Below are 57671 nucleotides of genomic sequence, written 5' to 3'. Positions count from 1 at the left end.
CTTGATTGCCGTGAAATGATACGGATGCACACAGAATTTTGTGATGCCTATAATTTTATTTTCAAGACCTAAATCATATAGTAATTCGGTTTGCGATGGAACGAGCGAAACGATTCGGTTTGGTGACTTTTCGAAAGAATGAGAAGAACCGAGTTGGTCTATAAATGTTTTCATTTAAACACGAAGGGTTACGCAAAGGTTCACAAAATTTTTTAAACTATTTCTTGCTTACGTATTCCGTTTGGAAACATAATCGCCAACAAAACAGCAATTAGCAAAAAGTTAAATTCCGCACCATTTCTTCCACCACCAACTACGAACCAACCTTCTTGAAAGTGTATCATAATTATTCCTGCAATAAGAATAAAAATAGTTATGATTGCGGCTGGTTTGATGTATTTATTCAGCAATAATAAAATAGCAGTAGCAAGGTGTGATAGTTTTATAAGCCAAGCTATAAGTACTCCAAACGGCGCAAAACCAACAGTATTCAGGTAAAAATTTCCAAAATCATTAATCCCATTATTGAACATTCCAAGTACACTATGCATCACTAATATTATTGCAACTGCTGTTCTTAAAATCAAAGTGTTTCCCATACTGTTTATTGTTTTAGTTATGTTATCATTGCATTTAATCAATAGCAAAATTTAATACCTTTTTAATTAACCTTTAAATATATATTCTTTGCCACAGATTTCAAAGATTAGCACAGATTAATTTTTGCCAGCATAAAAATCTGTGGCGTTTTTTTTATTCTTGTTTTCGTATTTTAATATTGCGTCAATATTCTTTCTAATTGCTTAATTTAAAATAGCTTCCATTTCTTGTTGCATTTTCAGCGCTTCTTCCCTCGCCTTTTCGGAAAAATCGATTCCGTTTGAAGCATAAATAATTGCTCGTGAGGAGTTGATAAGCAAACCCACATTTGCGTTCATTCCGTGTTTACAAACTTCGGATAAACTGCCTCCTTGTGCTCCAACTCCGGGAACGAGCAAGAAACTATCAGGAACAATTTTGCGAATTTCGGTAAAATATTCGGCTTTAGTTGCGCCAACTACATACATTAGATTTTTAGAATTTTCCCAAGTTTTTGATGTTTCCAAAACCTGTTTGTACAATTCTTTAGCTCCGCTCTGTTCGGCTTCGCCTCGAGTTCCATTGGTGGTCAAAGTCTGAAAATCAAAAGCCCCTTCGTTAGACGTTAATGCCAACATAATGGTATGTTTACTTTCGAAAGCCAGAAAAGGTTCCACAGAATCTTTGCCCATATAGGGCGCAACGGTAACACTGTCAAAATTCAAATCTTCAAAAAAAGCTTTGGCATACATTGCAGAAGTGTTGCCAATATCGCCCCGTTTTGCATCGGCAATCGTAAAGATTTCAGGATAATTTTCGTTGATATAACTGATGGTTTTTTGGAGCGAAATCCATCCTTTCAGACCATACGCTTCATAAAAAGCGATATTGGGTTTGTAGGAAACACACAAATCATGAGTTGCATTGATTATGGCTTTGTTGAATTCAAAAATTGGGTCTTCGAGTTCTAAAAGTTGTTTTGGAATTTTATTCAAATCGACATCAAGACCTACGCAAAGGAAGGATTTTTTGATTTTGATTTGGTCAATAAGTTCTTGTGTTGTCAAAACCGTTTGTTGTTTGTTGTTATAGTTTATTTGGGCAAAGTTAGTTTAAAGTTTTTTAAACACAAAGACACGAAGTCCTTCGACTAGCTCATGATGACGCACAAAGATCACTAAGAAAAAAATGCCAACCTTAATCAGATTGACATTTCTTAATTCGTTTCTCTTTATTCTATATTCTTTTCTCTTAATTCTTAATACCAAAATCTTAATACTTTTTAGAATACTTCGCTCGCTTCTTTTAATTTTTCCATATTATTAACGAGTTGTAATTCGTCAACAATTTTTTGAATATCGCCGTTCATAATATTTCCTAAATCGTACAAAGTCAATCCTACTCTATGATCGGTTACACGACCTTGTGCATAATTGTACGTTCTAATCTTGGCTGAACGGTCACCAGAACTCACTTGTGATGTTCGTTTTGTAGCATCTTCGGCATCTTTTTTGGCTAATTCTTGTTCGTACAAACGAGAACGCAAAACGCCTAATGCTTTGTCTTTGTTTTTATGTTGCGATTTTTGATCCTGACATTGCGCCACCAATCCTGTAGGAATGTGCGTCAAACGAACTGCTGATTTTGTTGTGTTTACTGATTGTCCACCCGGACCAGAAGAACAGAAAAAATCGACACGAACATCGTTCATATCAATCTGAACATCAAACTCTTCGGCTTCTGGAAGTACCATAACTGTTGCTGCCGAGGTGTGAACGCGACCTTGAGTTTCGGTTTGTGGCACACGTTGCACTCGGTGAACTCCAGCTTCAAATTTCAAAGTTCCATATACATCTTCTCCGGTAACTTCAAAAATCACCTCTTTGAATCCTCCAGAAGTTCCTTCGTTCATATCCACAACTGATGTTCTCCAACCCCGATTTTCGCAATATTTAGTGTACATTCTAAACAAATCACCTGCAAAAATACTCGCTTCGTCGCCACCAGTTCCAGCACGAACCTCAACCATAACATTTTTGGCATCTTCGGGATCTTTTGGGATTAGCATGAACTTGATTTCTTCCTCTAGTTCTGGTAATCTTTCTTTAGCTTCGTCGAGTTGCATCTTTGCCATTTCGGTCATGTCTGCATCACTATTATCGGCAATTATTTCGTTAGCTTCATCAATATTAGCCATCAAAATAACATACTCATCGCGCTTTTCGGCGAGAGCTTTTAAACTTTTATATTCTTGATTCAATTGCACATAACGCTTTTGATCTGAAATAACATCGGGTTGAATAATCAAGTCCGAAATCTCATCGAAACGTTGTTTTACTATTTGAAGTCTATCTAACATTTTTTTTAATCCTTTATTTCTTCTCGTTTATATTTTTTGCCCAAGGGCAGAAGTAACCTCATACTACGTTTTTTATTTTCATCAAAAATCGTTTATCGGTTCAGAGTGCAAATTTAGTAAAAAGATTGCAGTCCCGAAAGCTTTCGGGATAGATTGCGGATTTCAGATTTTTTAAGCAGAATTTTAGAAAAGAATACAAATACTTTTTTTTTTAAAATGAACTTCTAATTTTATTTATACATTTGAAAAAATATGTAAATATACTCTAACCATGAAAAATTTGTTTTGTTTCTCTTTTTTGATTTTTAGCTCCATTTTCAATTCCTTTTCACAAAAGCTAGAAGAAGATTTTAATTTATCTGTTCCTGAAAAAAAAGTTAAAAGTTTGTATTCTAAATTAATTGTTATTGATGCCAGAAAAGATACTACAAATATGGGAATTATTCAAAAAGGAGCTTTCAATAGAAAGGCATTTTTGAAACCCAAAATAGCTTTAAAGACTCAAATCGAAACTGTTTTCAATAAAATGATTGAGGATAATTCTGGGAACAATGAACTCGTTTTAAATGTAAGAGATTTTAAATTTGCCGAGGTTACTGGAGCATTTGAGGAAAATGGATATTGTTATTTTAGAGCCGATTTATTTTTGAAAAAAGACAATTTCTGCCAAAAAATTGATTCTATAGATACGGTAATCAAAGTTGGAGCTATGGATGTAACTCAAAAAAATATTAGAACTGGATCTGAAAAACTAATAGATTTTTTATCTAAAAATTTGAACTCCATCAAGAGCGGTCCTACTTATAGTTTTGAGGATATAAAAAATTTAGAATTTTTAGAAAAAAGAAAAATTCCGATTTATAATACAAAAGAATATGTGACTGGTATATATACTTTTTTTGATAGTTTCAAGAATCAAAAAAATCCAATTACAGACTACACAATAACCCGAAACAAGAAAGGAAAGATTACCAAATTGACACAAAATTTTAAAGATGGTTCAAAATTTGAGCTTAATTCCAGTAATGTCTATGCAATTGTGGAGTCAGGTAAAATTTTAATTTCAACATCCTATGGTTATTATCCTCTTGAATTCAAAGATGATGATTTTTATTTTACAGGAAAAGCAAAAGTTACTGCAAATACTGGTGATGTGGTTTTGGCAACAGCCTTTTTTGGTATAATTGGAGGCTTGATTGCTTCTGAAAATGCTGCTGATTTTCAAATGAAAATTGATTATTTGAATGGTGCTGCAATTCAAATCAAACAAATTTCTAATTAGTTAATATCGCAACGCACAGCATCCTACAACCGTGATTAGAATGCAAAATTTAAAATTTAGCCCTTTTTAGAAACAATTTACAGCAATAACTTATAGTGTTTTTTTTTGTATTTTTGGAGTCTAAAAGTTTTATTTCCAATTTCGAATCCTATGAAAAAAATAATCGCAATTTCCGTCTTAATCCTAGCTTTTACTTCTTGTAATAAATCCAACAAGAACGATAAAATCAAACTTTCCAATTGGCTCATCGGGAAATGGGAGAACAAATCAGAAAGTGGTAATCTTGAAGAAACTTGGACAAAAGTAAACGACAGTACTTTTCAAGGACTATCCTTTTATATAAAAGGAAAAGACACGTTGCATTTTGAGAGTATTGTTTTGCAACAAAACGGCGAAGATTTAGTTTATATTCCAACCGTAAAAGGTCAAAATAATGACAAACCTGTGCCATTTAAACTTACTGCTTCAACCGATAAGCAATTGGTTTTTGAAAATCCAAAACACGATTATCCTCAAAAAATTATTTATAATCAAATCACAAACGACAGTTTAGTAGCTGAAATTTCGGGGATACAACAAGGAAAACCGAGTTCTGATAAATATCCAATGAAAAAAGTGAAGCAATAAATATTTAATTTTAATTTACTGCAATTGACTTTTAAATTTTCTTGAAATAGGAACTTGAAGGTTTCCATTTAACAATAACTCATTAGTATTTAAGGATTGTATATAATTTTTATTTACAATATAAGAACGATGGCATTGTACAAAATTTGGTGGTAATTCTTTTATAATTTCTAAAATTGATCCCCTTAAATATTCTTTCTTTTTTGAAGTAATAATCTCTAAATAATGATCGTCAGATTTTATATAAATCAATTCGTTTAAATAGATTTTGGTTTTATTTTTTAATACAATATGATCTTCAATAATTAACTGTTTCGTTTTTTTAAGTTCTTCGTCAGAATGTGTAAGTTCAATAGCTAATAAGTTTTTTTCTTTGAGCGTTTTTTGTTGTTTAATATCTGATTTTTTCCATCTCAAAAAAGAATAAAGCGCTATTAAAAAAGTGATCAACAATAAGACTCCAAATATTATTTTGTTGTTTTTATATTTGTCTTTAAAACTTTGAATGTTTATAATTTCAGCATTTTTCTTGTCGATTACATATTTTTTTTCTTGTTTAATTATGCTAACGAGTTCATCTTTTTGATACATTGAATCTTGCAATGCTAACTGCTCGTCTTTGAGTTTTAGGGCTTTCTCAAGTTCTCCTTTGATTTTGTAATGATCTGATAGTGCTTTAAGTAACGCTTCTTTTTTTATATTTAATTCGTTTTTCAAAAGTGATTGCGCTTCTAATAGGTATTTTTCGGCTACATCATACTCTTTCTTTTTATCGTACAAAATTCCTAGACTTGTTTGAGTAGAAGCAATATCTGTAGGAAAATTAATTTTCGTTCTTAATTGTAAGGCTTTTTTTAAATAATTTTCAGCTTCCTCTAGTTTGTCATTCAATAAATAATAATGACCTAAATTATGATTGGCCATTGCTAAATTTGGTTCATCTTTTATTTCTTCAAAAATAGCAATTGCATTTTTACGATAATATAACAAAGAATCATTTTGTTTTAAATCTTCGAAAACAATTGCTAAATTATTATACCCTAATGCTAAACTTTTTTTATTATCTACTTTTTTTGATAAAAAAACTGCTTTGGTAAAATACCTTTTTGCATCTACAAATTGCTTGGTTTGTCTAAAGAGAATACCTAAATTATTGTAGGATTTCACCATGCTGTTTTCGTCATTCAGTGCTTCTTGTAGCTTTAAACCTGCTAGATAGTTTGCTGTTGCTTCATCAAATTTAGATTGCTTTGTAAGTGCATTTGCTTTATTCATATAAATCAAACTCAATAAGCGGCTGTCTTTTTTGGGATTTACATTTTCTAATGCTTCATTATAACAGGCTATCGACTTGTCATATTCAGAAATTTTATTAAAGCTCACGCCTAGTGTATTATTTATACCTGCAATTTCACTTTTGTTATTCGTTTCTTTAGCTAGTTGTAGTCCTTTTGTTAAAAACACTATTGCAGCTTGCGTATCGCCTTTTGAATTATTTGACGATCCTAAATAATTTAACGCTGATATTATTCCTGGTTTATAATCATTATTTTGCGCAATTAGTAACGCCTTTTGAGCATAATAACTTGCTTTTTGATAGTTATTTATTCGCATATTTAAACCCGCAAGTTGATTGTTCGAATCGGATTCTCCTATTTCATTTTTGCTTTCTTGGCTAATTATTAGTGCTAATTCAGCATCTGCAAAAGCCTGATCCGTATTTTGTGCTGGATGCGATTTGCTTCTTTTAATTAGTAGTGTTATTTTCTCTTTACTGTTGGCGGTTTTATCTATTAAAACTGACAAGCTATCTGTTTTATTAGATTGCGCACTTACGTAGAAGGAAATAATAAAGAAAAAGTAAAACAGAAATTTTTTCATGAATTTTAAAATTTCGTAATGTATAATAAGCTAAATTTAAGTAAATTAACAAAATTTTTCTTAACTAAAATAGCTGTTTCGTGAATTAATTTAATAATCATTAAAGTATAGGAAAGTTTCGTTTTATTCTTTAATAAACTTAGTTTGAAACTTTTCATTACCCGATGATGCTTGTAGTATATAAATTCCTGCTGCTAATTTTTCGACATTTATTGGAGTTTGTATTCCTTTTTGTTGTAATACCGTTTTTCCAGAAATATCAGTTACAAGAACATTGTCAATTTCACTATTTTTAGCATTTTGAATGTTTAAAAAATCCTTGGTTGGGTTTGGGAATACAGTTATAGATTCAGTAGATTTTTCAATTTTTTCGATCCCGAGTGTAATTGGATTATTGTAATTATAGTTTGTTCGTCCGTTAATTACAAAAGTGCTTGTTTGTGAATCATACCTAAATTCGTTGTACCCAAGTACTTTATTAACATGTGGAAAATCTTCGGCAAAGTAGTCTAAGCCAGTTTTGTCTTTGAAAGGGTTTGCAAAGCTAGTCATCAGACTTGAGGTGTCATAACTATATTCTAGCTTACCATTATAATCGCCGCTGTAGGTTGTAGTAATTCTGTTTCCATTAGTATCTAATGCATAATCGATTCTATAATTTTCTTCCCAAATAGTATTAAAAACATCCCAAAAGGCATACCTACTGGTTATTAATTTGTTGTTTGAATCATAAGCATAAATCGATTTATAATCGTTTACCCAATTTGAACTTATCCATTTTTCACCTTTATCTTCTGTTAATTTATTGTTGGAATTATAGGTTGTTGAGTAGCGTGTATCGTTTACCCATTGCGTACCATCCCAAATATAGGATATTGCGCCATCAGGCAAATTGTTACTATTGTAAGTTCCAACCGTTTTATCTTTTAATACCCAATTTGGATTAGTCCATGCATAATATACTGCTTCTGCTAGCCTTCCATTTGTGTAGGTGTAGGAATCTTGGCTTACGTTTTCGAATGTATTGTTTGTTGAATTCCATTCTTGATAAAGCTCTTCGGTTATTTTATTACTAGCATTATAAGTGTAAATGGTTTTACTATAGTTCTTCCAAACACCTGATTTCCATTCTAATCCTGTCACTAAAATTAAGTTATTATTGCTATCATATTCATAATTGGCACCACTATAATTTTGCCAACTGCTGGTGATTGGATCATAATATTCGCTAATACCGGAAAACACTTTGCTTTGCCCTTGAACTGCAATCGTAAAAACAATTAGCATCAAAAATGTAATTTTTTTCATAATTTAAAACAATAAATTTAATACCTACTCTATCAAAGATTTTCGGTTACCTCTTTAATCCATTCATTAATAATTATATTTTAAAAATCACTCTTAAAAAGACATTCCAAAACCAATATTAAATACTATTCCTTGTGTTAAAATACTTGGGAGCGTTTCCGTCTGAGTTTCGGTACTGCCATCAGGAAAATTAACATTGACCAATATTTCTTTGTCTAAATTTGTGAAAGAATACCCAATTTCTGGTCTAAAATAGAATCCTTTTCCCCATTTTGCTCCTATTTTTATATTTATAGAATTATTTGAAATTGCTGTACTTGCTGAACCTTTTAAATCAGGATCGGTGTCTGATTCAATATCGTTGATTTTTAATTTTGCATCTAAAATTCCGTAGCTTAAATTACCATACAATCCTCTGCCTTCCTTAAAAAAGTAGTAATTCAGTCCCGCTTGAAAATAAGTGAGTTTAGCTTGGTCTGGATCTAATGCTTTATCCGCATTTATAGTAGAATATTCTAATGATGGCGCTAATCTCTTTTTTAACAATGGCGTTACGTATTCTATATTACCACCAATGATGTTAGGATATCCTATTTTTACACCAATTCTGAAAGGTTTTTCTTGAGCAACAACTAGACCTGACATCAATAATGTTATTGCAATACACGTAATTTTGAGAATGTTTTTCATGGTTTTATGTTTATGTTTATTAAATTCTATTTGAAGTTTAATTGCTTTTTCTAGAGTACGAACTGGTATCAAGAAAACAATATGGTTGTAAGTAATCCTAATGTTATTATGATTATTAACCCTAAAATAAGTGCATAAAATTTTTTCATCCCATAGTGTTTATTAATTTTCTTACTTCTACAAAATCCATGGGTGTTTTATACAAGTGAGAATATACAATTTACTTTAATTTATAATTTAATACAAACTTCACTATTATTATCGAAAACTAATATTAAATGTCGTGAATGACCAAAAAAACTACGTCAATGAATCAAAAAAATTAATCCTATTATACTTTCAAATCAAAAAAATAATTTTTTATTCATAATTAGTCTAAATAAGTTTTGTGAATTCAAAAATGGATATTATATTTGCATCATTATTTTTAATTATTCCAAATAAACATTATGAAAAATATTTTAGTTCCCATTTTTACATTATTTAGCTTACTTAGTTATTCTCAAGAATCCGCTAACGATTCGACAAATTTTAATGAATCTGCCTACTCCGCTTTTGATACTATTAAAAATTCACGCGGAGAAATACTGAAAGAAGTTACTGTTACTTCGATCAATCAAAAAAAACCTGTTTCTGCTAGTAAAACAAACATCAAAGCCATCGACTTGCCTCAAGCTACAGCTGTTGTAGAAAACCAAACAATCAAACAACAACAAATTTTAAGAATCTCTGATGCAGTCAGAAATACCAATGGTGTTTATGTTTCAGGAGCGAACAATGCCTCTGGAAATAATCAAGAAGAAATTGGATCACGTGGTTTTTCTTTTAGCGGTGGTAACACTTTTAAAAATGGTGTTCGATTTAATGGGTCTATCATTCCCGAAACCAGTTCGATTGAATCTATAGAAATAATAAAAGGTAGTTCCGCATTATTGTATGGAAATGTATCGCCCGGTGGAATTTTAAACTTAGTGACTAAAAAACCTCTTTTCTCTCAAGGTGGAGAAATTAGTTTTAGAGCCTCTGAATATAATTTTTTTAAACCAACCGTTGATGTCTACGGAAGTGTAAACAATAGTAAATCTTTGGCTTATAGAGTGATTACAAGCTACGAAAAAGGGAATAGTTTTAGAGATATCGTGGCCTCCGAACGAATTTACTTTAATCCATCGTTTTTAATAAATTTAAATAAAAAAACAACATTGTTAGTTGAAGGTGATTATTTAAAGGATCAAAGAACTCCTGATTTTGGACTAACTACCATCAATTATAACATTGTTGAATTACCAAGAAATACATTCTTAGGATTTGATTGGGGACAATTTAATTCAAAACAAAAAAGTTTTACAACTACATTAACGCACCAAATTAAAGAAAATTGGCAATTAAAAACGTTTTATTCCTACCAAGGTTTTACCACAAATTTACTAACAGGTTTGCGATCAAACAGCACAAACCTTGTAGCTGCAAACGGTGATTGGACTCGTGGTGTTCAAAAAATCGATGCTAATCAAGATTATAGCATAGCCGAAATTGACCTAACAGGCACATTTGCAACAGGAAAATTAAAACACTCTTTCTTGTTGGGTTCAGATGCTGATAAAAGTACAACTGGAACTATTGCTTATAAAAATATCAACTATTATGATAAAATAAATATTTATAATCCTAGAGTAATCATCAGCAAAAATCCTAACTATCAATTAGCTGAAATTCCAGTAATGGATGTTAGTACTAATGCAATAGCTGATGTAAAAAGATTTGGAATTTACGCTCAAGACTTCATAGAAATTAGCGAGAAATTTAAAGTTTTGGCCGGTTTGCGTTACAGTTATTTAGATAACATTACAAATACATTAACTGTTGCTACTAATGTTAATATAGAGTCAAAAACCAAAGACAATGTATACTCCACAAGACTGGGGCTAATTTATCAACCTACAAAAAACAATTCTATCTTTGCTAGTTATTCTGACTCATTTGCTTTAAATACGGGAACTGACAAAAATTTAAATGCGTTACCAACATCAAAAATTAATCAATATGAAATAGGCTTTAAAAATGAACTTCTTAAAAACCATATAGCAGTCAACGTAACGGGATACTTAATTGATTTTACAAACTTAGCTCAAACTGACTTTTCAAATGGAAACACGAATACTTCGATTAAAGAATTGGCCGGTGCGTACCAGAGTAAAGGAGTAGAATTAGACATCACAGGGAATTACAAAGGATTTAGAATGATGGCTGGTTATAGCTTTAACGAAACTAAATATACCGAAAGCAACATCTATGATAAAGGAACTGCATTGCGTTTTACTCCAAAAAATACTGCAAATACAAGTTTATTCTATACATTTGGACAGCAACAAAAATTAAAAGGATTGGAACTAGGACTAATTACTTCCTATTTTGGAAAAACACTTGGCGGAAGATTACGACCAAACAATGCTAGTACAGCTGCTGAATTAGCTCGTAAACCAATTCCTGTTGATGGTTTTATTCAAGTAGATGCATCTATTGGATATTCAATAAAAAACTTTGTAATTAGAACAAAACTTTCAAACCTGAGTAATACTTTGAGTTATTATGTTTATGATGATAATACAGTTACTCCTATAGCGCCTAGAATGATTACAACAACAATTGGGTACACATTTTAAACTATGGCTTTAAAAGCAAGAAACTTACACCGCGATTTAGGTTATTTTTACATTGGACTCATAATTTCATTTGCCTTTTCAGGGATTTTAATGAATCATCGAGACAGTTGGCATGCCGAAAAATACACTGTAGAAACTAAAGCTATACAGGTTAAATTTCCTTCAGAAAAGAATATAACCGAAAAATTTGCTAAAGAATTAGGTAAAAAATTAGGCATCGAAGATAAAATGCGTCGCTATAAACTGGATGGAGGTACCTTGAAAATTTCCTTTGAAAAAAACGACGTAGAAATTGATACGAAAACGGGCAAAGGTGAAATTGTATCTTACATCAAAACTCCTATCCTAAGTCAAATGATAAAACTCCACAAAAACACTTCTAATTGGTGGATTTATTATGGTGATGTTTTTGGAATTTCATTAATAGTAATTGCCATTTCAGGAACCTTAATGATACCCGCAGGAAAATTTAGTTTTAAACAACGCGGTTGGAAACTAGCATTGGCCGGAATTGTATTTCCGTTACTGATATTGATTTTGTTGGGTTAGAAACTAATTTTGAAACTCTAAAAATCCCAATCCCGATAAATCTTTCTTGACATCAAAAACAAACCCGACAGGTTTCAAAAACCTGTCGGGTTTACTATTATAATCCAAAAAAAACTTATTTCAACCCCGCCAAACTTTGTTCTAATGTTGCAATTTTGGAGAGTGCATCGGCTTCTTTTTGTCTTTCGTTTGCAAGCACTTTTTCTGGTGCACCAGCCACAAATTTCTCGTTAGCCAGTTTGCTTTGAACCGATTTCAAGAAACCTTGAGTATAAATTAACTCCGTCGTTAGTTTTTCAATTTCAGCTGCAATATCAATATTTCCTGTAATCGGGATAAAATACTCATTTGATTTTACTCTAAAAGACAATGCGCCATCCACTTTGTCCGAAACGTATTCTAATGAAGTGATATTCCCTAATTTGGTGACAACCGAATCAAAATAAGTCGAAACTTTATCATTATTTAGAACCTTCAATTCAATCGTGTCCTTAAACGGAATATTCTTGTCTTTACGAATCGTTCTAATTCCTGAAATCACTTCGATGGTGTTTTCGAAATCAGTAATTAATTGCGCATTAAATGGTTTTATTTGGGGCCAAGTCGAAACAATCAAAGCTTTTTCGGGCGTTCTTTCGGCTAGAATTTGCCAGATTTCCTCTGTCAAAAATGGCATAAACGGATGCAATAATTTCATATTGTTTTCGAGCATTTCTATAGCTTTCGCTAATGTTACGCTGTCAATTGGTTGTTGGTATCCTGGTTTTATCATTTCGAGAAACCACGAACAGAAATCATCCCAAACCAGTTTGTAAATTGCCATCAAAGCATCTGAAATTCTGTATTTTTCGAAATTGTCTTCAATTTCTAGAAGCGTTTGTTGCAACTTGGCTTCGTACCATTCTATCGCCACTTTTGAAGATTCTGGTTGAACCAAAGTTTCTGCAACTTCCCAGCCTTTTATTAGTTTGAAAGCATTCCAAATTTTGTTGGTAAACCCTTTTCCTTGGTTGCACAATTCTTCGTCAAACATAATATCGTTTCCTGCAGAAGCACTCAAAAGCAATCCTACGCGAACGCCATCGGCACCAAATTTTTTGATTAATTCTAATGGTTCCGGAGAATTCCCCAAAGATTTCGACATTTTACGTCTTTGTTTATCCCGAACTAATCCCGTTAAATACACATTCGTAAATGGTTTTTTACCCGTATATTCATAACCTGCAATAATCATTCGTGCTACCCAGAAAAACAAAATATCAGGTCCAGTAACCAAATCATTAGTTGGATAATAGTATTTAAAATCTTCGTTTTCTGGATCCATAATTCCTCCAAAAACCGACATTGGCCAAAGCCAAGAGGAGAACCACGTATCGAGAGCATCAACATCTTGTCGAAGGTCAGAGGTTTGAAGCTGGGAGTTGGAAGTTTTTTCTTTGGCTAAAGCCAATGCTTCCTCAATAGATTCGGCAACCACAAAATCTTCCTTTCCTCCCGAACCATCGGGAGCGAAGAAATAAGCAGGAATTTGTTGTCCCCACCACAATTGACGCGAGATATTCCAATCCCGAATGTTGTTTAACCAATGTGCATAAGTATTATTAAAACGAGCAGGATGTAATTTGATATCGCCATCAACTAGAACGGATTGAATGGCTGGTTTTACCAAATGGTCCATTTTCAAAAACCATTGATCCGACAAACGAGGTTCGATTACGGCTTTAGTCCTTTCGGAAGTTCCTACTTTGTTTAAGTGAATTTCGGTTTTTGCCAAAGCGCCAATCGTTTCCAGTTCTTTTTCGATTGCTGAACGAACTATAAAACGGTCTTTTCCTTGGTAATGCAAACCAAAACTATTTAAAGTAGCATCTTCGTTGAAAATATCGATAATTTCAAGGTTGTGTTTTTCGCCCAATGTTTTATCATTCATATCGTGAGCCGGAGTCACTTTCAAACAACCCGTTCCAAATTCGATATCAACATATTCGTCTTCGATAATTGGAATTACACGACCACAAATGGGCACAATCGCTTTCTTTCCTTTCAAAAATGTAAAACGTTCATCATTTGGATTGATGCAAATGGCAGTATCTCCAAAAATTGTTTCCGGACGAGTCGTAGCAATTGTCAAAAAGTCTTCACTTCCCTGGATTTTATATTTTAGGAAATACAATTTCCCTTGTTGTTCTTCATAAATCACTTCTTCATCAGAAAGAGTCGTTTTGGCTTCTGGATCCCAGTTTACCATTCGGTAGCCACGATAAATCAAACCTTTGTTGTATAAATCGACGAAAGATTTAATTACCGATGCCGACATATCAGGATCCATCGTGAACTTTGTTCTGTCCCAATCGCAAGAGCAACCCAATTGTTTGAGTTGTTCTAAGATAGTTCCGCCATATTTATCGGTCCATTCGTAAGCGTGTTTCAAAAATTCCTCACGAGTTAAATCATTTTTGTTAATTCCTTCGGCTTTTAATTTAGCAACTACTTTGGCTTCCGTTGCAATAGATGCGTGGTCTGTACCTGGAACCCAACACGCGTTAAAGCCTTTAAGCCGTGCTCTTCGAATCAATACATCTTGAATAGTGTTGTTCAACATGTGTCCCATGTGCAAAACTCCTGTAACATTAGGAGGAGGAATTACAATAGTATATGGCGTTCTATGATCCGGTTCTGAATGAAAATACTTGTTTTTCATCCAGTAGTCATACCACTTATTTTCAATGGTTTTAGCGTCAAATTGAGCAGGAATTGTCATAAAAGCAACTGTTTAAACCAAAATTTACCTTTGGTCTGATTTTTGTAATTCGAATTGTCAACAAAAGTAAATAATTAAGTACAGTATAAAAAGAGAAATAAATATTTGTACATTTACTTATTAAAATTAAAATGTAAAGATGAAAAATTTAGCCATTTATATTACACTATTATTTATAAGTAGTACAGGATTTAGTCAATCTGGCCCTAAAATAGAGTTTAAAGCAAAAGACAATACAATAGATTATGGTACAGTTACCAAAAAAAAGGATAATGGTATTCGATCCTTTGAATTTACAAATACTGGTGATGCGCCATTGATTATTACAAATGTACTTTCTACCTGTGGTTGTACGGTTCCAACAAAACCTACAGAACCTATCATGCCAGGCAAAACCGGAAAAATTGATGTAAAATACAATATGAATCCTGGCCCAATTAGAAAAACAATAACTGTAGAGTCAAATGCAGTAAATTATGAATCTGGTCGAATAGCCTTAAAAATAAAAGGGGAAGTGATTGCTGATTGATAATGGAATAAAACATTTTTAAATTGCTTCTTGAAATCAAGAAGCAGTTTTTTTACAAAACATTTTTCAAATGAATCCTGAACTTCATAAGCTGACTGTCTCTTTCAATTTCTAGATTAATCCAATTTTCGTCCTCTTCTCTTAAAAGCGAAATAATTTTTTGCAACGAATAATTATAAGCTGGGTTATTGTCAATTTTAGTTATTACATCTCCTTTTTTTAAACCTGCTATCGATGCAGGCGAGTTATCCCGAACGTAAGTAATTAAATAAATTGGTTTTAAGGCAAACTTATATTTAAAATTGTCATTATTCCTGTTTTTATCAACATCAACGCCATCTCCAACAATTATAACTGTTTCTAGCCGAACCGTTTCTTGAACCCACTGCAAACCATTATGTTGCAATTCAATACCACTTCTGTTGTATTTAAAAGGGAGACTAAAATTACCGTTTTTTTTCAAAAATAAACTTTGATTGTTGTAATCAAACACAATAGAGAATCTTTTCAAAATTTCAGATCCTATTGAACCAGCTCTGTCTTTTACCATTTTAACATTTTGGATAGAACTTGAATCTGGAAAAGAAACTAAGGGATTATTAAAATCAAAACCAAACATTGAAAACTTTGAAATTAATGCCCTTTTACCTATTACATCCCCGCTAAAACCTTTGCCTAAATAATCCTCAAAGTTTTTAGGGGGAACATCAACAAGTTTGGCTGAGTTTTGAAACAACCACAATGCATCACTATTGCCTATATCAATCAATAATTTTGTTGGAATTTCATTATTATTTATTATAACATTTCCTAACACATAGGGTTTTGATCTTTCTATTGAAATAGGCACTTTTTTATACTTTTTAGCTATTTTATTTCTGTTTATCGCATTATCCTTATATACCATAACTTTTTTTCTATCATAATTAATTTCAATCAAATTACTTCTAAAAAAATTATACCCAATAATACCGTTTACAGGTATACCGACATGTGATGACAGATTGAAGCCTTGATCTAAAACAATATAAAGGATTTGATTTTGCGAAATAATATTTTTAATTTCTAATGTATTATTTTTTGATTTTAATGCCTCAATGGATGCTTCACCACCCAATCCTCGCAAAGTAATTTTTTCGACATCTAAAAAAGTGATTTCTTTTTTATCGTCTAAACTAAATAAAATGGTCTCTTCAACTCCAGTGTCTAACAAGAGATTGAGTTCTATACCATTTACTTTTATGGGTATAAAAATTAAATTATTTATAAATTTAAAAGGAATAACTACTCTTTCAGCGTTATTTGTAAACTGAAAACCATCTTGTCCAATAGCTGGAAAAGTGTAAAAAAAAATAAAAAATAAAATAACTATTTTCTTCATTATAAATGTATAAGTATAAAATTACAGAAAAAATCGAATATTATTATCTATTTGACAATAAAAATAAGCTTTAGTTACATAAATTTTAAAAAAAATCGCAAATTTGCATTTCAATAAATTAAGCTATGCCAAAAATATCCAACAAAGGAAAACTTATGCCGGAATCACCAATAAGAAAACTGGTTCCCTATGCTGATATTGCTAAGAAAAAAGGACATAAAGTCTATCATCTTAACATTGGACAACCGGACATAAAAACTCCAGAAGTTGCGCTCAATGCCGTAAGAAACAACACTATTGAAGTTTTAGAATACAGTCATTCTGCTGGATTTGAAAGTTATAGAAAAAAATTATCAAAGTATTATTTAAATCATAATGTTGCCGTAAATATTGAAGATATTATTATCACCACTGGCGGATCAGAGGCTTTACTTTTTGCATTGGGAAGCACTATGGATGCTGGAGATGAAATTATTATTCCCGAACCTTTTTATGCTAATTATAATAGTTTTTCCGTTGCTTCAGGAGTTACTGTAATTCCGTTAATTTCAACCATAGAAACAGGATTTGCATTGCCTTTAATAGAAGAATTTGAAAAATTAATTACACCCAAAACTAAAGCAATTCTTATTTGTAATCCCGGAAACCCAACCGGTTATTTATATTCTAGAGAGGAAATAATGCAACTGGCAGCATTAGTAAAAAAACATGATTTATTCTTAATTGCTGATGAAGTTTACCGTGAGTTTACTTATGATGGAGATGTACATTATTCTGTAATGAATATTCCCGAAATCGAGGAAAATGCAATCATGATTGATTCAGTCTCTAAACGTTTCAGTATGTGTGGAGCCCGAATAGGTTGCATCGTTTCAAAAAATAAAGAAGTCATAGCAACTGCAATGAAATTTGCCCAAGCTAGATTAAGCCCACCTACATTTGCACAAATTGCAAGTGAAGCAGCACTTGATACGCCTCAAAGTTATTTTGACGAGGTAATTTTAGAATATAGAGAACGAAGAAATACATTAATCGAGGAGTTAAATACTATTGAAGGTGTAATTGTTACAAAACCCAAAGGAGCTTTTTACTGTATTGCACAACTGCCTATTGATAATGCAGATAAATTTGCACAATGGCTTTTAGAAAGTTATGATTTAAATGGTGAAACCGTTATGGTTGCTCCAGCGGCTGGATTTTACTCCACTCCGGGAGTTGGACTAAACCAAGTTCGGATAGCTTATGTATTGAAACGAGAGGATTTAAAAAGCGCCGTACAAATATTAAAAACAGCTATTCCAATTTATAATTCGAAATAGAATTTCCTTAATTCAGCATACTATTTTGAGTCAAAAACACCAAATTAATTATTAAAGGCTAAAGAAATTCTTTGGCTTTTATTATTTATCTTTACACTTTAATTTAAATCACACAATAATTGTAACTTTTAATGATAAACAACGAAGAATTTCAGGACGAAATAGGAAACAATCATATTAGTTCATCTGCACAAAACCCAGTAAGAGAAGATGCCTTTGATAGTACTGATGAAGAAAAAATAGAAAAAATAAAAAAAGACGTCGAAAATATTCTAATAACACTTGGGATGGATTTGACGGATGACAGTTTAAAAGGCACGCCTAATCGCGTAGCAAAAATGTTTGTAAAAGAAATTTTTGGAGGTCTTAATCCAGCCAAAAAGCCTAAAGTTTCTACATTTGAAAATAATTACAAGTATGGCGAAATGCTTGTTGAAAAAAACATAACCCTATATTCTACTTGTGAACATCATCTATTACCCATTATTGGTAGAGCACATGTTGCCTACATTTCAAGTGGCAAAGTTATTGGGCTTTCAAAAATAAATCGAATTGTTGAATATTATGCTAAAAGACCTCAAGTTCAAGAGCGTTTAACTATGCAAATAGTTCAAGAATTACAAAAAGCATTACAAACAGAAGATGTAGCTTGTATCATAGATGCAAAACACCTTTGTGTAAATTCAAGAGGAATTAAAGACATCGAAAGTAGCACCGTAACCTCTGAGTTTGGCGGAAAATTTAAAAATGAAAATACACGAAGAGAGTTATTAGAATACATAAAATTAGAAACAAAATTCTAAACTATTTTTATTTAATTTTCTAATAAAACCATCTTCTAAATATTATAAAATGCCATTATACAAATCACAACCTATAAAAATATACAATTCACTTTCTGGTGAAAAAGAAAATTTCACTCCAATTAATGAGGGAAATATAGGCATGTATGTTTGTGGACCAACCGTTTATAGTAATGTTCACCTAGGTAATGTGAGGACTTTTATGTCATTTGATGTGATATATAGGTATTTTTTACATTTAGGATACAAGGTAAGATACATTAGGAACATTACCGATGTAGGTCACATAGTTGATGATATCGACGAAGGCGAAGACAAAATAGCAAAGAAAGCCAGAATTGAACAATTGGAACCAATGGAAATTGTGCAACGCTACACTGTAGATTTTCATAATGTGTTGAAAGCCTATAATTTTTTGCCTCCAAGTATTGAACCTACTGCTACCGGACATATTATTGAACAAATTGAGATCGTAAAAAAGATAATAGCTAAAGGAATTGGATATGAATCAAATGGTTCTGTGTATTTTAATGTAGTGAAGTTTAACGAAACTAATAATTATGGTAAGCTAAGTGGTCGAAATATTGAAGATATGCTTGCCAACACCCGTGATACAGACGGTCAAAGCGACAAGAAAAACCCACAAGATTTTGCATTATGGAAAAAAGCAGAGCCGCAACACATTATGCGTTGGCCTTCGCCGTGGAGTGACGGTTTTCCTGGTTGGCATCTAGAATGTACTGCAATGAGTACTAAATATCTAGGAAATCATTTTGATATTCATGGTGGCGGAATGGATTTGAAATTTCCACATCACGAATGCGAAATTGCACAAAACGAAGCTTGCACAGGACAAGAACCTGTAAATTATTGGATGCATGCCAATATGCTTACTTTAAATGGTAAAAAAATGGCTAAATCAACAGGTAATAATATTTTACCTAGCGAAATCTACTCTGGTGGAAGTCCATTTCTTACCAAAGCATTTTCAGCATCTGTTGCCCGATTTTTTATGTTACAAGCCCATTACAGAAGCAATCTAGATTTTACAAATGATGCAATTTTAGCAGCCGAAAAAGGATTTTATAGATTAATGGAAGCCGTTGAGGGTTTAAAAGAAATTAAACCAAACACCATTTCAACACTTGATATTTCGTCCTGGAAACAGAACTGTTATGATGCAATGAATGACGATTTTAATAGTCCAATATTGATTGCCTACCTTTTTGAAGGAGTACGTTTTATAAACTTATTAAAAGACCATACTGCAACACTTGCACCAGAGGATTTAGATAATTTTAAAAATACAATGCATTCATTTGTATTTGATGTTTTAGGTTTAGTTGACGAAAAAGGAGCTGGAAATAATTCTGAAAAAATTGACGGCTTAGTAAATTTGCTCATTGGCATGAGAAATAATGCTAGAGATAATAAAAATTTCGCTCTTTCTGACCAAATTAGAGATCAATTAATCGCACTAGGAATACAGTTGAAAGACGGTAAAGACGGAACTTCATTCAATATACAACAGTAATACAGTTGCAAATTTTAGATTTAAATTTAAATATTATGCTGACAAAAATTTTAATCTTTCCTTTTATAATGTTAGTCAAATTTTATCAAAATGCTATTTCACCATTTACAGCATCTTCTTGCAGATTTGAACCCACATGTTCCAGTTTTATGATTGAAGCACTAGAAATTCACGGCTTGTTTTATGGAGGATTTATTGGTGCCAAAAGAATTTTAAGTTGTCATCCATGGGGGAAAACAGGTTATGATCCTGTACCAGAAAAAAAATGCAATCACAACCATTGATAAAAAATAGAATTTCAAACTAAAAAATGTAATTTTACCTTAAATATAAAAAATAATGACAAACAGTTTAGACATAATATGGAATCCACAAGCAGGTATTGATTTAGGATTTTTTGTAATTCGATATTACAGTTTAATGTTTGTAATTGCCTTTGGTTTAGGTTGGTATATCATGAAAAACATATACGAACGTGAAAATGAATCTTTAGAAAAATTAGATACATTATTCATTTGGACCGTGCTATCCACATTAATTGGAGCTCGATTAGGTGATGTTTTCTTCTACGATTGGGAATATTATAGAAATCACTTAACCGAAATTCTGCTTCCAATAAGAGAAAATCCAAATGCAACTCTTTTTAATATCATAAATGGATGGGAATTTACTGGATTTAGAGGTTTAGCGAGTCATGGTGCTGCAATAGCTATTATAATTACCATGTATTTTTATAGTAAAAAAATAGTAAAAAAACCACACTTGTGGATATTAGACCGTATTGTAATTCCTGTAGCAAGCGGAGCAGTATTCGTTAGATTAGGAAATTTTTTCAATTCAGAAATTGTTGGTAAAGTGACCGATTCTCCCTTTGGAATAAAATTTATTAGAGATTATTATAGTCCAAACGATGTTGTTAATGCTACTCAAATCGCAGATCCAAATGAAGCCTATTTAGCAATAGCAACCAATATAAAATATGCAGAATTGCTAGAGCAAGTTCCCATAAAACATCCAGCTCAATTGTATGAGGCCTTTAGTTATATATTTGTTTTTGCGATTTTATTTATATTATATTGGAAGACCGAAGCTAGAGAAAAGTTAGGGTATTTATTTGGTATTTTCCTAGTTCTTTTATGGTCAGTACGGTTTTTGGTAGAATTTGTAAAAGAAAGTCAAGGTGGTTTTGAAAGTTCATTAGGATTATTTTCTACAGGACAATGGCTTAGTATTCCATTTATTATAGTTGGACTCTACTTTATTTTTACTGCCGAAAAACCAGTGAAAATCTAAATAAAAAAATCCTTATTATCAAAAATTTAAAAAAGCTTCCAATTAAAAGGAAGCTTTTTTTTATCTCTTTAATGAAAAATGTGATTTGAACTTCTTAGAAATATTTTGTTCAGTATATTCAATTGTAAACCAATAATCATTAGCCGGCATTGGTTGTCCATTATAGGTTCCATTCCAACCTAAACCTAATGGGGTTAATTCCTTTAAAAATTTACCATAACGGTCAAAAATATAGATCCTAGAATTCAATTGATTATTTAAATCCGAAATATTCCAATTATCATTATATCCATCACTATTAGGCGTAAAATATTTAGGAAAACTAATAATCAAAACATTATTATCCGATATTGGAAAACCACACCCATTTACATCTTTTACAGTAATAGAATGTAATCCAAGTGCTACATTTTCAAAAACAGGACTGCTTTGAAATGGACCATCATCTAATTGATAAATGTAATTTCCTACTCCAGTTGCAATAATCGTAACGATTTGATTGTCGGCAAAAGCATCAGTAACAGTCCAACTTAAACTTGTAATAATATTAATTGGGTTAACGGTAACACTAATAGTTTTTGTTGAGGCACATTGAGGAGCATTAGGAGTAAAAACATAAGTTCCACTTGTAGTATTATTAACAACTGAAGGTGACCAAGTTCCCGAAATCCCATTTGGCGAAATCGTGTTTAAAATTGGAGCTAAAGTTCCAGAACAAAAAGTTAAATCAACAAAACTTGGAGAAACAGGAGGATTTATTGTAACATTTAATGTTTGGATAGTTGCACATTCTGTTGCTAGTGGCGTAAAAATATAACCTCCACTATTTGTATTACTCACAATTACTGGAGCCCAAGTACCCGTAATCCCATTTGGAGATACATTTGTCAAAACTGGAGCGATAGTTCCAGAACAAAATGAAGGAATCGCAGCAAAATTAGGAACAGTTCTAGGAGTTATTGTTACACTTAATGATTGAGTAGCTGAACATTGATTTGGATTTGGTGTGAATAAATAACTTCGGCTTAATGTATTGCTAATAATTGCTGGGGACCAAGTTCCAGTTATCCCATTTGGAGATGTTGTTGCTAAAACTGGTGCTGTAGTTCCAGAACAAAAAGGGGCAATCACTGCAAAATTTGGAGTAACATTTGCCAGAATTGTTAGTGTAACAGTTGCATTATTTGCACATTGCCCAGCAGTTGGGGTAAAAGTATAAAGTGTAGTTGCTAAATTATTCAATGCAGGTGACCAGGTTCCAGTAACCCCATTTGTAGAAGTTGTAGGCAAAGCTGGAATAATAGTTCCTGAACAATATGTTGTGGCCACTATTGTAAATGTAGGTGTTATAATTGGGTTAACTGTAATAGTTAAATTTGCAGTTGAAGCACATTGTCCCACGGAAGGTGTGAATGTATATAAAGTTGTAGTCGAGTTGTCTAGAGCTGGAGACCAACTACCTACAATACCATTAGTTGATGTTGTGGGCAAAGGAGCCAAAACCGCACCAGAACAAATAGGAGCAACAGCAGGAAATAATGGCGTTACAATTGGATTTACAGTAATTGACAAAGTTTGAGTAGCTGAACATTGATTTGCATTTGGTGTAAATAAATAATTTCCACTAACCGTATTGCTTATTATTGATGGTGACCAACTTCCAGTGATACCGTTTGGCGATGTTGTTGCTAGAACTGGTGCTGTAGTTCCAGAACAAAAAGGGGCAATAGCTGCAAAATTTGGAGTAACATTTGCCAAGATTGTTACAGTTGTAGTAGTCAATGTAACCGAAGCACATTGTCCAAGATTAGGCGTAAAAGTATAAACTACTGATCCTAAAATAGCAGTATTAACTGTAGCTGGACTCCATGTTCCCGTTATAGGCGTAACATTATTTGAACTTAAAGGCAATACTGGTGCAGCTGCACCTTGACATACTATTGTAGGAATTCCTATAAAAGCAGGAGTTACTAATGGATCTATAGTTACAACCAATGTTTGTGTTAATGCACAAGGAAAGGCTAATGGATTAGGTGTGAAAATATAACTTCCGCTAGTTGTGTTATTTATTATTGCAGGCGACCAAGTACCCGTAATGCTATTAGGAGACGTTGGTCCTAAAATCGGAGCTGGAGTTCCAGTACAAAAAGGAGCAATTGCAGCAAAATTTGGTGTAGTTGTAGTGCCACAAGGAACAGTACACGTTACAATTTGAGCAGGTGCACATGGAAATCTAGTAGCTGTTAATGTTATTGTAGCAGATTGACCGGGTAGTAGCATTCCGATTAGAGGTAAATTTGACACTATTCTGGTTCCAGTTACTGGTGGTCCACCTTGTATTGTATAAGAGTAATTATACGAATTATCATTTATCAATACATTATTTGACCAATCAAAATACACAGATGTATTTATATCTGCTGGTGGAATTTGAGATGGATCACATCTTAAACCTAAAATAGTAGCACCGTTATCAGCAACTACATTCACTACGATTGCAGAACGAAGACTTTCACAAATTCCATCAGTTTGGCTTACATAATAGGTTGTTGCGCCTACTGCCGTTGTGGAAGGTGTTGGTGCTGTTGCAGATGGAATTCCTCCTGTGGAACTTGTTCCATACCATATCAATGTTGAACCTACTGATGCAGTTGCTGTTAAAGGAATAGCTGGACTATTTTGACATAAATAAACCGGAGTAGCTACTACTGGTGCGTCAGGGCAAGCTGTAAATGACAAATCATCTATAGCAAAATCATTTCCTGCACCAGATATTTCTCTATCATAAATAGTAATTATTGCAGAGCTACTTATTCCAGAATTCCAACTATAAATTCTCTGTACCCAATTGCATGTTGTAGCTGGTGCAACATTGGGCAAACCTAAAGAAACACCGTTAATTAAAATTTCAATTCCAGCAGGAAAACCTACTGTAAGTGACTGTAAATAATAGCTCAACACATAGGTTTTTCCTGGTGTTACGGTTACCGTTTGTTCCCATAATTTAGTATTACCCGCATTTGTATCCGCACCATCAACAACCATCATTCTTCCTGTTCCTGTAGTATGATCAGGACATGCACTAAATGCAATAAACCAAGCATTTGGGTTCGTAACGATATCATAAGAACCTTTAACTCCAAAAGGATTCGGATTAATAACATTTAAATAATTTGAAGTAAAACCGGAGTTTCCGGAAGTAAAATCACCGTTTATAATGAGGTTTTGTGCCGAAAAGTCAAAACTCGAAAAAGCTGTAATCAAAAATAGAAAGGCAAATGACGAAGTAAAATTTTTCATTATTTTAGGAATTGGTTTACTAAAAAATTTAGGAATTTTCAGATCTTTATAAAGTAAATATATAAAATATAATTATTTAACGAGTTTAATCAACTAATTATTGTAAAAATATAAAACAAAAATAACATAACATACTGTTTATAAGTTATATGATATGCCAAATTCAATATTTTTTGTGTTGAAACCTGAGTTAGAGCTCTTTAATCCTGCATTCGAAACATGTCTTACATTTGGCCTGATATCAAGTATAAAATTATTAATTTTATAACTTAATTCAAGTGTTAACACATCAGAAAAAGCAAAACCATTTGAAAGCCTTTCGGTTTCTTTATTGGAAATCATTGGACCAACACTGGCTAAAATAGCTATGCTAAATGTTCGAGTGATTGGTTTTCTAATTGCAAAACCAACATTTAAAATATACTGATTTATGTCCTTTAATTTTGTGAATTTATTTCTTTTTTCAATATAATTTGGATCGTCAGGAGTTATAAAATAAAAATTTAATAGCTGATGTGTTGCAAAGTTTATTTCAGGTTGTAGCACAACTTCATATATAAAATTCTTAGTTTTTTTAAGTTTATAATTGATTGATAATTTATAATAATTATTTGTAAATGAATAATTCCTGTTCTTAAATTCACTACCAAAACCATGATGAAAACCTATGGTATATTTTGAAATTGTGTCTTGACCAAAGAAAACATTGGAACTCATTAAAAGTAATAAAACAAAAAATATTCTTTTTTTCATGGTTTAATTTTATGACAATTTGTTAACTAATATTAAAAAAAAGACCCGAATAAAATTCGAGTCTTTACAAATATGTAATAAATCTAATAGATTATGAATTGTGTTCTAATTCGATTTTTTTATGATCCGCTTCAGACATTGTATCACACAATACTGGAGTAGCAATAAACAACGAAGAGTATGTTCCTACTATGATACCAATAAGCATAGCGAAGATAAATCCACGTATTGACTCACCACCAAAAATAAACATAATCAACAATACCATAATCATCGTTAATGAGGTATTAATCGTTCTTGACATGGTACTATTAATAGATTGATTCACAATACTATCAAAATTACCTTTAGCTTTTTTACCACCTAAAAATTCACGAACTCTATCAAATACAATTACAGTATCATTCATAGAATAACCTATAACTGTAAGAATTGCTGCGATAAAATGTTGATCGATTTCCATCCCGAAAGGCATGAATTTATAACATAATGAATAAATACCCAATACAAAAATAACATCGTGAACTACGGCCGCAATCGCACCTAAACTGTACTGCCATTTTCTAAAACTGATTACTAAATATAAGCCCACAATAAGCATTGCTCCTAGAACAGCCCAATAAGCATTAGTTTTTATGTCTTCCGCAACTGTTGGACCTACTTTTGAAGCTTGTAAAATACCTAGTATTTTTCCATCGTAAGCATTTACAAATTTGTCATAGGTGATATCAGCGGAATAATGCTTTTTTAAATTATCATACAACATTTGGTTAACTTCTAAATCAGCATCAACACCATGTTCGCTGACTTTATATTTTGTTGTGATTTTCAACTGATTGTCTTTACCAAATATTTTTGCTTCGGCACTACCAAAAACTTTATCGCTTGAGAGTTCCTTTGCAACCATTTCTGCATTTACTGGTTTTTCAAATCGCACCTGAAAAGTTCTTCCTCCAACAAAATCAACTCCTTGATCTAGACCATTTGTAGCTAATGAATAAATACTAACAACAGTTACAATTGCAGAAAAAGCATAAGTCCATTTTTTAATTTTCAAGAAATCAAAGTGGAAATTAGTAAAGAAATTTTTAGAAAATCCTGTTACGAATGATAACTTATTGTTTTTGCTAATACTCCAATCTATAAATATTCTAGCTATAAAAATTGATGTAAATAACGAAGTTATTATACCTATTAATAATGTAGTAGCAAATCCTTTTATTGGTCCTGAACCAAAAATAAACAATACTCCACCTGTCAAGATATGGGTTACGTTAGCATCGACTATTGAACGCATGGCTCCTTTCCAACTGTAGGATGCAACTACTGCTTCTTCCAAAGATTTTCCTGAGCGAAGTTCTTCTTTTGCTCTTTCGTATATAATGATATTAGCATCTACAGCAGTTCCCATAGTTAAAACTATACCAGCAATTCCTGGCAATGTAAGCACAGCGCCTAAACTTGCTAAAATTCCGAATAAGAATAATAAGTTGACTGCTAATGCAATATTTGCATACCATCCGGCTTTTCCGTAGTAAACCATCATCCAAAGTGATACTAATAATAATCCTAAAAGTGCAGAATTAGTTCCATTGTCAATTGCCTCTTGTCCTAAGGATGGTCCGACAACTTCTGATTGAATTATATCTGCTGCTGCTGGGAGTTTTCCAGCTCTAAGAACGTTAGCTAAATCCGCTGTTTCCAAAAGTGTAAAACTACCCGAAATTTCTGATCTACCACCCGCGATTGGTCCACTTGAAACACCTGGAGCTGAATAAACTATATTATCAAGAACAATGGCAATATTACTTTTTTGAGAATAGGCTCTACCTGTTAATTCTTCCCAAACTTTTGCACCTTGTCCGTTCATTTGCATAGAAACTGCAGGTTTTCCTGATTGATCAAAAGTATCTTTTGCATCAACAATCACACCGCCACTCATTGGTGCAACATTGTCTCTATTTCCTTTTAGGGCATACAATTCAATAGCTTCAATGTCTTTGTCTTTAGCATCTTTAATAGTTGTTGGTTTTCCCCAAACAAATTTTGCATAACGCTGATCTCCAGCTAGTAATATTCTAATATCAGCTCTTCTCAAAAAGCCTCCTACAATTGCTGTATCCTTTGGTGCGAAAAGTCCTAAAACTGGTCCGCCACCTTGACCTATGATTCTCTTACCTATTGGTCCAAGATCATTTTTTGTAGTTGTTGAATCTTTTCCACTGGTCAATAAAGCACTAATAGAATCGTTAGCAACAGTTGTAACAACCGCCTCATTGATTTCTGTTTTTTTCAATGCCTCGTTTGCAGTAGATAAAAAATTACCAATTTCCTCTCCACTGTAAGTTTCCCAAAACTCCAATTGAGCTGTTCCAGACAATAATTTTTTTATTCGATCAACATCTTTCGCACCAGGAAGTTCCACAAGGATTTGTCCAGATTCGCCTAGTTTTTGAATATTAGGCTGCGTTACACCAAATTTATCGATACGTTTTCTTAATACTCCAAAAGCACTTTCTACAGATTCATCAACTTTTCGTTTGATTACTTTTTGCGCCTGTGCATCGTTCATTTGAAAATCAATTCCACCTTCACCTTGTAAACTTCTGTTAGCAAAAATATCAGGAGAAGCTAATTTTACTGTACCTTTAGAATTAGTTTCAAAAGCATCAAAGAAAGCATCGATATACGTTTGATTCCCTTTTTGGTTTGCAGTTGCATCGGCCAATGATTTATTAAAAACTGGGTTTTTAGAATTATTAGACAATCCTTTCAAAATATCTTTAACCGAAATTTGCAATATCACATTAATACCACCTTCTAAGTCAAGTCCTTTGTTGATTTGTTTGTCTTTAACTTCGTTGAAAGTAAACTGGGTAAACCCAAGGTTAAAAACATTTTCTTTACCAATAGAATCTAAATATTTTAGTTCTGTTTCAGGATTTCCCTTTGCAAATGATTTTGCATCACTCTTAATATTATTTGAAACGAAAGTGAACGAAAGTTGGTAAATGCTTACCAATGCAAATAGAATTGCGAAAAATTTAATAAGTCCTTTATTCTGCATTATTACTAAAAATTAATTATTTTATTTATTTATTTTTGTTTCAACCCTTATAAAATAAGACTTAACATCTGCTTTAAATATAAAACCAGGTATTATGAATTACATCATTATTTTTAAACCGAGCAAATATATAATTAACGTAAAGATTAACCAATTTATTTATTGATTAATGTCAAAAAAAAGACTGCAAATGTGCAGTCTTCTCTTTTTTATAGCTAAATTATTATGCTAAAACCGATTTTAGGTCCGCATTCATATTTCGAACAGCATCGGCGCTTTTGGCGAAAGCCGCTTTTTCAGAATCATTTAAAGTAATATCTAAAATTTGTTCAATTCCGTTTTTACCAATAATACAAGGAACACCAATACAAATATCGCTTTGTCCGTATTCGCCATCAAGCATAACCGAACAAGCTATCATTTTCTTTTGGTTATTCAATATGCTGTCCACTAAATACGCAACCGAAGCTCCAGGCGCATACCAAGCCGATGTTCCTAAAAGTCCCGTCAATGTTGCTCCTCCAACCATAGTGTCTGCAGCAACTTTGGCTAATTCTTCTTCTGACAGAAATTCAGAAACCGGAATACCGTTGTAAGAAGCCAATCGCGTCAATGGAATCATAGTCGTATCGCCGTGACCACCAATAACCATTGCCGAAACATCGTTTGATGGTTTGTCTAATGCTTTTGATAAATAATACCTGAAACGGGAACTGTCTAGAGCTCCACCCATTCCTATAATTCTATTTTTTGGCAAACCAGTCGCTTTCAAAGTCAAATAAGTCATGGTATCCATAGGATTTGAAACCACCACAATAATTGCGTTTGGAGAATGAGTTAAAACATTTTCCGCTACCGATTTTACAATTCCTGCGTTGATACCTATTAATTCTTCGCGAGTCATTCCTGGTTTTCTAGGAATTCCTGATGTTATTACAACAACATCGCTATTGGCTGTTTTTGAATAATCATTGGTAACACCTGTAATTACGGTGTTAAATCCTGTGTTTGTGGCACATTGCATCAAATCCATAGCCTTACCTTCGGCAAAACCTTCTCTAATATCTAGTAAAACTACTTCACTGGCAATCCCTCTGTACGAAATTGAATCTGCGCAAGATGCTCCCACATTTCCTGCTCCTACTACTGTAACTTTCATTATTTTTAGTTTATTCGGTTATTTGTTTGTTGTTTATTTTTTTTTAGAAGCTCATCCCGCACCCGAGGCGAAAAGCAGAACTGGCGAAGCAATTCGTTACAATCTTTTTTAATCTCTTGTTCTCGATACTTTTTGTTTCGTTTCTCTTCACAAAAAACTCGAACTGACGAGACTAAAAAAGGATTTTCACTACTATCGGGGCTAGTGCATTCGGTAATTAATTACGCATCTATATTAGCATAAACTGCATTTTTCTCGATAAATTCTCTTCTTGGTGGCACTTCATCACCCATTAACATTGAGAAAACACGGTCTGCTTCGGCTAGACTTTCGATAGTGATTTGACGTAAAGTTCTAAAACTTGGATCCATTGTAGTTTCCCACAATTGTTCCGCGTTCATTTCTCCAAGACCTTTATAACGTTGAATTGCTGCGCTTCCGCCCATTCTTGCATTGGCTTGATCACGTTGAACATCATTCCAGGCGTATTCTTTTTTGTTCCCTTTTTTAACTAAATATAATGGTGGTGCTGCAATATAAACGTGACCTTCCTCTATTAATTCTTTCATAAAACGAAAGAAAAACGTTAATATCAAAGTAGAAATATGACTACCATCTACATCGGCATCACACATAATAATTACTTTATGGTAACGCAGTTTTGAAATATTCAAGGCTTTAGAATCTTCTTCGGTACCAATAGTTACCCCAAGTGCCGTAAATATATTTCGGATTTCTTCGTTTTCAAAAACTTTATGGTGCATTGCTTTTTCGACATTCAAAATCTTACCTCTTAGAGGCAAAATCGCTTGAAATGCTCTGTCACGACCTTGTTTTGCTGTTCCTCCAGCTGAATCTCCCTCGACAAGATACACTTCGCATTTTGCAGGATCTTGCTCGGAACAATCGGATAATTTTCCTGGTAATCCGCCGCCACCCATTACGGTTTTGCGTTGTACCATTTCACGCGCTTTTTTAGCTGCATGTCTTGCTTGTGCTGCAAGAATTACTTTTTGAACAATAATTCGAGCATCGTTTGGATTTTCTTCCAAATAATTTTCGATCATATCACCAACCGCTTGACTTACAGGAGAAACTACTTCTCTGTTACCAAGTTTTGTTTTGGTTTGCCCTTCAAATTGTGGTTCAGCTACTTTTACCGAAATAATTGCGGTTAATCCTTCGCGGAAATCATCTCCAGCAATTTCAAATTTTAGCTTATCTAACATTCCAGAAGCATCTGCATATTTCTTTAACGAACGAGTAAGTCCCGTTCTGAAACCTTGCAAGTGTGTTCCTCCTTCGTGTGTATTGATGTTGTTTACATAAGAAAAAATATTCTCGGTATAACTGGTATTGTAAATCAAGGCAACCTCAACTGGAATTTCGCCTTTTTCGGAATCCATCGAAATTACGTGTGCAATTATAGGCTCACGGTTTCCATCGAGATATCTTATGTATTCTTTTAGTCCTTCGGTAGAATGAAAGATTTCTTGAACAAAATTTCCTTCTTTATCTAATTCTCTTTTATCGGTAAAAGTGATTGTAATTCCTTTATTCAAGTAGGACAATTCCCGCATACGCGCTGATAAAGTGTCGTAAGTAAACTCCGTTGTTTGAGTAAAAATAGTTGGATCAGGATAAAAAGTAACAATAGTTCCTCTTTTTGTAGTTTCCCCAATTTGTTTTACAGGATATAATGATTTTCCTCTTTCGTATTCTTGCTCGTATACTTTTCCGTCTCTATGAACTGTAGCCCGCAAATGTTTAGACAAAGCATTTACTACCGATACTCCAACTCCGTGCAATCCACCAGAAACTTTATAGGAATCTTTATCAAATTTTCCTCCTGCGCCAATTTTAGTCATTACAACCTCAAGCGCCGAAACACCTTCTTTTTTATGAATATCAACTGGAATTCCTCGACCATTATCTTCAACAGTTACCGAGCCGTCTTCATTAATTGCAACTGTAATAGTGTCACAATGTCCACCCATTGCCTCATCAATAGAGTTATCGACAACTTCATAAACTAAATGGTGTAAACCTCTCACACCTACATCTCCAATATACATTGATGGTCGCATTCTAACGTGCTCCATTCCTTCTAATGCCTGAATACTATCTGCTGAATAATTGTTCTTTTTAATTTCGTCGCTCATATAAATTTACTCTAAAAATGTATTTTTTTTATAACACGCAAATATATAAAAATGCATAGCATTTAAAGGATAAAATTGAGGTATAAGTTGGTAAGTTATTAACATTTTAGACTTTTTTTACAATAAAAAACGCTCTCCAATGGAGAACGTTTTTATATCTAAAAATTTTAAAATAAAATTCTTGTTTTATCCTTTCACATAAGCATCATCGTGAACACTTGCCACTGCTCTTCCGGATGGATCGTTCATGTTTTTAAATGCTTCATCCCATTCCAAAGCTATCTTTGTACTACAAGCCACACTCGCTTCTTGAGGAACGCATAATGCTGCTGCATCACTTGGGAAATGCTCGTGAAAAATCGAACGGTAATAATATTCTTCTTTAGATGTTGGTGTTTGCAACGGGAATTTGTATTTTGCATTAGCTAATTGCTCGTCTGAAATTTCTACAGCTACAGTAGCTTTCAAAGTGTCAATCCAACTGTATCCAACACCGTCGCTGAATTGTTCTTTTTGTCTCCAAGCAATGCTTTCTGGCAACATGTCTTCAAAAGCTTTTCGAACTACCCATTTTTCCATGGGATGTTCCTTGTTGATCATTTTATCTTGCGGATTGATGCGCATTGCTACATCCATAAATTCTTTATCCAAAAACGGTACACGACCTTCAATTCCCCAAGCGGCTAAACTTTTGTTGGCTCGCAAACAATCATACATGTGTAATTTGCTTAATTTTCGAACATTCTCTTCGTGAAATTCTCTTGAGTTTGGTGCTTTATGAAAGTATAAATATCCTCCAAAAAGTTCGTCTGCACCTTCACCAGAAAGAACCATCTTGATTCCCATTGACTTAATAACTCGTGCCATTAACCACATTGGTGTTGATGCTCTAATGGTGGTAACGTCGTAGGTTTCTAAATTGTAAACTACATCTTTTATGGCGTCTAAACCTTCTTGAATGGTGAATTTAATTTCGTGGTGAATGGTTCCAATATGATCAGCAACTTTTTGGGCTGCAGCCAAATCTGGAGAACCTTCTAATCCTACGGAAAAAGAGTGCAATTGCGGGTACCAAGCATCAACTGTGTCACCTGATTCAATACGTTTTTGGGCATATTTTTTGGCTACAGCCGATGTGATCGAAGAATCCAATCCTCCCGAAAGTAAAACTCCATAAGGCACATCGCTCATTAATTGCCTGTGAACTGCAGCTTCAAGAGCTAGTTTTATGGCGTCAATACTGGTTTCATTATCTTTTACAGCATCGTAATCAACCCATTCGCGTTTGTACCATTGCACAAATTCTCCGTCCTTACTTGACATATAATGTCCCGGAGGAAACAATTGGATTTTGGTACAATAGCCTTCTAATGCTTTCAATTCTGACGCTACATAAAAAGTGCCGTGTTCGTCCCAACCTATGTACAAAGGAATAATTCCCATGTGGTCACGAGCTACAAAGTATTCGTCTTTTTCGACATCATAAATTGCAAAACCAAAGATTCCGTTCATTTCATCAATAAAGTGCGAACCTTTTTCTTTGTATAAGGCAAGAATCACTTCGCAGTCGCTTTCGGTTTGAAAGTTATATCTTCCTTCAAATTGTTTGCGTAATTCTCTATGATTGTATATTTCGCCATTGGCAGCTAAAACAAGGCTTTTATCCTCAGTAAACAACGGTTGTTTCCCCGAAGCTGGATCTACAATTGCCAGACGTTCGTGTGAAAGAATTGCTTTTTCATTACTAAAAATCCCACTCCAATCTGGTCCTCGATGACGGATAATTTTAGACATTTCCAACACTTTAGGTCTTAAAACTTCTGCTTTTTGTTTTAAATCAAAGGCACATACTATTCCGCACATAATTTTATATTTTAACTATTTGTTTATTTTGATGGGGCAAAGATGAAGTTTTAGTTCTAATCGTAAAACATAAATAGGTTTTTTAGTTATAATTTATAACTAAAAAAGATTATTTAGATTAAAATTGTAATTAAAAAATTGTAAAAATGGAATTGAGGTTGTGGATTGTTATCCTTAGTCAAGCTTAGGAGGACACGGATAACGCTGATGCTAGCAACACAGATTGGAACGGATTTTTATTCGATATTTTCAATCAAATACCTTGTTCCATTAATCTCAAACGTAAACCCCACTTCATTTCCCATTAATTTATTTCCCAATGGCGATTGTGGAGAAAGTGCAATGATGTTGATTCCGACGATATTGATTTTTGGAAGTGCTGCACTTAAATAAAGATAAATTCCATTGGCTTTAACTAAACTTCCCACAATAATCGTTTTTGCAATTGCGGTGTAATCAATTTTGTCTAAAATAGCTTTTTGAGCTAAAACTTCTTTGAGTTTAACATTGAGTTTTTCTTGTTCAATATGCATCATTGACAATGCGGTTTCGTGTTTGTCTCCAGCTGAACCTTTGGCATCGTTCTTTGAATCTTCAGTCAAAGCCACAATCATATCCTTGAACACATCGATTCTATCTTGGACTAATTGCTGGTAATTGGCATGTATTTTTTGTTTGAAAGTCATCCAGGAAATTTAACCACAAAGTACGCAAAGATTTACGCAAGGTTCACGAAGTTTTTTTTAAAATTATAGATTATGTATTCAAAGAAAGTTTAAACACAAAGTTCACAAAGAAAGCACAAAGTTCACGAAGTTTTTTTTTAGATTATAGTTTATGTATTCAAAGAAAGTTTAACCGCAAAGTTCACGAAGAAAGCATAAAGTTCACGAAGTTTTTTTTTTAGATTATAGTTTATGTATTCAAAGAAAGTTTAACCACAAAGTTCACAAAGAAGGTGCAAAGTTCACCAATTTTTTTTTTAAAATTAGTTTTTGTAATTAGAAAAAGTTTAACCACAAAGTTCACAAAGAATCCACAAGGTTCGCAAAGGTTTAAAATTAATTTTCTGTGTTCTTCGTGCCTTCTTTGTGAACTTTGTGTTTAAGTTAAAAATCAAATTTATAATTCGCTCCCAAAACTACTTGTAAACCCTGAACAGGATAATTCAACCATTTTTGATAGGCGTTGTTAGTAATATTGTTTGCTCTGACGAAAGCCGTTAATCGATCACTGTATTTGAATCCTACATGCGCATTTAAATCGAAGTAACTTTCTAAAGTATTGGTGAAATTTGGATCAGGCAACGTCAATGAAGTCAGGTAAAATTGTTGGTCTTTTCGCTCTCCAACAAAGAACACATTAACTCCCGCATACCATTTTTGAGTTATATTAAAATGGATGTTCGAATTCAATTGTATGGAAGGCAAATTCCAAGCCTCTTTTTGAACATCATTGGTGTAACTACTAAAAGTTCCACTAATACCAAAAGACACATCATCCGAAAATTCAGCTTTTAATTCTCCATAAAAACTAACCGTTTTCATATCATCATAAACCACTTGAAAGGAATTGCCAAAAGTATAGGGTTCACTTGTATTTATATCTGCATAATCATTACTTTTAAACAAGGCTTTATTTCGTTCGTTTACATACGAAGCTCGCATGTTGTAACTCACATTGTTGATTAATTTCCCTTTTAAACCTGCATAAATATCATATTGCTTGTCCGTAGGTGCAATAGCAAATGTAGGAGACAAAAAAGGATTTTTATCCACAAAATCGAGATAGGAATTTTGTTCCAAAGTTCCTTCGGCTCCGGCATAAAATATCATTAAATCACCTACAACTTTTAAAGAAGCACTAATTTGTGGATAAATTAAAAATTTGCTGTTGCTGTTTTCGTTGTCTTTACTATAAAATAATCCCGCACCAATATTTACGGTCCAATCGTTTTCATTCATTACAAAACTTGGCGCAATACCAAAATTGGTAAAACCATATTTTATTGGAGTATTGTTCCAATAGGATTTTTTGAAGTTTCCGCTGATGTAATCCACAATCACATTCGTTTTAATCGCTTTGTCATTTAGCAATAAATTAAATGTAGGTTTTGCATAAAACCTGTTTTCAGAAGACCCAAAATCATCTCTAAAATTGTTAAACTTTACACTTGCTTCACTAAAAACTCCTTCGTTGAAATTTATTCTACTGCCAAAGTATAAAGTATTATAATCGTGTTGTGGATTGATTCCGTTTATCAAAAGTACTCGATCGCTTGGCGTTAATGAATTACCAAAACCAGCTGGCAATCCATACCAATTATAAATCTGATTTTGATACCCTAAATCAATATTCCAAGTCAAATCTTTTTTCTTAATTCCGTAGGTCAAATCAAGCGATGTGTCATAAAATTTATCTTCGAGTTCAGCAGTTTTTATTCCGCCTTGTGAGGAAAGATGTTTAAACATTCCGCCCACGTATTGATCGCTAGTTAGCTCATGTGTAACAAAAAGTTCCGCATTAAATGTTCCATAATTTCCATAGCCTAAAGTAGCATAATTGCTAAACAAATGGGCTTGTTCTTCTTTTTCAACACCTTCGGCTTTTCCTTTTGATGGTGTAAAAGTGGATGCCACAGGAAACGAAAATATATTATATTTTATGATTCCCTTTTTAGTATTCGCTTCGTCATCTAGCACAGGAGTTTCTTTTACTTTGAAAGCATCCGAAATTGAAGGCGTATATGGTTTTACAACATTTACAACTTCGGTGCTAACGCCTTCCTGCTTTTTTTGAGCGAAAGCGCATGTACTAATTGTAATTAAAAAAAGTAATGTGATTTTATTTTGAAAATTGATTTTCATAAGTTGAATTTGTTTTTGATAAGTTTCTCGACTCTCGACTGCGCTCGAGATGACACTTTTGAGTTGAAAATTAATCTGTTACCGATGAATTTGTTTTGGATTCTTCATTTTTAATACGGTTCAATTCTGTTTGAGCTTCAGCAACTACATCGGGGAAATCTGTGAAATTTTTTATCACATTTTCTAAAATGTAAGTGGCTTGAAAACTGTCTTTGAGTCCATAAAAATTCTTTGCCATTATGATTAATCCTTTAGCACCAAAATATTTATAACTAGAATAATTCTTGGCTAATTTTTGAACAAGTGCATTTGAAGTTTCGAATTTCTGGTCTTTATTTTTGAAAAATGCATCATAATAAAGTGCTTCTGCAGCCAGTTCTCCTTTAGCTATGGTTTGCAATTTGGCGTAAGCCGTTCTTGCTTTTTCCTCATCACCCGTTTGTATTGCGGCACGAGCAATTATGATTTGGGCATCGCTTTTTACATTATCATCTGTTTTTGGGTTTGCCAAAACTTTCTCGGCATACACCACAGCGCTACTAAAATCTTTGTTATTGTAATAACATTTCATCAAATTGGACTGTGCAAAGGTTTTATTTTGAGGAAAATCTGCTTCGTTTTCTAAACGTGACAATACCGGAATAGCTTTGTCATAAGTAACACTTTTTAAGAAAATTTGAGCCAATCTAGCCAATGATTGCTCTGTAAATTCATTTCTAGGTTCGTTGATTACAAATTCATAATTAGGAATTGACTGCGTTTCTTGACCTTCAGAATAATAGGATTGAGCCAGATAAAAATTTGCTTTCAAGGCATGAATTCCCTTTGGAAATTTAGAAACATAACTGCTAAAACCCGCTATTGCTTGTTTGGTGTTGTTTTGTAAATATTGTTTTTCAGCAGATTCATAAGTATCATTATCCAATTCTGAATTAGTTACCGCCACAAAGTCTAGGGTTCGAACCCAAGTTGCATATTCGTCGACTCTGCCGTTATCAACATAAATTAATCGAGCAGTTGCAACAGCTTCAAGAGCTTCGGGGGATTTTGGGAAATCGGCGGCTACTTTTTTGAATTTTGCTATAGCCAAGTCATCTTTATCCGAATTATAATAAATTAAACCTTGACGCAAAATAGCTTTTGAAGTATAAGATCCTTTTTTAAATTCTGAATTTAATTGATCATACGTTTTTATAGCCAAATCCTGTTGTCGCTCTGCAACATAAGTATTTCCTAGCTCAAACAAAGCATCATCTCTATATTCTGATTTTGGAAATAATTGTAAAAATGAATTGAGTTCGACAATTTTAGTGTCGTTTTTAGAAACAAATCCGTAACAAATTGCTTTTTGAAAATAAGCATAATCTGCATCAATGCTTTTATTATCAACTACTTTTTTATAGGCTTCAATTGCCGATGCATATTTCGTGGTTACAAAACGGCAATCCGCTAAACGCAAATACGAATCATTCAATCGTACTTTATTGTCCTTTACAAATTCAATTTGATTTTCGAAATAATTTCCCGCTTGTTCATACTCCTTCAATTTGAAATAAGCATAAGCAATGTTATAATTAATGTTTTTATATTCTGGAGTTTGCTTTGCTTGAGCTAAACCAGCAAACTGTTTGAAACTCAATAATGCGCTTTTATAATCGTCTAAAACATATTGGGTTTCTCCTTTCCAGAACGTGGCTCTGGCTGTAAAAACGGCATCTTTTTGTTCGTCAAGCGATTTTGAAAATAGCTGTGAAGCTTCTTGATATTTTGAGTCCGTGTATAATTCTAAACCGCGATAAAACGCTACTTTTTGATAGGCTAATTTGTTTTCGGGAGCATTGTTTTTCTCCAATAAAACTAGTGCTTCTTTATAATTTTTGGATGAAATATAGGAATCGATTAATAATTTTTCTATTTCTGGTTTGTTAGCATTATTGGGGTATTTTTTCATAAAACCCATCAAAACTCTAGGAACGCTTTGATATGAATTTCCTATTTCATAGCTTAATTTTGCATAATTTAAACTTGCATCTTCTTGAATAGAAGGATCAAATTCCATTTCGGAAGCATTTTTAAAAGCGTTTAAAGCTTCTTGTTTTTTGTCCAATTTTAGGTAGCTTTCCCCTAAATGATAATAGGCATTTTGGGCTACAAAATCTTTTCCACCAATGATTTTATTGAATTGAGAAATCGCATTTTCAAAATCACTTTGCTTGTAATAAGCATACCCCAATTGGTAGAAATCAGTATTATTCCATCGTCCTTTTTTGCCTTTGTATAATGACAAAAACGGAATTGATTTATCGTATTGCTTTAAATTAAAATAGCTTTCGCCAATGATTTTATTGAGCTCCGATTTTTCTGTAGCATTTGATTTTTCCATTGCTTTGGTTCCTAAATCAATAGCTTTTTGAAAATTTCCTAACTTAAAATTCATATCGGCTTGGTAATACGAAAGCTTTTCTTTGTATTTTTCCTCACCAGAAACTTCATCAAAATATTTGGTTGCTTGCTTGTAATCGTCGCCTTCATAAGCAATAAAACCCAAATAATATTTAGCTTGTGAACCGTATTCGGCAGAATTTACAACTTTATTCAAATAGGTTGTGGCTTCCTTTTTGTTTTTAGAATTAAAAAAACTATAGCCTTTTTGGAAATTAAATTTATCTAAATCTTTTGCATTTAAATTATTTTCATCCACTTGATTAAACCACTGCAAAGCTTGGGGATAATTGCCTTGAGTAAAATAATAATGAGCCACTTCAATAAAAGCCTGATTCTGTTTTATGCTTGTGGGATAATCCGAAACAAATTTTTCAATCAACAAATCCGCATTGGATTGATTGGTACGTATGGCACAATTTGCAACATAATAAGTACAATCGGATTTGAGTTCTTCATTTGTTGTAGCCGATTTCACTTTTTCGAAAATAATTTGTGCCGAGGCATATTGATTGTCCTTATATAAGGAAAGTGCTTTGTCAAAATCTTTTGAATCGTGAGTGTAAATTGCTGATTTTTGTGCAGAAACCGAAAGTGTTTTGACAAAAATAAAAACAATTAAAAGCCAAGAAAATTTACGCATTGTGTTATTGATTTAAAAATTCAAATGTATCGCATTCTAAAGTCTATAACGAAGGGCATTTAGATTTTATTATGAACAAAAGTTTTAACAATAAGTTAAAACTTGACAAAAGATTCACATTTACACAAAAAAAAAAAATTTTTATTGTTCTTGTGGTAATTGATAATTACTTTTACCCCATAAACACCACCCATTATGTCACAAACAGTATTGTCCTTAAAAAATGTAACGATTTTTCAAGAAGGAAATGTAATTTTATCAAACGTGAATCTTGATGTAAATCATGGCGAATTCATTTATATCATTGGAAAAACGGGTTCCGGAAAAAGTAGTTTTATGAAAACACTTTATGGTGATCTGGCTTTAACTCAAGGTGAAGGTAGAATTGTAGATTTTGATTTGGTTACTTTAAAAGAAGATGAAATTCCTTTTTTAAGAAGAAAAATAGGTTTTGTTTTTCAGGATTTTCAATTACTTCCAGATCGCAATGTAAAAGATAATATGTTATTTGTATTAAAAGCTACAGGTTGGAACAGTGAAACCGATATTCAAAATAAAATAGATGAAGTTTTAGACAAAGTGGGCATGAGAGATTATATTAATAAAATGCCGCATCAACTCTCCGGTGGCGAACAACAACGTATTGCCATTGCCAGAGCTTTACTCAACGATCCTGAATTTATTCTCGCCGACGAACCAACAGGAAATCTCGATCCACAAACCAGTGCCGAAGTTTTAGAGGTTTTAAAAAGCATTAATTCAAACGGAAAAACAGTTATTATGGCAACACACGATTATGCTTTGTTAATGAAATTTCCTTCTAAAACATTGAAATGTGAAGACGCCAAAATTTTTGAAGTAGTTCAAAAAGGAGTGTAATGCTATCGATACTTATTCCAATATACAACTACAATTCTTATCCTCTGGTTAAAGAATTGCACAAACAGTGTACGGAATGCAGAGTTGATTTTGAAATTTTATGCCAAGATGATGCTTCTAATGAATTTCTGAATGAAAACCAAAAGATAAATAGTATCGAAAATTGTAATTTTTCAAGAAATAATTTAAATTTTGGAAGAGGCAAAAACATCAATTCATTAGTTGAAAAATCTAAATTTGAATGGCTACTAATTCTGGATTGCGATACTTTTCCAACCGAAAACAATTATATTCAGAAATATATTTCTCAAATAAACAAAGACGAAAAGGTAGTTTATGGTGGAATCGAATACCAAAAAGAGAAACCTGCGAACGACCAATTATTGAGATGGATTTATGGCAACGCTAGAGAATCACTTTCAGTAGAAAAGAGAAATGTAAATCCAAACCGAAATGCACTGACCTCTAATTTATTAATACAGAAAAGTGTATATATTTCCAATAAATTTGATGATTCTATCACTAAATATGGCTACGAAGATTTAGTGTTTTTGTCTGGATTGAAAAAAGAGGAAATTTTAGTAAAACACATCGAAAATCCTACATATCATCTTGGATTGGAGACTTCACTACAGTTTTTAAACAAGACAAAAACCGCTCTTGAAAATCTAAAATTAATACTTGAAAAAACTTCATTACAAAGTTCAGAAAGTAAACTTTTGAAGGTTTCTATTATATCGAAAAGACTTTATTTATGTTCTTTCATTTCATTTATATTCAAAAAAACGCACCGGGAAATGGAATGCAACCTGCTTTCACGAAAACCATCATTATTGCTATTCGATTTATATAAATTGGGGTATTTTTGTACTATTAAAAAATAATTTAAAATGGTCTATTTTTCTATCATAATTCCATTATTTAATAAACAAGATCATATTGAAAACACTATGAAAAGTGTTCTAAATCAAACTTATAAAAATTACGAAATCATTGTAATAAACGATGGCTCAACAGACGAAAGTGTTTCAAAAGTGTTAGAATTTAAGGACAGTCGCATACAACTTTATAATCAGGAAAATCAAGGAGTTTCTGTGGCTAGAAATCTTGGAATTGAAAAAGCAAAATACAACTATATAGCTTTTCTTGATGCAGACGATTTGTGGATGGAAAACCATTTAGAAACTCTAGAAAATTTAATCAAGGATTTTCCAAATGCGGGAATTTTTGCCTCGCGGTACCAATTAGTTTTTAAGGAAGGAAAAGTAACTATTCCCAAATTCAAAGGAATTGCTACTGATTTTTATGGTATTGTCCACGATTATTTTGACGCCAGTTTAAATTATGCAGTTACCACATCGTCTTCGGTTGTAGTTCCCAAATGGGTTTTTGAAGGAATCGGAATTTTTAAACCAAATATTACAAGCGGAGAAGATATTGACATGTGGATTCGGATTGCAACTAAACATACTGTTGCGATAAGCAATAAAATTACAGCATCATATATTCATTACATCCAAAACAGCCTTTCTAAAATCTCTATTTTAGAACATGAAATAAAAAATTTTAACGATTATAAACTCGAAGAACTATCCAATCCGAGTTTAAAAAAATATTTGGATCTTTATAGAATAGAATATGCCTTGCAATATAAAATAGCAGGAGAAAAATCTATTTCGATGCAATTGTACCGTGATATTGATAAAAAAAATATTAAACTAAAATCAAAAATAGTATTTCAACTCCCGAGAAAAATTTTACTGATTTTACTGCAATTGAAACAGTATTTAAGAAGCAAAGGAATTGATTTTTCTATTTATCAATAATTTTTATAAAACGTTTAAATTCCTTCAAATTTCGAATATAATCCTCTTCGATATAGACATCCGAAGCGACAACTAAACATACAGCTCCAGAGGAGAAATTTGCAAGTTCCCGCCAAATTCCTGGTTTTATTAGTAATCCAACATTTGGTTTGTTTAGCGTAACTGTGCTTTTCTGTTTACCATTATTTAAAATCACATCAAAACTTCCTGATAAAGCCACCAGAAATTGTTGCAAATTTTTGTGTGCATGTCCGCCACGTTCTGCTCCACTCGGGATGTCATACACATAATACACGCGCTTGATATCAAAAGGAATGGTATCTCCTTCTATAACCGAAAGATTGCCTCTTCGATCTTCGATTTTTGGGAGTGAAATGATTTGGATATCCATATTATTTTCCATTTAGAATGCTTTCCATTATTTTACGCCCTTTTTTGGCACTATTCAGCGCTTTAAAAATTGCACTTAATTTTATTTTATTCTGTTTTAAATCAAAAAACAACTTTAGAAATAACCAATACGTATAGTTTTTTTTTAAAACCCTTGTCAATACTGCTCCATGAATATAGTACCTTTCATTCATACCCTTTTTATCAGATGTAGTCAAGCCATTATGCTTCACAAGTATTTGATTTTCATAGGAAATTTGCTGCTTTTTATTTTCTAAATCGAATAAAAAAACAGCTTCTTCTCCCATTTCAAAACTGGCGCCCAAACCAAAATTTTCATCAAATCGAATTCCTATTGAATCTAGCCTTTCTTTATTTATTGTCATTTCGATAGAACCAACATTGAAAACATCAAAAGTATTCAATTGCTTTTTAGAATCGGTAGGATATTTTTTTAAAAAAGTACCGTTTTGATTGATTGCACAAAAATTGATTGCGGTTGCATGCTGAAATTTATTGTAAGCTGCTATTATTTTTGAAACAAAATCGTTTTGATAAACCACATCATCATCGGCGATGACTAGAATTTTTTTTACTGCATTTTCAAGTGCTAAATTCCTGCTTTTTGACAACCCTTTTTCAGACGAATTGATTACTCTAATGTTAGGATAATCCGAAATTAAAAGAGTTTCACTTGTCGTTTGATTAATTATTAATATTGAGAATTCTGAAAAATGAGAGAATGGAAACATTCCAACTAAAAAATCTAATGAATCTTTATTCATTGTAGCAATCAAGATTTCTATGTCAGTTTCTTTATAAATTGTATCAAAATTTTCTTTCATAACTTCACAAATATAAATATTTCTTAGTAAGGATAAAATGAAAATATTTTTGCAAATAGTTATTTACTTTTCCAAAAATCAATATACTGTTTTGCCACGTTTATATAATTATGGTGTTCTTCGATGAATTTTCTGCTGTTGAATGAAATTTCAGGAATGTTTTTTTTATTTGAAATCAATTTTTCCAATTTATCATAAATATCGTCTCTTGAAGGAAAGACATTTACAATTGGAAAATTATTTTTTTCGTTTAACAATTCATACATTTCAGGCTCACCACCACCCATCAAAACCAACCCTTGAGCCATACCAATTAGTCCATTCATTCCTGGTGTATACGAATAGATCTGGTCTAAAACAACATCAGATTCTGCCATAATTTTCACATATTGTGACCATGGCATAGATTCTACTTTATTTATCAAAACCTCTTTTGGATATGCAGCTTCTATTTTCAATAATTCTTCAAGCAGTATATCTGTCCCTTTTAATTTAGTTTTAAGCCTTTGAATACCTATAAAAAATTTAATTTTTTCAACATTATTCCCTTTCTGTTCATAATGTAGTAAATCCGTATTAATGGGCAAGGGTATGTATTTTAATTTCTCTTTATAGTAGGGTTCGTAAGCAATATTATACTCATACAAGCATGAAATAATACCATTACAAGTTTCGGCAACCTCAATACTAGCCTCTTCTAATTGAGTGCCAATCCAACTGCATTTGTATATATCTAAAGGTGTTTTTCCAATAAACAAATCAGAATATTTAAGAATTTTATTTTCAATACAAGTTTTCTCCCAAAAGTAATCAGAACCAAAAGCACCCAAAAAAACTTTGGTGTTGTTTTTAAGCAAAAATCTATAAAAATAAAGATTTCGTTGTATATTCAAATTCAGAAACGAAGGATTGTTTATTTGAACAACGTCATAATTTTTAAATTTCCTAAAATTATTATGAACCTTTACAAGATATTTAATTGAATTATAAAAATCATACCCAGAACGAGATAAATTAATATCACTACTGTTTTCCATCCAACCACCACCATCAGAAACCACTGTAACATCATGCCCCAACAACTTAAGCCCTGTTGCTAAAGTAGAGTGAAGATTGCTGAATTCACCTATTAAGAGTATTTTCATAATTTTTTTAAACTTGTCAAATATTTTAGATACAATAAATCAATACTCCCCTTTTCTCAAATAAATTACTACTTAAATAAAATTATCAAAGGCTTTGATTTATTTCACTAACTCACTCGTTTTTTTAAATTTTAAAATCAATTCCAAAACTTCTTTTAACTCTTCTAATTTTAATAACCAACAAATAAGCAAATAAGTCAACACTCCAACTGCTCCTCCAATAAATAATTGTAAAATTAAATTTTCAAAAAAATAAGTCATGATAAAAACCGGAATTGCCATTACAATTGTAGCTCCAAAAACAGGAAGCATTTCTTTTAATTGGTCAATTGGACCATACCCATAAAGCTTTCCGGGAAGATATGCATTGATAATAAACGATATTGCCGAAGTGATTACATGACCAATTATCATGGCTTTTACACCTAGTGGAATTGTAATTATCATAGCGAGTACTGTTAAAGGAAATTTAGATAAATCTACTTTTAAGTATAAATCTGACCGCCCAACTGCATTTAATAAATTCATATTGACAACACTCATTGGATAAAAAATACGTGCAAAAACCATCCATTGTAAAAGAGGAATGAGTGTTGCCCATTTTTCAGTAAATAATAATAGAACTATTGGCTTTGCCAGCAAGGCAATAAGAGTTATAAATGGGATAATAAAAAAAGCTGACATACGAATCATCCTGCTAAACACAGAAATTAATTTTTCTTTATCATGCTGCAACGATGCGAGAATGGGGAATGTAGCCTGTTGCAAAACACTAACAACTGTTCCCGCAGAAAGGTCTGCAAAACTTTTAGCTCTTGTATAAAAGCCCAATGAAGCCGATGAATAGAATCTACCAATACATATATTATAAATATTATTTAATAGTTGAGCATATAAACCAGCTATTAGAAGTTTTGAACCAAAACCAAATAATGAATTAAAAGATTTTATTGAAAAAACAATAGAAGGTTTCCAACTACTAAAAAACCATAAAGTCATAGACGAGGCCAAAGAACCTGAGAGAATTTGAATAACCAAACTCCAAACTCCATAACCCTTTACCGCAAATATCACCCCACATAATCCACCAATAATCATCCCAATAACATTACTCTTGGCTATTGCTTTAAAATCTATGGCAATTGTTAATTTTGTTCGTTGAACGATTCCAAATGCGTTTATAAACAAGTTCAGGCTCAACATTCTTGTTAAATCAATTAATTGTGGTTGCTTGAAGAAAGAGGCAATAAAAGGTGCTGCAAAAAAAAGAAACAAATAAAAGATGCCACTTACGGCTAAATTAAACACAAACAATGTTGAAAAGTCAATGGCTTCTCTATTTTGCTTTTGAATTAAACCTGTCCCCAAACCACTTTCAATAAAAATTTGTGAGAGTCCAATAAAAATAGTTAACATTCCTATTAACCCAAAATCCTCGGGTACCAGAATTCGTGCAAGCACAATACTGACAAAAAATTGCCCAAATTGAACAGCAAATTTATCAATAGCCGACCAAAAAATTCCTTTAGTAGCAACTGTTTTCAGAGAAGTATTGTGCATTTAAAAAAAATTAAATTTGTGTACTTTAATTGGTAAAATCCTACATTCACTGCATTTTAACTTTCCTTTAAAGTCGAATATCAATAACTTGTCCCGTATAACTAGACAACAAAGTCTGAATACATCTTAAAGCAACTATATCCGGTTTCAACAAAGTGTTTTCTGGCTCATTGCCAAAATTTTTCATTCTCATTGGTGTTTGTGTGCGTTCTGGATTGATACAATTCACTTTAATACCCAACGTATCCCATTCTTGGGATATTGCCTGAACAAAATTAACCGTAGCTGCTTTAGTAGAGGAATAAATACTATAAAAAGCTCTACCTCGAGTGTAGGAACTAGATGTAAAAAACAAAATATGTCCCTTTGATTCTTTTAAATACGGTAAGGCCGCAAGAGCAATGTTAACCATTCCAAAATAATTAATATTTATGGAGTCACTAATAGTTTGATAACTCATTGTCGCTAATGGTTCTCTTTGTAAAACCCCAGCGGTATTGATAATAAAATCTATTTTTTTTTCTATTTGAAACACTTTGTCCAATGCGTTTTTTACATCTTCAATTTTAGAAATATCAACATTATTTTCACCACGAGAGAAACTATAAACGCGAGCTCCATTAGAAAGTCCTAAATCCACAACACTTTTACCAATGCCTTTAGATCCACCAAAAACGACAATGACTTTTTCCGATAGACATTCCTCTGATAATTGAATATTTTGAATCTCAACTGAACGTAATTGAAACAACTTGTCTAACAAGTACGTATCCTCAGGATAAGTTAACTTCATATTGACCTCTTCTCCTTTTACAACAAATATTTTTTCTTCTAGCAAATATTTGCTTACTATGCCACAATCATCAGTAGCCTTGAAATTTTCATCTTTAAGTGCAAGTTCATAAGCTTTTGCAATAATTTCCTGTTTAAATCCTTGTGGAGTTTGTCCTCTACGCATTTTCTCTCTATCGGGAATTGCAGTTATAATATCGTTATCAACTTCAATAATCGTGTCAGCAGAATTTATTGCAACATCAACGGCATTGTAATCCTTCATGGAATTAACTACATCATTTATAATTCTTTGACTGACTAATGGACGTGCTGCATCATGGAAAATTAAATTAGCTTGCTTAAAGTCGTGATAAGCATTAACAGCAGCAAGACTAGAATGATACCGCTCTTTACCGCCTATCAAAATACGTTTCACCTTTTGCCATCCATTTTCAACAATCATATCTTCTACCATAAATATATAATGATTGTCTATTACAATAGCAATTTCGTCTATAAATTCATTCTTTTCAAACGCATCAACAGCATGTTCGATAACCATCTTTCCAGCAACTTTATAAAACTGCTTAGGCAAAGACATTCCCAATCTTGCTCCCAATCCACCTGCTAAAATAACAGCTATATTCATCTATTCAATTTTTGAGTAAATTATAAATTTTGAAAAAACATCCTAAAATTATTGAAATATTTGATTCTCTAAATAGTTCAATATGTTTTCAGATGCGTTAAAATTGTTTTTTTGTATTAGTGTATTTTGGACAAAAGTATTGCGCTCTTCTTTCATCCAATCATTTTCAGCCAATACGACATTTTCAATAAAATCTATTACTTGTTTATCATTTCTGGATTGATAATGAACCGACAGTGCTTTATCTCCAAAATCACTCCATTCCTTCATAATTGATTCGTTCCTAATCATAAAAAGGGATGGTTTTCCGGTAATGAGATATTCAGACATGAATGAACCACAATCATGAATCATTGCATCCGATGTTAAAAAAAGATCTACATATTCAGAATTTTCGAACTGTCCATTATCAAGCTTGTCCCATTTATTATAATATATATCTGTTTTTTCTTTACCCCAATTTGGATCTTTCTCTAATTTAACTCTTAATAAAGGATGCGGTTTAAATGCAATTTGTACTTTATTCTGATAATTTAAAGCTAATTCTAAAAAAATATCATAATATTCCAAAAAATTTGACACCTTATTTAACTCATTCATTGAATGATGTGGCGCCCAAATAATTTTTTTAAGATTTTTATTTTTCCAAACAGCTGCATTTGGCGTTTTGTTGATCAATAGTTTGTCGAATCCTGGATAACCAGTTATAACACTATTTTGCCCTTTATTTGTTTGTTTTTGCGAAGCTATTTCTTTGTGAATGGAAGTTTCAGAAAAAATTTTCCAAACTAGATTGTGAAAATCTAAATTATAAAACATCTCATAATTAGTGGTCATAACAGCATAAGGAACATAACATGTTAAATGTTTTGAAAATGCTTTTAAAAAGTATCTATGGTCTTGTAAGCCTTCATATGGATTAGTATAAAATATTATATCAGGTGAGTGAATTTTTTGAATATCTAAATAAGCATCAGTTTCTTCATCAAATGTTTTGATAACATTATATCCCTTTTCCTTAAATGATTCAAATGCTTTATCCATTTCAAACAACATATTATCTTTGCCATAATTCACAACTGGGCAAACAAAAATTAAAGGTTCAAATCGAGGATGTTTCAACATTAAATCAAAAAGCACTTCATATTTCCAAACCGATTCATGAATCAAAAAGAAAGCTACTTTTACCTTATCTTTTTTTCTTAAGATTTCAAGTGCTTTGCGATGTTGCCATATAGCTTTTTTGATTGAATAGAATTTATATAAATCTTTAAAATATGTAAATCTATAAATTTTAATAAATATAATACCTGTTTTTTTAGGCACATATTTCTTAAAAAATTGTTTTAATTCTCTCCTTTTTTTTACAAATTCCAATTTAATATTGATTTAAAATTTCAATAACATAATTTACCTCATCTAATGTCAATACTGGACTCATTGGCAAACTCAAGACCTCATTGTGTGTCTTTTCAGTGATAGGAAAAGCCAAATGATTCCATTTAACAAACGCTTTTTGCTGGTGTGGCGGAATAGGATAATGAATCATCGTTTGAATACCTTTTTCTTGTAAAAATTCCTGTAATTCATCTCTATTTTGGGTTCGAATGACAAACAAATGAAAAACGTGAGATTCCATAGTTCCATGCAATGAGACAGTTGGTAAAGTAATTTTATCGTTTTTTATCTCTGATAAATACTGTTTAGCAATTGCTTTTCGTTTATTATTTTCAGCATCTAAATGAGGTAATTTTACATTCAAAAAAGCAGCTTGAATTTCGTCAAGCCTTGAATTTACACCAATATAGTTGTTGTAATATTTCGTTTCTGAGCCGTAGTTTCTCATTGATCGAATGGTTTTTGCTAAAGCGGAATCGTTTGTCATCACTGCACCAGCATCACCCAAAGCTCCAAGATTTTTCCCTGGATAAAAGCTAAAAGCAGCAGCATTAGATAAATTTCCTGCCTTTCTAAAATCTGAAATTGCTCCGTGAGCTTGTGCAGCATCTTCTATAACCAGAAGATTATTCTGATTGGCAATTTCATTTATTTTGTCCATTTCTGCCAATTGTCCGTATAGGTGAACAGCTAAAATTGCCTTTGTTTTTGGAGTAATTTTATCTTGAATCAAATCGGGGTTGATGTTGTAGGTTTCTAATTTTGGCTCGACCAAAACTGGAATTAAATCAGCATGCAAAATTGCCAATACACTCGCAATATAGGTATTTGCAGGAACAATTACTTCGTCGCCTTTTTGTAATTTCCCCAGTTGTATATAACCATTAAAAATTAATATCAAAGCATCCAACCCATTTCCGACTCCAATACAATGTTTTGTACCGCAAAAACTGGCAAATATAGTTTCAAATTCCTTGACTTCGTTCCCTAAAACATACCAACCGTTATCCATTACCAATTTCAATTTTTCTTGAAAGGCTGCTTCATAAGGCTCATTTATTTTTTTTAAATCAAGAAAGTGTATCATTCCTTGTTTATTTCTCGAAGTTGCTGAATATCTAATAAATCTTTTGGTCTGTTTGCTTTTATTTTACTGGTAATTAAATCTTCAAGAGAGAGTACATTCCATCGCAAAAATTCATTGTCGTTAACAATTACGACTTCGCTTTCTTTATATGCTTCATCAAAAGTTTTATTGATATTAAAATTTGTAATTAACTCTAAATCCAAGTCAATTGGCGAAAATTTTACCGAGATGTTTTGAAGTTTATTTTTTACATCAGATGGAAAATCATCAATTTCATATCCCATTTCTTTAAAAACAAGAACTAATTTTTTTAAATTTTCATCAGTAGTTTCAATCCAAATATCAACATCAGCCGAATGACGTTGATAGCCATGAAAATTGACTGCTGCGCCACCAACAAATAACATTCTGACCTGATTTTTATTCGCTAACTTTACAAATTCGTCAATTTTATTTTCCCAGATTTGCATTTTTAGTAGATTTTATCTCGATTACAAAATTTTTTGATTTCTTGTTTTTATAATTTTTAACCGGAAAATAACTTAATCGTTCGGACAATCTCAAAAAGCTATAAAGGCGTTCCGCACCAGAAAGTTTCAAAAAATTTTCTAATTGTTCACGATTATTTTCTTCTTTTGTTTGAAATTTAATTTCCATACTAATTTGTTACAGTTATCAAAAATAAATTATTTTGTCTTAATCCTTTTCAATTATAATAAAACATCGTTTAATTTAAAATAATTCTTGGTTTCCACCTCATAAAAATCATGAATTATCGTACTTGCTCCAAAACTTTCTTTCCAATACGTCAACCCTTCGTTTAATTTTTTTCCTTGCGATTCATTGGAAATTCCAAAATCGAAAAATCGTTTTTTGGCAAACACATCTGTAATCAAAAAATGGTATAAAAAATCTAAACTTCCCAAATTATCGGCAGTTTCATTTTTAGAAATGTATTGACAATGCGCTACAGTTGAACTTTCGAAAATGGTTGTTCCTGCAATAATTTTACCGTTATAATAAACATTAAACTGACGAATGTTTTTCGGGAAAAAGGCCTTTAATAAATGCATTTCCTCAACAGAATGTACGGGTTTTGCATCGTGCTTTTTGTCTAAATTAGGAATTAAAACTTCGTTCCAAAACAACTCAAAATCTTCCACTTCATTGATTTCTAAACCATTTGAAATTCCTTTTTGAATGCCTCTATTTCTAATTTTTGAAACTTTATTATTTTGTGATAAATCCAATACTGACAAACTATCTCTCCGTACTAATTGGGCTTGAGCCAAAAACAATGCATAATTTAACTCTTCGGCTGGTTTTTGATGATAAATAGAAGGTATTAATTTTAGTTGCAATTTTTCGATTTTATTTTCATTCAAAAAAGCCAAAATACTTTTGAAAATTTCAAGTACCGAAGCGAGTTTTGTGCTGTCGTCATAGATTAATCCGCCATAAGTCAACCCTTGATGCGAGAAAATTTCGTTTTCAACCTGATTCGCAGGAAGCACAGCAACCCATTTTTTATTATCTAAAACAACTAACGAATAATCCTCAAATCGTTCCTTATGATATTCCATAAAATCCCGATGAAATAAAAAGGTAGCGTTTTTGGCTTGACCAATAAAGGCATTCCAATTCTCGTAATCACTTTGTTGGTATTTCTTAACAGAGTAGCTTTTCACTATTTGATTTTAACTTTGTGAAATTAAGCATTTTTTATTTATATACTAAACCACAAAATTACAATTAACAATCTAATGCAAATTATAGCCAAAAACCTTTGTAACTTTGAAGCTTTGTAACTTTTTATTTTCAAAATGAAACAAATCACTTCGGCACAAAATCCATTTATAAAATCACTGGTACTTTTACAGGAAAAAGCAAAAGCTCGAAAACAATCGGGAACTTTTTTAATCGAAGGACTTCGAGAAATAACTCTCGCAATCAAAGGCGGTTACATTGTTGAGACTATTTTATTTCTACCCGAATTAATATCAGAAACCGAAGCAAAAAAACTCTCGACGAACGCTGAATTAATCGAAATTTCGAAAGAAATCTATCAAAAACTGGCTTATCGCGATACAACCGAAGGGATTCTGGCGGTTGCCAAAACCAAATCAACTCAACTATCTGATTTAAAATTATCCCAAAATCCATTGATTCTTATTGCCGAAGCACCGGAAAAACCAGGAAATATTGGTGCATTGTTGCGCACTTCGGATGCAGCAAATCTAGATGCAGTAATTATAGCCAACCCAAAAAGTGATTTGTACAACCCCAATATTGTGCGTTCGAGTGTGGGTTGTTTGTTCACTAATCAAATTGCAACAGGAACAACTACTGAAATTATTGAATTTTTAAAACAACGAAAAATCAATTTTTACTGTGCCACTTTGCAAAATTCGACTTCCTATCACACTCAGGATTTTACAAAACCAACTGCTTTGGTTGTTGGCACAGAGGCAACTGGACTCACCCAAGAATGGCGAGACCATGCTACTCAAAATATAATCATCCCAATGCAAGGCGAGATTGACAGTATGAATGTATCAGTTGCAGCGGCAATTTTGATTTTTGAGGCAAAAAGACAAAGAGGATTTTGAACCGAAAAAAATATTTTATTATCGTATTTAAAATAGTAAATTTGGATTTAACTTTCTTCTAAAACCATTTACCATGAAAAAATTAGCATTAAATTCATTTCAACCTATTAATTTAGATTTAGGATTACTATTTATTAGAATAATTATTGGTCTTTTAATGGCATTTTATGGTTACGAAAAATTAATCCATTTCGAAACAATGGCAGCCTCTGATTTTTGGACAAAAAACGTAAATTTTCTAGGTTTTACAGGAAAAATTCCATTGGCATTAACTGTTTTTGCTGAATTATTTTGCAGTATCTTATTGATAATAGGTTTGCTATCAAGGCTTGCATTAATTCCATTATTAATATGTATGGGTTTTATAATAGTTGCAATTATGCAATTTTCAGTACTAAATTCTGGAGATAATGGTTATGAGATCAATACGGCTTTTGTCTATTTTATTATATATCTAGCGTTATTTTTTACAGGTCCAGGCAAATACAGTTTAGATAGTAGATTTTTAAAGTCCTAAATTTAAATTTTCTTAAAACACACCTAAATCCTATTCCTGCTTTTAGAAATTGAACAACAAAATTATGGTTGAGATTGATATCGAAAGAGAAAATAAAGCAATTGCACAAGAATACAAAGAGCTACTTCGGATCAGTTATCAAACTTTAACTACCGAAGACAAGAAACTCATACGTAAAGCTTTTGACGTTGCTGTTGATGCCCATAAAGATCAAAGAAGAAAATCTGGTGAAGCTTATATTTTTCATCCTATTGCTGTTGCCAAAATAGTAGCTTCAGAAATAGGTTTGGGAGCAACATCTATTGCCGCAGCATTGATGCATGACGTCGTCGAAGATACTCCAATAACGGTCGAAGATATCGAACGAATGTTCAACCCCAAAGTAGCTCATCTAGTTGATGGTTTGACAAAAATTTCTAAGGTTCAAAAGGATTTAAATGTATCGATGCAAGCCGAGAATTTTAGAAAAATGATTCTGACTCTCAATGACGACGTACGGGTAATTCTCATAAAAATAGCCGATAGACTCCATAATATGCAAACTATGGATGCTATGGAAAACTATAAACAAGTTAAAATTGCATCCGAAACATTATATATTTATGCTCCACTTGCCCATCGATTAGGGCTTTATAAAATAAAAAACAAACTGGAGGATTTAGGTTTAAAGTACACAGAACCAGAAATATACGACAGTATTGTTAGCAAAATAAAAGAAACGAAGGAGGAACAAGATGCTTATATTGCATCCATTTCTGAAGTACTTCAAAAAGCATTAGACGAGGAAAAAATTGATTACATCATAAAAGGCAGACCAAAATCGATTTATTCTATCCATTTAAAAATAAAAGCACAAAATGTTAGTTTCGACGAAGTCTATGATAAGTTCGCCTTACGAATTGTATATAAATCAAATCCTCACGAAGAAAAATTTGTAGCCTGGAAAATTTATTCCATAGTTACAGATCACTACCGTCCCAGTCCAAGCCGTTTAAGAGATTGGATTTCATCCCCGAAATCTACAGGCTATGAAGCCTTACACATCACCGTTATGGGACCAAAAGGGAGATGGGTCGAAGTGCAAGTTCGAAGTGAACGCATGAATGAGATTGCCGAAAAAGGCTATGCAGCACATTACAAATACAAACAAGGTGAAACCGAAGAAGGCGGTCTTGATATTTGGCTCAATTTATTAAAAGAAGCTTTAGAAAATTCTGAAACCAATGCAGTAGATTTTGTAGAAGACTTTAAAATGAATTTATATTCAAAAGAAATCTATGTGTTTACCCCAAAAGGCGAAATTAAATCTTTGCCCAAAGGAGCAACTTCATTAGATTTTGCTTTTAGTATACATTCAGAAATTGGAATACGAACCAGAGGAACACGAGTTAACGGGAAATTAGTACCGCTAAATCACGAATTAAAAAGCGGCGATCAAATTGAAGTTATTACCTCATTGCATCAAAAACCCACTCTCAACTGGCTGGATTATGTAACCACATCGAGAGCAAAAAATAAAATAAAAAACGTACTAAACGAAGATGTCAAAAAAACTGCCGAAGATGGAAAAGAAATCCTTACTCGAAAATTAAAGCACTTAAAAATAACTTTGAGCGAAACTGTAGTAAACGAGTTAGTCAACTTTTTTAAACTCAAAACAAGTTTAGATTTATTTTATAGAATTGGAGTTGGAGCAATTGAAAATCAACAATTAAAAGATTATGCTTCCCAAAAAAACAATGCCTTTATTAATTTTTTTAAAAACAAAATAAAACGTACCCCAACCACTACTAATCAAGACATTCACAAACAAATCATAAGCAGTAATTATGATATGATTGTTTTTGGAAAAGAACACGACAAATTAGATTACAAACTATCACAATGTTGTAATCCTATTCCTGGCGATGAAGTTTTTGGGTTTGTAACCGTAAACGAAGGCATCAAAGTGCACAAAAAAGATTGCCCAAACGCAATTGGGTTACAATCTAACTACGCCTACAGAATTATGTTAGCAAAATGGATAGACTCAACACAAGAAGAATTTAAAGCCATTTTACAAATCACAGGAATGGATACTTTAGGACTCACGAACAAGCTCACTAAAGTAATATCAAACAATATGAATGTAAATATTCAAAGTATTTCTTTGAATACTGATGCAGGGATTTTTCAGGGTCAAATCGCTGTAATTGTTCAAAATAATACTATTTTAAAAAGGATGATCAATAATATAAAAAATATTGATGGTATTGATAAAGTAACTCGGGTATATAAAAATTGACCCTATTGCGAATCATTGAAAGTTACTCTTTTAATAAGTAAACTTTTAACGCTTAAACTTCTAAACTAAAAAATAAAATTTATCTTTGCCTGATATGACAAAAATTTCTTTAGATAACGATAAAAATCAAGAAATTGTAAAAAATGTTTTTACAATGTATCTTGAAAACAAAGGACATCGTAAAACTCCCGAACGATATGCAATCCTCAAAGAAATTTATGATAGTGAAGAACATTTTGATATAGAAAACCTTTATATTAAAATGAAAAATAAAAACTACCGAGTTAGTAGAGCAACATTATACAATACTATAGAGCTTTTATTAGAGTCTGCACTAGTTCGTAAACACCAATTTGGACAGAACCAAGCGCATTACGAAAAATCCTATTTCGACAAACAACACGATCACATCATAATGACAGATTCAGGCGATGTAATCGAATTTTGTGATCCCAGAATACAAACTATTAAAAAAACTATTGAAGAAATTTTTGATATTGAAATCACCAATCACTCCCTTTATTTTTACGGTAATAAGAAACCCCAAAATAACACATAGGGTTCAATTCAAAACAATAAAAACAAACAACACCTAACAACTACAAATAACACACAGAATGACCGTAGATTTATTACTAGGATTACAATGGGGAGACGAAGGCAAAGGAAAAATCGTTGACGTACTTACTTCAAAATACGATATTATAGCTCGTTTTCAAGGCGGACCAAATGCAGGACACACTTTAGAATTTGACGGAATTAAACATGTTTTGAGAACTATTCCTTCTGGGATTTTTCATAAAACTGCCCTAAATATTATTGGAAACGGAGTCGTTATTGACCCAGTAGTTTTTCAAAAAGAAATCGAAGGTTTAGCCAAATTTAATTTAGACATCAAAAGTAAATTAATAATTTCCAGAAAAGCACATTTAATTTTACCTACACACCGATTGCTAGACGCCGCTTCTGAGGCTGCAAAAGGGAAAGCCAAAATTGGTTCAACGCTTAAAGGTATTGGCCCGACTTATATGGATAAAACGGGTAGAAACGGAATTCGTGTTGGCGATATTGAACTCGAAGATTTCAAAGATAGATACAGAGCTTTAGCAAACAAGCACGAAGAAATGATCAAATTCTATGATGTTGCTATTCAATACAATTTAGCCGAAATGGAAATAGAATTCTTTGAAGCTATTGAAGAATTAAAAAAATTAGATTTTATTGATAGCGAAGAATATTTGCACCAAGCTCAAAAAGCAGGAAAATCAATTTTATGCGAAGGCGCACAAGGTTCATTACTTGACGTAGATTTTGGAACGTATCCGTTTGTAACCTCCTCAAACACCACTGCAGCTGGTGCTTGTACCGGTTTAGGGATTGCTCCAAATAAAATAAAAGAAGTCTATGGAATTTTCAAAGCCTATGTAACTCGTGTAGGAAGTGGTCCATTTCCAACAGAACTTTTTGACGAGGATGGAGAAACAATGGCTCGTGTAGGTAACGAATTTGGATCGGTAACAGGACGAAAAAGACGCTGTGGTTGGCTAGATTTAGTCGCACTAAAATATGCGGTACAAGTTAATGGCGTTACGCAACTGATGATGATGAAAGGCGATGTGCTTTCGGGATTTAAAACCTTAAAAGTATGTACTGCATACCATTATAAAGGTCAAAATATCTCCCATTTTCCTTATAATATCGAACCAGAAAATGTAACTCCGGTTTACCAAGATTTCAAAGGATGGCATCAAGATTTGACTGGAATGACAACTTATGACGAATTGCCAATCGAGTTAAAAGATTATATTGCGTTTATAGAAGCTGCTGTCGAAGTTCCTATAAAAATTGTATCGGTTGGACCGGACAGAAAACAAACCATACTGAAATAAAATTA

46 protein-coding genes (1 of these 46 running past the window's edge) are annotated in these 57671 nt (G+C 32.5%); 18 read left to right on the top strand and 28 right to left on the bottom strand.

Annotated elements, in window-relative coordinates:
- The 4 genes from RMO53_RS07035 to prfA all read right to left on the bottom strand — a co-directional run.
- Positions 1-174, bottom strand: the 5' end (the start) of a protein-coding gene (locus RMO53_RS07035; RefSeq protein ID WP_310379266.1) for a helical backbone metal receptor. Its footprint begins 633 nt before the window's first position; the window shows 174 of its 807 coding nt (coding positions 1-174); it begins with the start codon at positions 172-174; its stop codon lies off the left edge, out of view.
- Positions 175-212: 38 nt separating this feature from the next.
- Positions 213-599 carry a DoxX family membrane protein gene (locus tag RMO53_RS07030; RefSeq protein ID WP_310379265.1) on the bottom strand — a complete coding sequence of 129 codons (387 nt, stop codon included), beginning with the start codon at positions 597-599 and terminating at the stop codon, positions 213-215.
- Between the two features lie 204 nt (positions 600-803).
- Entirely contained in the window at positions 804-1646 is an 843-nt protein-coding gene (gene pyrF / locus RMO53_RS07025; RefSeq protein ID WP_310379264.1) for an orotidine-5'-phosphate decarboxylase, read from the bottom strand.
- A gap of 215 nt (positions 1647-1861) precedes the next feature.
- Complete coding sequence (gene prfA / locus RMO53_RS07020; RefSeq protein ID WP_310379263.1) at positions 1862-2938, bottom strand: peptide chain release factor 1; 1077 nt, start codon at positions 2936-2938, stop codon at positions 1862-1864.
- Positions 2939-3209: 271 nt separating this feature from the next.
- On the opposite strand from prfA, the gene RMO53_RS07015 reads away from it, so the two are divergent.
- Both RMO53_RS07015 and RMO53_RS07010 read left to right on the top strand, forming a co-directional pair.
- Positions 3210-4220, top strand: coding sequence for a hypothetical protein (locus tag RMO53_RS07015; RefSeq protein WP_310379262.1), 1011 nt, complete (start codon positions 3210-3212; stop codon positions 4218-4220).
- 150 nt (positions 4221-4370) lie between these two features.
- Positions 4371-4847 carry a DUF6265 family protein gene (locus tag RMO53_RS07010; protein ID WP_310379261.1) on the top strand — a complete coding sequence of 159 codons (477 nt, stop codon included), beginning with the start codon at positions 4371-4373 and terminating at the stop codon, positions 4845-4847.
- A gap of 15 nt (positions 4848-4862) precedes the next feature.
- On the opposite strand, the gene RMO53_RS07005 is transcribed toward RMO53_RS07010, so the two are convergent.
- From RMO53_RS07005 to RMO53_RS06995, 3 genes are all read right to left on the bottom strand, one after another.
- On the bottom strand, positions 4863-6728 hold the full coding sequence (locus RMO53_RS07005; RefSeq protein ID WP_310379260.1) for a LytTR family transcriptional regulator: 1866 nt from the start codon (positions 6726-6728) through the stop codon (positions 4863-4865).
- A gap of 123 nt (positions 6729-6851) precedes the next feature.
- Positions 6852-8036, bottom strand: coding sequence for a T9SS type A sorting domain-containing protein (locus RMO53_RS07000; RefSeq protein WP_310379259.1), 1185 nt, complete (start codon positions 8034-8036; stop codon positions 6852-6854).
- A 93-nt stretch (positions 8037-8129) separates the two neighbouring features.
- Positions 8130-8726, bottom strand: a complete 597-nt coding sequence (locus RMO53_RS06995) for a hypothetical protein (protein WP_310379258.1) — start codon at positions 8724-8726, stop codon at positions 8130-8132.
- Positions 8727-9175: 449 nt separating this feature from the next.
- On the opposite strand from RMO53_RS06995, the gene RMO53_RS06990 reads away from it, so the two are divergent.
- Together RMO53_RS06990 and RMO53_RS06985 are read left to right on the top strand one after the other, a co-directional pair.
- Positions 9176-11389: a TonB-dependent receptor gene (locus tag RMO53_RS06990; RefSeq protein WP_310379257.1), complete on the top strand. Its 2214-nt coding sequence runs from the start codon at positions 9176-9178 to the stop codon at positions 11387-11389.
- A 3-nt stretch (positions 11390-11392) separates the two neighbouring features.
- Positions 11393-11938, top strand: a complete 546-nt coding sequence (locus RMO53_RS06985; protein WP_310379256.1) for a PepSY-associated TM helix domain-containing protein — start codon at positions 11393-11395, stop codon at positions 11936-11938.
- A gap of 115 nt (positions 11939-12053) precedes the next feature.
- On the opposite strand, the gene RMO53_RS06980 is transcribed toward RMO53_RS06985, so the two are convergent.
- The gene (locus RMO53_RS06980; RefSeq protein ID WP_310379255.1) at positions 12054-14699 is read right to left on the bottom strand and encodes a valine--tRNA ligase; all 2646 of its coding nucleotides are present in this window, start codon (positions 14697-14699) and stop codon (positions 12054-12056) included.
- 139 nt (positions 14700-14838) lie between these two features.
- Between RMO53_RS06980 and RMO53_RS06975 the strand changes: the two genes are divergently transcribed.
- Complete coding sequence (locus RMO53_RS06975) at positions 14839-15228, top strand: DUF1573 domain-containing protein (RefSeq protein WP_310379254.1); 390 nt, start codon at positions 14839-14841, stop codon at positions 15226-15228.
- Positions 15229-15280: 52 nt separating this feature from the next.
- Here the strand turns inward: RMO53_RS06975 and RMO53_RS06970 are convergent, their stop codons facing one another.
- A complete protein-coding gene (locus RMO53_RS06970) occupies positions 15281-16609 on the bottom strand; it encodes a PDZ domain-containing protein (protein WP_310379253.1) in 1329 nt (442 codons plus the stop codon).
- A gap of 125 nt (positions 16610-16734) precedes the next feature.
- On the opposite strand from RMO53_RS06970, the gene RMO53_RS06965 reads away from it, so the two are divergent.
- The 5 genes from RMO53_RS06965 (at position 16735) to lgt (ending at position 21558) form a co-directional block, all read left to right on the top strand.
- Positions 16735-17928: a pyridoxal phosphate-dependent aminotransferase gene (locus tag RMO53_RS06965; protein ID WP_310379252.1), complete on the top strand. Its 1194-nt coding sequence runs from the start codon at positions 16735-16737 to the stop codon at positions 17926-17928.
- Positions 17929-18059: 131 nt separating this feature from the next.
- Complete coding sequence (gene folE, locus RMO53_RS06960) at positions 18060-18731, top strand: GTP cyclohydrolase I FolE (protein ID WP_310379251.1); 672 nt, start codon at positions 18060-18062, stop codon at positions 18729-18731.
- Positions 18732-18780: 49 nt separating this feature from the next.
- Entirely contained in the window at positions 18781-20265 is a 1485-nt protein-coding gene (gene cysS, locus RMO53_RS06955) for a cysteine--tRNA ligase (protein ID WP_310379250.1), read from the top strand.
- Positions 20266-20300: 35 nt separating this feature from the next.
- The gene (gene yidD, locus RMO53_RS06950; RefSeq protein WP_310379249.1) at positions 20301-20549 is read left to right on the top strand and encodes a membrane protein insertion efficiency factor YidD; all 249 of its coding nucleotides are present in this window, start codon (positions 20301-20303) and stop codon (positions 20547-20549) included.
- Positions 20550-20604: 55 nt separating this feature from the next.
- The gene (lgt, locus tag RMO53_RS06945) at positions 20605-21558 is read left to right on the top strand and encodes a prolipoprotein diacylglyceryl transferase (RefSeq protein WP_310379248.1); all 954 of its coding nucleotides are present in this window, start codon (positions 20605-20607) and stop codon (positions 21556-21558) included.
- Positions 21559-21618: 60 nt separating this feature from the next.
- Here lgt and RMO53_RS06940 read toward each other — a convergent pair whose 3' ends face one another.
- From RMO53_RS06940 to RMO53_RS06900, 9 genes are all read right to left on the bottom strand, one after another.
- A complete protein-coding gene (locus tag RMO53_RS06940) occupies positions 21619-24858 on the bottom strand; it encodes a T9SS type B sorting domain-containing protein (protein WP_310379247.1) in 3240 nt (1079 codons plus the stop codon).
- 138 nt (positions 24859-24996) lie between these two features.
- Positions 24997-25611 (bottom strand): acyloxyacyl hydrolase, encoded by a 615-nt coding sequence (locus tag RMO53_RS06935; protein WP_310379246.1) that lies wholly within the window; start codon positions 25609-25611, stop codon positions 24997-24999.
- A gap of 91 nt (positions 25612-25702) precedes the next feature.
- The gene (gene secDF / locus RMO53_RS06930; RefSeq protein WP_310379245.1) at positions 25703-28678 is read right to left on the bottom strand and encodes a protein translocase subunit SecDF; all 2976 of its coding nucleotides are present in this window, start codon (positions 28676-28678) and stop codon (positions 25703-25705) included.
- A 223-nt stretch (positions 28679-28901) separates the two neighbouring features.
- Positions 28902-29837: a malate dehydrogenase gene (locus RMO53_RS06925; protein WP_310379244.1), complete on the bottom strand. Its 936-nt coding sequence runs from the start codon at positions 29835-29837 to the stop codon at positions 28902-28904.
- 221 nt (positions 29838-30058) lie between these two features.
- Entirely contained in the window at positions 30059-31999 is a 1941-nt protein-coding gene (gyrB, locus tag RMO53_RS06920) for a DNA topoisomerase (ATP-hydrolyzing) subunit B (RefSeq protein WP_310379243.1), read from the bottom strand.
- A gap of 186 nt (positions 32000-32185) precedes the next feature.
- A complete protein-coding gene (gene asnB / locus RMO53_RS06915; RefSeq protein WP_310379242.1) occupies positions 32186-33862 on the bottom strand; it encodes an asparagine synthase B in 1677 nt (558 codons plus the stop codon).
- Between the two features lie 236 nt (positions 33863-34098).
- Positions 34099-34548 (bottom strand): hypothetical protein, encoded by a 450-nt coding sequence (locus RMO53_RS06910; protein WP_310379241.1) that lies wholly within the window; start codon positions 34546-34548, stop codon positions 34099-34101.
- 423 nt (positions 34549-34971) lie between these two features.
- Complete coding sequence (locus tag RMO53_RS06905) at positions 34972-36729, bottom strand: TonB-dependent receptor (RefSeq protein WP_310379240.1); 1758 nt, start codon at positions 36727-36729, stop codon at positions 34972-34974.
- A 70-nt stretch (positions 36730-36799) separates the two neighbouring features.
- Positions 36800-39814 (bottom strand): tetratricopeptide repeat protein, encoded by a 3015-nt coding sequence (locus RMO53_RS06900; protein WP_310379239.1) that lies wholly within the window; start codon positions 39812-39814, stop codon positions 36800-36802.
- Between the two features lie 195 nt (positions 39815-40009).
- Here RMO53_RS06900 and RMO53_RS06895 point away from each other — a divergent pair, with 195 nt between their 5' ends.
- The 3 genes from RMO53_RS06895 to RMO53_RS06885 are packed head-to-tail and all read left to right on the top strand — an operon-like array spanning position 40010 to position 42519.
- Positions 40010-40693: an ATP-binding cassette domain-containing protein gene (locus RMO53_RS06895; RefSeq protein WP_310379238.1), complete on the top strand. Its 684-nt coding sequence runs from the start codon at positions 40010-40012 to the stop codon at positions 40691-40693.
- Positions 40693-41577 carry a glycosyltransferase family 2 protein gene (locus RMO53_RS06890; protein WP_310379237.1) on the top strand — a complete coding sequence of 295 codons (885 nt, stop codon included), beginning with the start codon at positions 40693-40695 and terminating at the stop codon, positions 41575-41577. Before RMO53_RS06895 ends, RMO53_RS06890 begins: the two co-directional genes overlap by 1 nt.
- Positions 41578-41583: 6 nt before the next feature.
- Positions 41584-42519 (top strand): glycosyltransferase family 2 protein, encoded by a 936-nt coding sequence (locus RMO53_RS06885; RefSeq protein ID WP_310379236.1) that lies wholly within the window; start codon positions 41584-41586, stop codon positions 42517-42519.
- Here the strand turns inward: RMO53_RS06885 and RMO53_RS06880 are convergent.
- The 10 genes from RMO53_RS06880 to RMO53_RS06835 form a co-directional block, all read right to left on the bottom strand.
- Positions 42506-42910: an FdtA/QdtA family cupin domain-containing protein gene (locus RMO53_RS06880; RefSeq protein ID WP_310379235.1), complete on the bottom strand. Its 405-nt coding sequence runs from the start codon at positions 42908-42910 to the stop codon at positions 42506-42508. The two genes, RMO53_RS06885 and RMO53_RS06880, sit on opposite strands and share 14 nt — an antisense overlap.
- A gap of 1 nt (position 42911) precedes the next feature.
- Positions 42912-43754 (bottom strand): glycosyltransferase family A protein, encoded by an 843-nt coding sequence (locus RMO53_RS06875; RefSeq protein WP_310379234.1) that lies wholly within the window; start codon positions 43752-43754, stop codon positions 42912-42914.
- A 59-nt stretch (positions 43755-43813) separates the two neighbouring features.
- Entirely contained in the window at positions 43814-44899 is a 1086-nt protein-coding gene (locus RMO53_RS06870; RefSeq protein ID WP_310379233.1) for a glycosyltransferase, read from the bottom strand.
- A 99-nt stretch (positions 44900-44998) separates the two neighbouring features.
- A complete protein-coding gene (locus tag RMO53_RS06865; protein WP_310379232.1) occupies positions 44999-46459 on the bottom strand; it encodes a lipopolysaccharide biosynthesis protein in 1461 nt (486 codons plus the stop codon).
- Between the two features lie 67 nt (positions 46460-46526).
- Entirely contained in the window at positions 46527-47882 is a 1356-nt protein-coding gene (locus RMO53_RS06860) for a bifunctional cytidylyltransferase/SDR family oxidoreductase (RefSeq protein WP_310379231.1), read from the bottom strand.
- 48 nt (positions 47883-47930) lie between these two features.
- Positions 47931-49259, bottom strand: coding sequence for a CDP-glycerol glycerophosphotransferase family protein (locus tag RMO53_RS06855; protein ID WP_310379230.1), 1329 nt, complete (start codon positions 49257-49259; stop codon positions 47931-47933).
- A 1-nt stretch (position 49260) separates the two neighbouring features.
- Positions 49261-50367 carry a DegT/DnrJ/EryC1/StrS family aminotransferase gene (locus RMO53_RS06850; protein ID WP_310379229.1) on the bottom strand — a complete coding sequence of 369 codons (1107 nt, stop codon included), beginning with the start codon at positions 50365-50367 and terminating at the stop codon, positions 49261-49263.
- The gene (locus tag RMO53_RS06845; protein WP_310379228.1) at positions 50364-50837 is read right to left on the bottom strand and encodes a nucleotidyl transferase AbiEii/AbiGii toxin family protein; all 474 of its coding nucleotides are present in this window, start codon (positions 50835-50837) and stop codon (positions 50364-50366) included. Before RMO53_RS06845 ends, RMO53_RS06850 begins: the two co-directional genes overlap by 4 nt.
- A complete protein-coding gene (locus RMO53_RS06840) occupies positions 50818-51024 on the bottom strand; it encodes a hypothetical protein (protein ID WP_310379227.1) in 207 nt (68 codons plus the stop codon). The genes RMO53_RS06845 and RMO53_RS06840 overlap by 20 nt, the downstream gene beginning before the upstream one ends.
- Before the next feature lie 53 nt (positions 51025-51077).
- Complete coding sequence (locus RMO53_RS06835; protein WP_310379226.1) at positions 51078-52055, bottom strand: GNAT family N-acetyltransferase; 978 nt, start codon at positions 52053-52055, stop codon at positions 51078-51080.
- 135 nt (positions 52056-52190) lie between these two features.
- Here RMO53_RS06835 and RMO53_RS06830 point away from each other — a divergent pair, with 135 nt between their 5' ends.
- The 5 genes from RMO53_RS06830 to RMO53_RS06810 all read left to right on the top strand — a co-directional run bounded on the left by RMO53_RS06830 (position 52191) and on the right by RMO53_RS06810 (position 57666).
- Positions 52191-52976, top strand: coding sequence for an RNA methyltransferase (locus RMO53_RS06830; protein ID WP_310379225.1), 786 nt, complete (start codon positions 52191-52193; stop codon positions 52974-52976).
- Positions 52977-53049: 73 nt separating this feature from the next.
- Positions 53050-53493 (top strand): DoxX family protein, encoded by a 444-nt coding sequence (locus RMO53_RS06825; RefSeq protein WP_310379224.1) that lies wholly within the window; start codon positions 53050-53052, stop codon positions 53491-53493.
- A gap of 64 nt (positions 53494-53557) precedes the next feature.
- Positions 53558-55777, top strand: a complete 2220-nt coding sequence (locus RMO53_RS06820; RefSeq protein WP_310379272.1) for a RelA/SpoT family protein — start codon at positions 53558-53560, stop codon at positions 55775-55777.
- 94 nt (positions 55778-55871) lie between these two features.
- On the top strand, positions 55872-56336 hold the full coding sequence (locus tag RMO53_RS06815) for a transcriptional repressor (protein WP_310379223.1): 465 nt from the start codon (positions 55872-55874) through the stop codon (positions 56334-56336).
- A gap of 58 nt (positions 56337-56394) precedes the next feature.
- The gene (locus RMO53_RS06810; protein WP_310379222.1) at positions 56395-57666 is read left to right on the top strand and encodes an adenylosuccinate synthase; all 1272 of its coding nucleotides are present in this window, start codon (positions 56395-56397) and stop codon (positions 57664-57666) included.
- Positions 57667-57671: the final 5 nt, after the last annotated feature.

Source organism: Flavobacterium sp. (assembly GCF_031409475.1).
Lineage (GTDB): Bacteria > Bacteroidota > Bacteroidia > Flavobacteriales > Flavobacteriaceae > Flavobacterium.
The sequence above is the reverse complement of the archived record's forward strand: the minus strand, read 5'-3'. Positions and strand labels throughout refer to the sequence as shown.

What these genes read in the sequence shown, in the direction of transcription:
- RMO53_RS07030 (WP_310379265.1), bottom strand. Translation starts at nt 599, where the DNA reads ATGGGAAACACTTTGATTTTAAGAACAGCAGTTGCAATAATATTAGTG.
- prfA (WP_310379263.1), bottom strand. Translation starts at nt 2,938, where the DNA reads ATGTTAGATAGACTTCAAATAGTAAAACAACGTTTCGATGAGATTTCG.
- RMO53_RS07015 (WP_310379262.1), top strand. Translation starts at nt 3,210, where the DNA reads ATGAAAAATTTGTTTTGTTTCTCTTTTTTGATTTTTAGCTCCATTTTC.
- RMO53_RS07010 (WP_310379261.1), top strand. Translation starts at nt 4,371, where the DNA reads ATGAAAAAAATAATCGCAATTTCCGTCTTAATCCTAGCTTTTACTTCT.
- RMO53_RS07005 (WP_310379260.1), bottom strand. Translation starts at nt 6,728, where the DNA reads ATGAAAAAATTTCTGTTTTACTTTTTCTTTATTATTTCCTTCTACGTA.
- RMO53_RS07000 (WP_310379259.1), bottom strand. Translation starts at nt 8,036, where the DNA reads ATGAAAAAAATTACATTTTTGATGCTAATTGTTTTTACGATTGCAGTT.
- RMO53_RS06995 (WP_310379258.1), bottom strand. Translation starts at nt 8,726, where the DNA reads ATGAAAAACATTCTCAAAATTACGTGTATTGCAATAACATTATTGATG.
- RMO53_RS06990 (WP_310379257.1), top strand. Translation starts at nt 9,176, where the DNA reads ATGAAAAATATTTTAGTTCCCATTTTTACATTATTTAGCTTACTTAGT.
- RMO53_RS06985 (WP_310379256.1), top strand. Translation starts at nt 11,393, where the DNA reads ATGGCTTTAAAAGCAAGAAACTTACACCGCGATTTAGGTTATTTTTAC.
- RMO53_RS06980 (WP_310379255.1), bottom strand. Translation starts at nt 14,699, where the DNA reads ATGACAATTCCTGCTCAATTTGACGCTAAAACCATTGAAAATAAGTGG.
- RMO53_RS06975 (WP_310379254.1), top strand. Translation starts at nt 14,839, where the DNA reads ATGAAAAATTTAGCCATTTATATTACACTATTATTTATAAGTAGTACA.
- RMO53_RS06970 (WP_310379253.1), bottom strand. Translation starts at nt 16,609, where the DNA reads ATGAAGAAAATAGTTATTTTATTTTTTATTTTTTTTTACACTTTTCCA.
- RMO53_RS06965 (WP_310379252.1), top strand. Translation starts at nt 16,735, where the DNA reads ATGCCAAAAATATCCAACAAAGGAAAACTTATGCCGGAATCACCAATA.
- folE (WP_310379251.1), top strand. Translation starts at nt 18,060, where the DNA reads ATGATAAACAACGAAGAATTTCAGGACGAAATAGGAAACAATCATATT.
- cysS (WP_310379250.1), top strand. Translation starts at nt 18,781, where the DNA reads ATGCCATTATACAAATCACAACCTATAAAAATATACAATTCACTTTCT.
- yidD (WP_310379249.1), top strand. Translation starts at nt 20,301, where the DNA reads ATGCTGACAAAAATTTTAATCTTTCCTTTTATAATGTTAGTCAAATTT.
- lgt (WP_310379248.1), top strand. Translation starts at nt 20,605, where the DNA reads ATGACAAACAGTTTAGACATAATATGGAATCCACAAGCAGGTATTGAT.
- RMO53_RS06940 (WP_310379247.1), bottom strand. Translation starts at nt 24,858, where the DNA reads ATGAAAAATTTTACTTCGTCATTTGCCTTTCTATTTTTGATTACAGCT.
- RMO53_RS06935 (WP_310379246.1), bottom strand. Translation starts at nt 25,611, where the DNA reads ATGAAAAAAAGAATATTTTTTGTTTTATTACTTTTAATGAGTTCCAAT.
- secDF (WP_310379245.1), bottom strand. Translation starts at nt 28,678, where the DNA reads ATGCAGAATAAAGGACTTATTAAATTTTTCGCAATTCTATTTGCATTG.
- RMO53_RS06925 (WP_310379244.1), bottom strand. Translation starts at nt 29,837, where the DNA reads ATGAAAGTTACAGTAGTAGGAGCAGGAAATGTGGGAGCATCTTGCGCA.
- gyrB (WP_310379243.1), bottom strand. Translation starts at nt 31,999, where the DNA reads ATGAGCGACGAAATTAAAAAGAACAATTATTCAGCAGATAGTATTCAG.
- asnB (WP_310379242.1), bottom strand. Translation starts at nt 33,862, where the DNA reads ATGTGCGGAATAGTATGTGCCTTTGATTTAAAACAAAAAGCAGAAGTT.
- RMO53_RS06910 (WP_310379241.1), bottom strand. Translation starts at nt 34,548, where the DNA reads ATGACTTTCAAACAAAAAATACATGCCAATTACCAGCAATTAGTCCAA.
- RMO53_RS06905 (WP_310379240.1), bottom strand. Translation starts at nt 36,729, where the DNA reads ATGAAAATCAATTTTCAAAATAAAATCACATTACTTTTTTTAATTACA.
- RMO53_RS06900 (WP_310379239.1), bottom strand. Translation starts at nt 39,814, where the DNA reads ATGCGTAAATTTTCTTGGCTTTTAATTGTTTTTATTTTTGTCAAAACA.
- RMO53_RS06895 (WP_310379238.1), top strand. Translation starts at nt 40,010, where the DNA reads ATGTCACAAACAGTATTGTCCTTAAAAAATGTAACGATTTTTCAAGAA.
- RMO53_RS06890 (WP_310379237.1), top strand. Translation starts at nt 40,693, where the DNA reads ATGCTATCGATACTTATTCCAATATACAACTACAATTCTTATCCTCTG.
- RMO53_RS06885 (WP_310379236.1), top strand. Translation starts at nt 41,584, where the DNA reads ATGGTCTATTTTTCTATCATAATTCCATTATTTAATAAACAAGATCAT.
- RMO53_RS06880 (WP_310379235.1), bottom strand. Translation starts at nt 42,910, where the DNA reads ATGGATATCCAAATCATTTCACTCCCAAAAATCGAAGATCGAAGAGGC.
- RMO53_RS06875 (WP_310379234.1), bottom strand. Translation starts at nt 43,754, where the DNA reads ATGAAAGAAAATTTTGATACAATTTATAAAGAAACTGACATAGAAATC.
- RMO53_RS06870 (WP_310379233.1), bottom strand. Translation starts at nt 44,899, where the DNA reads ATGAAAATACTCTTAATAGGTGAATTCAGCAATCTTCACTCTACTTTA.
- RMO53_RS06865 (WP_310379232.1), bottom strand. Translation starts at nt 46,459, where the DNA reads ATGCACAATACTTCTCTGAAAACAGTTGCTACTAAAGGAATTTTTTGG.
- RMO53_RS06860 (WP_310379231.1), bottom strand. Translation starts at nt 47,882, where the DNA reads ATGAATATAGCTGTTATTTTAGCAGGTGGATTGGGAGCAAGATTGGGA.
- RMO53_RS06850 (WP_310379229.1), bottom strand. Translation starts at nt 50,367, where the DNA reads ATGATACACTTTCTTGATTTAAAAAAAATAAATGAGCCTTATGAAGCA.
- RMO53_RS06845 (WP_310379228.1), bottom strand. Translation starts at nt 50,837, where the DNA reads ATGCAAATCTGGGAAAATAAAATTGACGAATTTGTAAAGTTAGCGAAT.
- RMO53_RS06840 (WP_310379227.1), bottom strand. Translation starts at nt 51,024, where the DNA reads ATGGAAATTAAATTTCAAACAAAAGAAGAAAATAATCGTGAACAATTA.
- RMO53_RS06830 (WP_310379225.1), top strand. Translation starts at nt 52,191, where the DNA reads ATGAAACAAATCACTTCGGCACAAAATCCATTTATAAAATCACTGGTA.
- RMO53_RS06825 (WP_310379224.1), top strand. Translation starts at nt 53,050, where the DNA reads ATGAAAAAATTAGCATTAAATTCATTTCAACCTATTAATTTAGATTTA.
- RMO53_RS06820 (WP_310379272.1), top strand. Translation starts at nt 53,558, where the DNA reads ATGGTTGAGATTGATATCGAAAGAGAAAATAAAGCAATTGCACAAGAA.
- RMO53_RS06815 (WP_310379223.1), top strand. Translation starts at nt 55,872, where the DNA reads ATGACAAAAATTTCTTTAGATAACGATAAAAATCAAGAAATTGTAAAA.
- RMO53_RS06810 (WP_310379222.1), top strand. Translation starts at nt 56,395, where the DNA reads ATGACCGTAGATTTATTACTAGGATTACAATGGGGAGACGAAGGCAAA.